Source organism: Nocardioides sp. J9, assembly GCF_007829375.1.
Lineage (GTDB): Bacteria > Actinomycetota > Actinomycetes > Propionibacteriales > Nocardioidaceae > Nocardioides.
In genome coordinates, this window is record NZ_VLJQ01000056.1 from 1 (window position 1) to 43,440 (window position 43,440).

Sequence of the window (43,440 nt, forward strand, 5' to 3'; positions counted from 1 at the left end):
CCCCGGGGTCAAGGATCGCGAAGCGACCGCGTAGCGGCGGATCGCAGCGACGTCCTTGACGCCGGGGGCCGGTCGGCTACGGTGCGCGGCCGCCGGGAACAGACATGAAGTCCCATCAACCGCTCGACGCCGTACTTGGTGCCTACTTCCCAGCGACAATGGCGGCATGCGCGTGACGGTGGTGCCCTACGACCCGACGTGGCCGGAGAGGTTCGAGGTGGTGCGGGCGGCGCTGGTCGAGGCCCTGGCGGACGTCCCGCACCTCGGCATCGAGCACGTGGGGAGCACGTCGGTGCCGGGGCTGGCGGCGAAGCCGGTCATCGACGTGGACGTGGTGGTGGCAGCCGGGCACCTCGACGCCGCGATTGAAGCCATGGCGGTCGCGGGGTACGAACACCTCGGGGACCTCGGGGTGGAGGGGCGGCACGCGTTCCGGGCGTCGACCGAGGACGAGCTCGCGGCGATCACCCGCAACGTCTACGTGTGCGTGGAGGGGGCGTTGTCGCTGCGCAACCACCTGGCGGTGCGGGACACGCTGCGGGCCGACCCGGAGCTGCGGGCGGCGTACGCGGCAGTGAAGCTGCAGCTGGCCGGGCAGGAGCTCGCGGACATGGGCGACTACATCGAGGGCAAGAGCGAGGTGCTGCAGCGCGTGCTCGCGGCGTCCGGGCTCACCGAGGCGGAGCGGGACGCGATCCTCGCGGTCAACAGGAAGCCCGGGAGCTAGGGGGCAGCGGCGCGCTGGCGGTCGATCTCCGCGGCGAGCTCGACGCGCAGCTCGTCGTGCTCCGGGCCGAGGGCGTGGCGCTCGACGTCGACACGCTTCTCCCGGTGGTGGAGGGCGGCGGGCCAGCGGACGAGGTCGTCGGGCTTCCAGTCGTAGCGGGGCGTGACGTGGGCGTGCAGGAAGGCGTCGGTGTTGCCCTGGATCTCCAGGTTGATCCGCCGGAACGCAGGGTCGCGGCGCGAGCAGACGGCGGAGACGGCGCGGCCGAGCAGGGCCATGTCGGCGAGGAAGGCGAGCTGGCGGTCGACGGGCAGGTCGGTCAGCTGGTCGGCGTCCGGGTCGTCGGTGACGAGGACGCAGTAGCCGGGCAGGTGCTGGACGTCGCCGATGACGGCGAAGCCGGCGTCGAGGCGGCGCAGGACGGTCGGGTTGGTGCCGGCCAGGGCGGAGCCGACCCGGTCGAGGCGGAAGTCGTCGGTCACGAGCGGACCAGCACCCGCTTCTGCGGGGCGAGCCGCGAGGCCGGGGCGGTCAGCGTGCGCAGGTGGATGTTCTGCAGCAGGCCGACGGCCAGCATGCCGGCGAACATCGAGGAGCCGCCGTACGACACGAACGGCAGCGGGACACCGGTGACGGGCATGATGCCCAGGCACATCCCTATGTTCTGGAACGCCTGGAAGCCGAACCAGCAGGCGATGCCGGCGGCGGCGATCCGGCCGAACACGTCGTCGGTGCGGGTCGCGATGAGCAACGCGCGCCAGAGGACGACGCCGAGCAGCGCGACGATGAAGGCCGCTCCGACCAGGCCGAGCTCCTCGCCGGCGACGGTGAACACGAAGTCGGTGTGCTGCTCGGGCACGAAGCCCGACTGGGTCTGCGAGCCGTCGAAGAGCCCCTGGCCGAAGAGGCCGCCGTTGCCGACGGCGATCCGGGCCTGCTCCACGTTGTAGCCGGCCCCGCGCGGGTCGAGGTCGGGGTCGGTGAAGGCCAGGAAGCGGTCGACCTGATACTCCTTCAGGAAGCCGCTCGTCACCGCCAGCACCGCGACCGCGACTCCCCCGCCGGCCAGCGCGGCGAGCCAACCGCGGTGGGCGCCGGAGGCGGCGATGACGCCGAACACCGTCGCGGTCAGCACGAGCATCGTGCCGAGGTCGGGCTGGGCGAGGATCAAGGTGGCGGGGACGCCGGCCACGACGAGCATGAGCAGCACGTCCGTCGTGCCGACCCGGTCGCGCCAGCGGCCCTCGCTGCGCTCGGCGACGACGAGCGCCATGCCGACGACGACCGCGAGCTTGGCGAGCTCCGAGGGCTGCAGGGACATCCCGCCGATCATCAGCCAGGAGCGGGAGCCGTTGATCGTGGAGCCCATGACGAGCACCAGCACCAGCCCGACGACGGCGCCCAGGTAGGCGACCGGCGCGAGGATGCGCACCCACCGGTGGTCGGTGACCACCACCATCGCCATCAGCACCAACCCGATCACGATGTTGACCAGCTGCTTGAGCAGGAAGGCCCGGTCGTCGCCGCCGGTCAGGTCGTCGCGCTCGATGGTCGCCGACCAGATCAGCAGGCAGCCGACGAGCGAGAGCAGGACGACGGCGACGAGCAGCAGCTGGTCGATGTCGCCCCAGCGCACGAAGCTGACCCGGCGCGAGGCGGTGGTCCGGGTGGGGCGGGCGGCTGAGCGGCCGGCCTGGATGCGGTTGCTCACGGGGTCACCGGTCCTTCCGTGCGGGCGGCAGGATCGAGCCGTCGTCGGCGAAGGTCGGCAGCGCGGCGGGCTGGAGGACGCCCGGGATCGCCGCCTTGTCGCGGTCGACCGTCTCGCCGTCGACGCCGTAGAGGGCCTCCCAGATGGCGCGGATGCCCTCACCGGTCGAGCCCGAGCCGGTGCCGGCCTGGGTGATCATCATGACCACCACGTAGTCCTCGGTGTACGACGCCACCCAGCCGGTCGACTGCTTGCCGTAGACCTCGGCGGAGCCGGTCTTCGCGCGGATGGTCACGTCGTCGAGCGGGAAGCCGCCGAGCTTCCACGCCATGGTGCCGTGCGACGCGACGCCCTTGAGCGCGTCGTCGAGGTAGCGCAGCACCCGCTTGGGGACCTTGAGCTTGCGCTCCTTCTTCGGCTTGATCTCGCGGATCACCTCGCCGTCGGGCGAGACGACCGCCTTGCCGACGCGCGGGTGCCACAGCACCCCGCCGTTGGCGAGCGCGGCGTAGGCACGGGCCAGCTGCAGCGGCGTGACGATGGTGTCGCCCTGGCCGATCGCGAAGTTCGCCGAGTCGGTGATCTTGTACTTCCAGCCCTCGATGCAGAACTCGCGGGCGAACTTGTAGACGAAGTCGGACGTCTTCTCGTCCTGCGGCTTGTCGGCGATGCCGCAGTAGTAGTCCTTCATCGACTCGTAGTAGGCCTTCTTCCACTTCCGGTCCGCGACCCGGCCCGACGCCTCGCCGGGCAGGTCGACGCCGGTGCGGCTGCCGAAGCCGAACTTCTGGGCCTGCTTGACCAGCGGGTCGCGGGCGTCGACGTCGTCGGGGTCGGAGCCGAGCGTGCTCCAGAAGTGCATGCCCACCTGGTAGAAGAAGGTGTTGCAGGAGACCTCGAGCGCGCGGGCGAAGCCGATCGAGCCGTAGGCGCCGGACTCGTGGTTGTGGAAGGCGCGGTTGCCGATCTGCACGGCCGACGGGCAGCCGAGCACGGTGTCGGTGGAGTAGCCGTTGGTGAGCGCTCCCGCGGACATGAACGGCTTCCACGTCGAGCCGGGCGCGAACTGGCCCTGGAAGGCCCGCGAGAGCAGCGGGGTGCCGGCGGCCTCGGAGTAGAGCCGCTTGAGCTGCTTGTCGCTGATGCCGCCGACCCACACCGACGGGTCATACGTCGGCTGGCTGGCCATCGCGACGATGCGGCCGGTGCGCGCCTCCATCACCACGGCGGCGCCGGAGTCGGCCTCGAAGTTGCGCTTGGTGACCGGGTCGCGCAGCCCGCGCTGGGTCTGGATCATCTTCCACAGCTGCTCCTCCACGACCGACTGCACGTTGGCGTCGATGGAGGTGACCAGCGTGTCGCCCGGCTGGGCGGCGAGGTCGGAGACGTCCTGGCGGACCCGCCCGCGGGAGTCGACCGCGACCTGCTGGTAGCCGGGCTGGCCGCGCAGGAACTCGTCGTACTCCTTCTCGACGCCGGCGCGGCCGACGACCGAGGCGCCGTTGACGGAGCTGTCGCCCTCGGCCTCCGCGGCCTCCAGCTCCTCCTTGGTGATGGGGCTGAGGTAGCCGAGCAGGTGCGCGGCGTTGATGCCGTACGGCGAGGGGTACTCCCGCACACTCTGCCGGTCGACGACCACCCCGGGGAAGTCCTCCGGCTGCTCGAGGATGCGCAGCGCGGCGGTCTCGGGCACGTCCTGCGCCACCGGGACCGGCTGGTAGGGAGAGCCGTTCCAGCAGGTGCCCGCGACGGCGCCCTCGTCGCCGCAGAGCAGCAGCCGGGCGCGGATCCTCGGCACCTTGACGCCGATCGCGCGCGCGGTGCGGCTGAGCAGCTCCGCGCGGTCCTCCTCTGACATCCGGCCGATGAGGGTGCGGTCGAGCGAGACCACCCAGGTGAGCCGGTTGGTGACGAGCGGTCGGCCCATCGCGTCGACGATCAGCCCGCGCTGGGGCTGCACGACGATCTCGCGCACGGACTGGGACGCGGCCTGGCCCTGGTACTCCTCGCCGGAGACGACCTGCAGGTAGTAGAGCCGCACCCCGAGCGTCGCGAGCAGCGAGAAGACGAGCGTCTGGATGACGATCAGGCGCAGCTGGCTGCGGTGCGAGGCGGCCGTCACGTCTGCGCCCACCTCGCCGCGACGGGGCGCTCCTGGCCGAGCCGGCGCAGCAGCCAGTACGTCGCCGGGACCACCAGCAGCGCCGCGACCGTGTCGAGCACCAGCGCCACCAGCGCGACCTGCAGCAGCTCGCCGACGGAGGCGCCGGAGTCGCCGAGGAAGAGCCCGCTCAGCGCGAAGACGGACGTGCCGACGAAGGAGGCGCCGGCAGCGGCCGCGAGCACGAGGCCGAGCGGCGGTCGGCGGGAGCCCTCGAGCTCGAGCCGGCCGACGTCGGAGGTGTTGTCGTGGGCGAGCCGGCCGACGACGTAGCCGACGACCATGAGCGCCAGCGTCCAGCGGCCGGCGACGTGGTCGGCCGGCGGCGCGAGGTCGAGCAGGAGGCCGGCGAAGAAGCCGGTGAGGGTGCCGTAGCGGGTGTCGGTGGCCAGCGCGGTGGCGACCACGACGAGCAGCACGACGTCGGGCACGACCCCGAGGCCGCCGACCTCCCACGCGAAGTGCGGGAGCACGGTGACCTGGACCAGCAGCGCAGTCAGGACCGCGAGGACGACGGCGGTGAGGCGTCCGGCGGGGCTGGTCCTCATCGGCGCACGCTCCCGTCGGCCTCGATGACGCGGTCCCCGGTGCCGGACGGCACGACGACGCCGACCAGGTCGAGGCTGGTGAAGTCCACCGCCGGCTCGATCACCGCGCGGTACGACGTCTCGCGCACCGACTCGAAGACCTTGGCGATCCGGCCGATCGGCACGCCGGCGACGTAGGGGGCGCCGCCCTTGCTGCCCCAGGTGAGGACCTGCTGGTCGACCTTCGGCACCACGGTGCCGTCGACGAGCTCCATCTCGAGGCGGTCCTCGGTGCCGAGCGTGCCGTGGCCGCTGACGAAGCCGAGCTCCATGTTCTCCCCGACCCGGCCGCCGACCCGCGAGGTGTCGTCGATGATGAGCAGCACGGTCGCGGTGCGGCTGGTGACCGAGGTGACCCGGCCGACGAGGCCCTCCGCCGCGACGACGGTCATGTCCGGGCGCAGGCCCGCGTCGGTGCCGGCGTCGATCGTGACGGTGCTCGTGAAGTTCTGCGCGGGTCCGATCGCGATCACCCGGGCCGGGACCAGGGCGTAGCCGATGTCCCCGGCGAGCGCGCGGAGCCCGGCGAGCTGCTGGAGCCGCTGCTCGTCGTAGCCGGCCTTCGCGAGGCGCTGGTCGCGCTCGGCGAGGTCGGCCTCGAGGTCGGCGACCCGCTCCCGGAGCTGGTCGTTGGTGCGGAAGGCGCCGGGGATCCCCGCCACCGGGCGTACGACGGTCGCCACCCCCGCCTGGACCGGGCCGACGACCTCGCCCACCACGTCGCGGACCGCCGCGACCGGCGAACCCTCGCCGCCGGCCTTGTCGACGACCATCAGCGTGGCGCAGGCGAGCAGCAGCGCCACGACCAGCGAGCGGGACGGACGACCACGGTCGTCGTCCGGGCGCTGCGGGGCGCCGGAGGAGGCGGGACGGACCGGACGGGTGTCGAGGGCCATCGGTCAGAACCGCCGGGGGTTGGTGACGAGCACCTGCTGGAGGGCCTCGAACTCCTCGACGCAGCGGCCGGCGCCCATGGCGACGGAGACCAGCGGGTCCTCGGCGACGTGCACGGGCATGCCGGTCTCGTGCCGGATCCGCTCGTCGAGGCCGCGCAGCAGCGCTCCCCCGCCGGTCAGCACGATGCCGCGGTCCATGATGTCGCCGGCCAGCTCGGGCGGCGTCTGGTCGAGGGTGACCCGGACGGCGTCGACGATGGCGTGCAGCGGCTCCTCGAGCGCGTGGCGGATGTCGGCGCTGGTCACGGTGACGGTGCGCGGCAGGCCGGTGACCATGTCGCGGCCGCGGACCTCGCCCTCCGGCTCGCCGGGCCGCGGGAAGGCGGAGCCCAGGGTCACCTTGACCTCCTCGGCGGTGCGCTCGCCGAGCATCACGCCGTGCTCCTTCTTCATCCACGCGATGATCGCGGCGTCGAGGTCGTCGCCGGCCGTGCGGATGGACAGCGAGGTGACGATGCCGCCCAGGGAGATCACGGCGACCTCGGTGGTGCCGCCGCCGACGTCGACGATCATGTTGCCGGTTGCCTCGTGGACCGGGAGCCCGGCACCGATCGCGGCGGCCATCGGCTCCTCCACGACGTACACGCGACGGGCGCCGGCCTGGTAGCCGGCCTCCTTCACGGCGCGCTGCTCGACGGGCGTGATCGAGCTCGGCACGCAGATGACCATCCGCGGCTTGGCGAAGTAGCGGCGCCGGTGCACGCGGGCGATGAAGTGCCGCAGCATCTGCTCGGTCGCCTCGAAGTCGGCGATCACCCCGTCGCGCAACGGGCGCAGGGCGGTGATGTTGTCGGGGGTGCGGCCCAGCATCTGCTTGGCCTGGTGGCCCACGGCGATGACCTCGCCGGTGGTGTCGTTGAGCGCCACGACGCTCGGCTCGTCCAGGAGCACGCCGCGACGGCGGACGTAGACGAGCGTGTTGGCGGTGCCGAGGTCCACGGCCATGTCCCGGCCGATGATGGAATTCGCCCTCACGCTTCCTCGCAAGACGTCGCCGGACCGGGTCGACGTCGACCAGGTCCTCGTGCGCGTTTCGGGGAAGGGGCGACGGCCGGGCGCACGGACCGACCGCCTCCGGTTGCGAGGGTAGGTAAGGCGGCCGGGGTTGCCGGGGAGCCACGCCGTACGGCGTGGCGTGCGGGTGTCAGGTGCGGGTCAGGCCAGGCCGGGGAACCAGAGCGCGATCTCGCGCTCGGCGGACTCCGGGGAGTCGGAGCCGTGCACGAGGTTCTCCCGGTTCGAGAGGGAGAGGTCGCCGCGGATCGTGCCGGGGGCGGCCTTGCGGCCGTCCGTCGCGCCGTTGAGCGTGCGGACCACCTCGATCGCCTCGTCGCCCTGCAGCACGAGGGCGACCAGAGGGCCGCTGGTGACGAAGTCGCGCAGCGGCGGGTAGAAGTCGCGCTCGACGTGCTCGGCGTAGTGGGCGTCCGCCTGCTCGCCGTCGATGTGGCGCAGCTCCATGGCCACGATCTCCAGGCCCTTGGCCTCGAAGCGGGCCAGCAGGGTGCCGACCAGTCCGCGGCGGACCGCGTCGGGCTTGAGGAGGACGAAGGTGCGTTGGGTCACGTGCGTGACCCTATCGCTCCACCGCGCTCAGCGACGATCGAGGGACCGGGTGATCAGCTTGTTGGCCGAGCGCTGGAAGCCGCGCACGATCGCCTCGAGGGTCAGCCGGCGCAGGGTGCCGATGGTGTCCTCCAGCTGTGCGGCGTCCTCGCGGGAGCGGCTGTCGCGGCGCCACGGCTCGACGACCTCGTCGTGCAGGACCCGGGTGAGGTCCTCGGCGAGGGCGGACATGTGGCGCTCGATCGCCTCCCCCGCGGCCCGCATCCCGGCGACCGGGATGTCGACCTGGAGCAGCTCCACGGCGACGTCGAAGCCGTGGACCGGGGTGAACCGCTCGGCGCCGCGCTCGTCGGTCGAGCGCCGCAGCAGCCCGAAGTCCTCGATGAGGGAGACCTCCTCGTCGCTGAGCCGGCGGCCGGCGTGCTGGTCGAGCTGGCGCCGGGTGAGCTCCTGGGGCTCCCCCACGGTCCACGAGGTGAGCATCGCGCGCTGGACGGCGAGGTCCTCGACGCCGGCGTCGGCGGGCAGCGAGGCGAGGTACTTCTCGATCGCCTGCAGGGTGAAGCCGTGCCCCTGGAGCGCGCGGATCATCTCCAGGCGGGCGAGGTGGGTGTCGTCGTACCACGCCATCCGGCCACGCCGCGCCGGCGGCGGGAGCAGGCCCAGGCTCGCGTAGTAGCGGGTGGTCCGCACGGTCAGCCCGGCTGCGGCCGCGAGCTCGTCGATGGTGCGCAGACCGCTGTCGTCGCCGGGCTCCGGGGTCGGGTTGGCGTCGGCGGCAGCGCTCATGACTGTCACAGTACGACTGTCATCCAATCCGCGCAACGAGGGCAGGACTGCCCTGCTCAGGCGTGAACTGAGCCCGTCCTGGGATGTTCAACGATCGGGGTTGACGTAGGTCACACTGCGGGGAACAGTACGGGTGTGACAGTTCCACTGTCATTCTCGGCCTCCCCACGGACCTGACCCGAGCGAGCACCAGGAGCACCATGTCGGCGACGAGCGAACCGCGCGTCCTCCCGGCGCTCGGCAGGCCGCTCGCCGAGGTCGTCGCGATGGTCCGGTTCACCCGCCGGGTCTTCGGCGCGGTGCTCACCTCCCTCACCGCGCGCCGCTTCCCGCTCGCCGAGACCGTGGTGCAGACCTGGTACGCCATCCGGGTCTGCACGCTGCCCGCGCTGGCCGTGTCCGTGCCCTTCGGCATCATCCTCGCCCTGCAGGTCGGCGTGCTCGCCCAGGAGGTCGGCGCCGTCGCGTTCACCGGCGCCGGCAACACCCTGGCCGTCGTGCGCCAGGCCTCTCCCCTGATCACGGCGCTGATGCTCTCCGGCGTGGCCGGCTCCGCGATCTGCGCCGACCTCGGCTCGCGGCGCATCCGCGAGGAGATCGACGCCATGGAGGTCATGGGCCTGTCGGTGATGGAGCGGCTCGTCGTGCCGCGGATGTTCGCGATCGTCGTCGTGGCCGTGCTGCTCAACGGCGTCGTCATGTTCTTCACGATCCTCACCACGCTGTCGATCAGCGTCGTGGTCCAGGACCTGCCGCCGGGCAGCTACCTGGCCTCGGTGACCACGCTCGCCCAGGTCTCGGACCTCTACCTGTCACTGGCCAAGGCGGCGATCTTCGCGGTGATCTGCGCCGTCGTGGCGTCGTACAAGGGCCTCGGCGCGAGCCGCGGCCCGACCGGCGTCGGCGAGGCCGTCACCAGCGCGGTGGTCACCAACTTCGTGCTGCTCTTCGCCGCCAACTTCGTGATCTCCCAGGTGCACAGCACCTTCGCGGGAGGGCCGATCGGGTGACCGCCATCGAGCAGGCTGTCGACCGGGCCGTCGACCGGGCCGTCGGGCCGCTGGAGGGCATCGGCCTCCAGCTCGTGCTCGCGTGGCGGGCGATCGCGGCGCTGCCGGTGGCCGTCACCCGCTACCGCGGCGAGGTCGCCCGGGTCCTGGCCGAGGTCACCCTCGGCTCGGGCATCTTCCTCGTCGGCGGCGGCGTGGTCGGTGTCGTGCTGCTGCTCTCCACCCTCACCGGCACCGAGGTCGGCCTCGAGGGCTACCAGGGCCTCGACGTGATCGGCCTCGCCCCGCTCACCGGCTTCATCTCCGGCTACGCCAACACCCGTGAGCTGGCGCCGATGGTCGCGGCGCTGGGCTTCGCGGCGCGGATCGGCTGCGGGTTCACCTCCCGCATCGGCGCGATGCGGATCAGCGAGGAGATCGACGCGCTGGAGTCGATGGCGATCCGGCCGATCCCCTACCTGGTCAGCACCCGGCTGGTGGCGGCATGGATCATCGTGCTGCCGCTCTACCTGATCGGCCTGGTGGGCACCTACGTCGCGACCGACTTCATGGTGACCACCTTCTACGGCCAGTCCGCGGGCACCTACGACCACTACTTCCGCACGTTCGTGGCGCCGATCGACGTCTTCTACTCGGCGATCAAGGTGGTGGTGCTGACGACCGTGGTGACGCTCATCCACTGCTACCACGGCTTCACCGCCAGCGGCGGCCCCGAGGGCGTCGGCCGCGCGACCGGTCGCGCGATCCGCGCCAGCATCATCTCCCTGACCGTCGTCGACATCCTGCTGACGCTGCTGCTGTGGGGCGCGGACCAGCAGGTCCAGATCTCGGGGTAGGCGGGTCGGATGAGCGAGATCCTCTTCCCCCACCACGGGGCCGACCGGCGCGGGCTGCGCCTGCGGCTGGCCCTGGCCGGGCTCGCCGGCGTCGCCGCGCTCGGCCTGCTCGCCGGCGTGCTGGCGCTGCAGACCCTCGGCACCCTCAGCGGCGACGTCCGCCTCACGGTGCAGCTGACGACCGTCGGCGACACCCTCGGCATCAACTCCGACGTGAAGTACCAGGGCCTGCGCGTGGGTCGCGTCGTCCGGGTCGAGCCGGTCGCCCGGGCCGGCGAGACCGGGTGGGACGGACCGACGGCGGAGGTGCTCGTCGACCCGGACCACGCCGCGCTGATCCCCGGCGGCGTGCGGGCCCGGGTGCTGCCCGGCACCCTCTTCGGCAACGAGTACGTCGACCTGGTGGCTGCCCGCGGCAACGGCGCCGCGAGCCTGGCCGACGGCGCCGTCGTACCTGCCGACACGTCGCGGGCCACCCTGCGGCTGATGGACACCTTCTCCGCGACGCAGCGGCTCCTCGCCGCGGTGGACCCGGCGCAGTGGGACGTCGCGCTCTCCCAGCTCGCCGACTCCCTCGACGGCCGCGGCGCCCGGCTCGCCACCCTCGTCCGCGACGGGGAGGCCTTCCTCGGGCGCTGGACGGACCTGCAGCCGCAGCTGCGCCGCGACCTCGACCTGCTCACCCGCGACAGCGACCTGCTCGCCGACGTCGAGCCACAGCTGGTCTCCGCCCTGCGGGACTCGCGCCCGCTCGCACGGACCCTGGTCTCGCAGGAGAAGGGGACGCGCACGCTCCTGCGCGGCATCTCCCGGCTGCTCAGCGGCGAGGAGGGCGTCACCGCCTTCCTGCGTGAGAACGGCGACGAGACCGCGCGGCTGCTGAACGCGACCGCCGCCAACCTCGAGGTCTTCGCGGACCGCTACCCCGCCTTCGCCTCGCTGCTGGACAAGCTGCCGGCGCTGCTGCGCAACGGCGCGAACGCCGCGAAGGACGGCCGGGTCCAGATGGAGGGCGTCCTCGCGCCCCAGCTGATGGACCCGTACGACGCCACGAACCCCGACGACTGCCCGACCTACCGCGGCCTCCGCGGCTCCTGCGGGGGTGGTGCGCGATGAGTCGCCAGCTCAGCGAGCTCCGGCGCCACAAGGGCGCGGCCATCGGCGTCGCCCTGTTCGCGGCCTTCGCGCTGGTGCTGACCTCGATGGTCGCCGGCACCCTCTCCCGCTCGCAGCGCGGCGACTCGATCACTCTGACCGCGGTCTTCCGCGACGCCACCGGCCTGCGCGCCGGGGACGACGTGCGGGTCGCCGGGGTCCGGGTCGGCCGGGTCACCGACACCCGCGTCGGCACCGGGGACGACAAGGGCCTGGCCGTCGTCACGATGAGCGTCTCGGCCGACCAGGTGCTGCACGAGGACGTCACGGCGACGATCGACTACCTCAACCTCATGGGCCAGCGCTACGTCGCCCTCGCCCGCCCCGGCACCGGCGCGAAGGCGCGGCGGCTCGACGGCGACGCGCACATCCCCCTCGAGCGCACCCGCCCGGCCCTCGACCTGACCGCGATGTTCAACGCGTTCAAGCCGGTCTTCGACCTGCTGCAGCCCGGCGACGTCAACCTGCTCGCCGCCAACATCGTCCGGGTGCTGCAGGGCCAGGGCCCGACCATCCAGCACCTGCTGGAGCAGACCGCCGAGCTGACCACCGGCCTCACCGACCGCGAGGAGACGCTCGCCCGGGTGGTCGACAACGTCACCCTGGTGCTGGAGACCACCGACGCCCACCGTGCCGAGATCACCGGCCTGGTTCGCGGCCTGGACTCGCTCACGGCGGGGCTCGCGAAGGATCGCAGCCGGATCGCCACCAGCCTCGACGGCATCGCGCGGCTCTCCGCCACCACCGCCGACCTCGTCGAGGACGCCCGCTCCCCGCTGACCGACGTGGTGGCCTCGTCCGTGCCGTGGTTCGACTACCTCGCCAGCCGCGGCGACCTGCTCGCCCGCACCGGGTCCGCGGTCCCCCAGCAGCTCGAGGTCTACCTGCGCACCCTCGGCTACGGCAGCTACCTCAACACCTACGTGTGCACGCTGTCGGCCCAGCTCGACGGGGTCCCGACGAAGGTCGACCTCGGGGTCACCGGCGACCGCTTCTCGCGGAGGTGCCGCCGATGACCGCCCTGCTCACCTGGCGCGGCCTCGGCTGGCCGCTCCGCGTCGTCGCACTGGCCCTCGTGGCCGGCCTGGTCGTGGTCGGCGTGCGCACGCTGGCCGGCGAGGCGTCGTACCACGTGCGCCTGCGGCACGCGGCCGGCATCGAGTCCGGCGACGACGTCCGGGTGGCCGGGCTGAAGGTCGGCAAGGTGACCGGTGTCGAGGCCGTGCGCGACCAGGTCGACGTGGAGTTCTCGCTCAACCAGGCCCCGGCCGACCTCGGCCTCACCGAGGACAGCACGGTCGAGGTGAAGCTGCTGTCGATCCTCGGCGAGCGCTTCCTGTCGCTGACGCCGGGTTCTGGCGACACCCTCGCCGACGGCGCGACGATCGGGCTCGAGCACGCGGTCGACAGCTACACGATCGAGCGGTTCTGGCTGGAGTCGACGCCGCAGGTGCAGGCGCTCGACCTCGACCGGGTCCAGGAGGCGGTCGACGTGCTCGCCACGGACCTGGCGGTGACCCCGACCGCGCTGCGCGACGCCGTCGACGGCATCGCCGGGGTGTCCGCGATCGTCACCGAGCGCGAGCAGCAGGTCGACGACCTGCTCGCCTCCACCCGCAAGGTCACCTCCCTGGTGCTGGAGCAGACCGACGAGCTCGACCGGGTGATGACCAACGGCGCCGCCGTCATGCTGATGGTCCAGCAGCGCAAGGAGGTGCTGCGGGCCCTGCTCCGCGACGCGCACCGCTTCGTGACCGGGCTGTCGACGCTCGTCCGGACGACGTCGCCGCAGCTCGAGCCGGCGCTGCGCGACCTGCGCACGGTGCTGCGGGTGCTGAAGAAGCACGACGCCCAGCTCGACCGCACGATGCGGCTGGCCGGCCCGACCATGCGGGTCTTCACCAACGCCACCGGCGACGGGCCGTGGCTCGGCGTCAACGCGCCGTGGGCCGTCATCCCCGACGACCTGGTCTGCTCGATCACCCCCGAGGACTGCCGATGAGCCGGCGCACCGTCCTCGGCGTCCTCGCTGGCGCGCTCGTCCTGGCCCTCGCCGTGTCCGGCGCGCGGCTGGTCGGCTGGCTCGGCGGCGACGACCCGGAGGCACTGCGGGTCACCGCCGACTTCGCCGACACCACCGGCGTGTACGTCGGGAACGACGTCACCTACCTCGGGGTCGAGGTCGGTGAGATCGTCGAGGTCGAGCCTCGCGGCACCACGATGCGCGTCGTCATGCACCTCGACCCGCGCACCCGCGTGCCGGAGGACGCCGGGGCGGAGATCCTGCAGGGCTCGCTGGTCACCGACCGGTTCATCGAGATCGGCCCCGCCTGGGACGGCGGCCCGACACTCGCGTCGGGCGCCCACATCGACGCCGCCCACACCCGGTCCCCCGCGACGGTCGACGAGGTCGCGAAGGCGATCGACGACCTCGTGCTGGCGCTCGACGCCGGGCTCGACGGCAAGGGCGGAGCCGGTCTCGGCGAGATGCTCTCCACGACGGCCGCGGCGCTCGAGGGCAACGGCGCGCACCTGCGCCGCGCCCTCGCCGAGAGCCGCGACGCCCTCGAGGTCGTCAACGCCAAGGAGGCCGACCTGACCGCGGTGTCGGAGAACCTCGTCGAGCTCGTCACCACGCTCGGCCGCCGCGACAAGAGGATCCGCGACTTCACCACGGCGACGGCCGACACCACCGCGGTGCTGGCCGACCAGCGCGAGGAGCTGGTCGCCACGCTCGACGCCCTCGACGAGCTGACCCGCCTCACCAACACCATCCTGACGGAGAACGCCGAGGTGCTCGGCGACGACCTCGCCGGGCTCGCCGACGTCGTCGGGACCGTGCGCGAGCACCAGGACTCCCTCGCCGAGGCCTTCGACGTGATGCCCACGATGGCGGAGAACTTCGCCCGCGCCTACGACTGGGACCTCGGCCGGCTGCGGGTGCAGTTCGCGTTCAGCGCCGGCCCCTTCTCGGCCGCCTTCCGCAGCCACACCTGCAACGTCTTCGCGGCCATGGCCGGCGAGCTCGGCACCGACATGTGCGGCCTGCTCTTCACCACCGACGGCCGCGGCCTGCTCGACCCGCTCCTCGACGGCATCTACGACGGCCTGCCGGGAGGCATCCCGTGAGTCGGTACGGCGTGCGGCGCGCCCTCGTCGCCGCGACGGTCCTGATCGGGGTCGGTGCCGGCGCGGCCGGTTGCGGCCTCGAGCTGGAGGACGTGCCGCTGCCGTCGCTGGTCGACGGCCCGACCTACGAGCTCACCGTCGAGTTCGAGGACGCCCTCAACCTGCCGGTGGACGCCCCGGTCAAGCTCGACGGGGCCACCGTCGGCCAGGTCACCGCCGTCGAGGCGGGCGAGTACGTCGCCGAGGTCGAGCTCGCGCTGTCCACGTCGGTCGAGCTCCGCGACACCTCCCGGGCGGAGATCCGACTCACCTCGCCGATGGGCACCGCCTTCGTCCAGCTCTTCCCCGGCACCGGCGGCGACGTGCTCGCCGCGGGCGCCACGCTGCCCGCGGCCGCCACCGGGTCGGCGCCCGACGTCACCGACCTGCTCTCCGCACTGTCGACCGTCGTCACCGGCGGCAGCTTCTCCGACATCTCCACGATCATCACCGAGCTCAACACCGCCCTGACCGGCAACGCCGGTGACGTGCGGCGGCTGCTGTCGCGGCTCGACACCGCGGTCACCGACCTCGACGGCGAGCTCCCCCGCATCGACCGGCTGACCAGGGCGCTGGACCGGCTCACCACGCGGCTGGCCGGCGACCTGCCCGAGGTGACCCGCTCCCTCACCGACCTCACCGACCTCGTCACCTCCTTCGACCGCCAGCGTGCCGACCTGGTCGCGGCCATGGAGTCCCTCAACCAGTTCGACGTGGTCGCCACCCCGCTGACGAACGCCGTCCGCAGCGACCTGCTGGCGCAGCTGCGCGACATGGAACCGGTCCTGCGGACCCTGCTGGCCGGACGACGCGACATCGACGGCGTGATGCGCGGGCTGATCGCCTTCGCCGGGGGCAGTGACGTCGCGTCCCCCGGCGACTTCGTGAACTTCGACCTCACCGTCCTCCTCGACCTCGAGGCGCTCGCCGCGACGGGGGGTGCGCACCGGTGAACCCCTCCGACGAGCTCGCGAGCACCGCCCGGCGATGGCGTCGCCGCGTGCACACCGCGCAGGTGCTGATCCTGGTGATCCTCGTCGCCGGCGTCCTCTACGTCGCCGACACCGTCGTCGGCGGCTCGCTGTTCCGCAACCCCTACCACCTCTCCGTGCAGCTGCCGCAGGCCGCCGGGCTGCACGAGGGGTCGGTCGTCACCTACCGCGGCCAGCGGATCGGCGAGGTCACCGACGTGCGGCTCAGCGCCGACGAGGGCGTCGGCGCCGTCGCCGAGCTGGAGATCGAGTCGCACGTCGAGATCCCCGTCGACAGCGCGGTGGAGGTGCGCAACCTGTCCGCGGTGGGCGAGCAGTACCTCGACGTCCGCCCGCGCAGCGCCGGCGGGCCCTGGCTCGCCGACGGCGCCACGGTCCCGGTCTCCTCGGTCGCCGTGCCGGTCAGCGTCCCGGACGTGCTGGCCCACGCCCAGGGCCTGATGTCCCACCTCGACGTGGCCGACATCCGCACCATCGCCGCCGAGACCGAGGCGATCTTCGGCAACGGCGCGGAGGACGTCGACCTGCGCGCGCTCGCGGTGGAGATGGAGACCGCGTTCGCGATGCTGCGCCGCCTGGAGCCGGACCTGACCCGCCTCGCCCGGCGCGCCGAGCGGCCGCTGCGCACCGTCGCCGACCTCGGGCCGCGGATCCGCGCGATGGCCGCGAACCTCGAGCTGATCGCCGCGTCGCTGGCCGAGGCGGCACCCGACGTGCGTCGTACCGTCGTCACCTCGCTGGACCTGCTCCCCCGCCTCGAGCGCTGGTGGCGCGACGCGTCGCCCGACGTGCGCCGCCTCCTGCGCTCCGGCGTGCCGCTCACCGAGATGGCTGCCCGGCACCTGCGCGGGCTCCAGCACTGGCTGGACTGGGTGCCGCTCCAGGCCGACGTGATGGCCGGCAGCACCCGCGGCGGCAGCGGACGCGTCCTGCTCGTGCCCCGCGTGCTGAAGAACTGCGTCTACGACCGCTCGGTCCAGCGCGACATCCAGGACGTCACGAAGCGGAAGCCGCAGACCCACGTCCGTTGCACCGACCCGCCGGACGGCACCCAGGGGCGTGGCTCGGCCACCGTCCCCCGGCAGTGACGCCCACGACCTCACCGCACCACCCCCATCCCGAGAGGAAGACACGATGAGCACCGACACCCTGGCCCAGCGCGCCGCCATCGAGGAGCGGATCGCCGGCCTCACCCTGCCGGTCGCCTTCGCCCGGACCGTCGCCGCGGAGGGCGACGCCCCGGCGTACTCGGACAAGGTCGGCATCGACCTGTCCGGCGGCTACGCACCCGGCTGGCGCACCGTCAGCTGGAACGAGCTGGGCGAGCGTGCCCTCGACGTGGCCGGTGCGCTGGCCGCTGCCGGCGKCGCGCCGGGCGACCGGGTGGCGCTGATGGCCAGCAACCGGATCGAGCACGTCATCGCCGACCTCGGCGCCGTGCACGCCGGGGCCGTGTCGATGTCGGTCTACAACACCCTCTCCCCCGAGCAGGTCTCCTACGTCGCCGGGCACGCCGAGCCGGCGGTGGCCGTCCTCGAGTCCGCCGACCACGTCGCACGGTGGGAGAAGGCGCTCGCCGAGAGCTCCTCAATGCGCCGCGTCGTCGTCATCGACGCCGAGGCGCCGGCCGGTGACGACCGGTTCACGACCTGGGACGACTTCGTCGCCGAGGGCGCCGCGTGGCGCGCCGCGAACGCGGACGCCCTGCAGCAGCGGATCGACCAGATCTCGCCGGACGACCCGCTGACGATCCTCTACACCTCGGGCACGACGGGGAACCCGAAGGGCGTCGTGCTCACCCACCACGCCGTGCTCTACGAGTGCGCCTGCTCGCTCGAGGTCGCCGCCCCGACCCAGCACAACGACTTCATCTCCTACCTGCCGTTCGCGCACATCGCCGAGCGCACGCTGGGCATGTACATCCCGCAGTCGTACGGCGCGCACGTGCACCTGATCTCCGACCCGGCGCTGCTGCTGGGCGCCCTGGGCGAGGTGCACCCGACGCGCTTCTTCGGCGTCCCGCGGGTGTGGGAGAAGATCAAGACCGGCGTCTCGGCCAAGCTCGCCGCAGAGACCGACCCGGAGAAGAAGGCGCAGGTCGAGGGCGCGCTCGCCATCGGGCTGGAGTACGTCGAGGCGCTCCAGCAGGGCGGCACGGTCACCCCCGAGCTCGAGGCCCGCTACCAGGCGGCCGACGCCGGGCTGCTGTCCTTCCTGCGCGCGCTGCTCGGCCTGGACCGCTGCGAGTGGGCGGCGTCGGCCGCGGCCCCGATGCCGCTGGAGGTCGCGAAGTTCTTCGCGGGCCTGGGCATGCGCATCTACGACGTCTACGGCATGACCGAGACCTGTGCGGCCGTCACCGCGTGCGGACCCGACCAGTTCCGTCTCGGCACCGTCGGCAAGGCGCTGCCCGGCATCGAGGTCACCCTCGCCGAGGACGGCGAGATCCTCGCCCGCGGCCCGGTCGCCTCGAAGGGCTACTACAAGCAGGAGGACGCGACCGCGCAGCTCATCGACGCCGACGGCTGGGTGCACACCGGCGACATCGGCGAGATCGACGAGGACGGCTTCCTCAAGGTGGTCGACCGGAAGAAGGAGATGATCATCACCTCCTCCGGCAAGAACATCGCGCCCTCCAACATCGAGAACTACCTCAAGGAGAGCCCGGTCGTCGGCCACGCCCTGGTCTTCGGCGAGGGCAAGCCGTACGTCGTCGCGGTGCTCACCCTCGACGCCGAGATCGCGCCGGTCGTGGCGCAGCAGCTCGGCATCCCGGCCGGCACGTCGCTGGCCGAGCTCGCCCAGCACCCGGCGATCCTCGCCATGGCCCAGCAGGCCGTCGACGCGGCCAACGAGCGGCTGTCGCGGCCCGAGCAGGTCAAGGCCTGGGAGCTGCTGCCGGTCGAGTGGACCGCGGAGTCGGAGGAGCTGACGCCGACCCTGAAGCTCAAGCGCCGCGTCGTGCACGCGAAGTACGCCGACGTGCTCGAGCGGCTCTACGCGTGAGCCCTGCCCGCGTGGGCTGACCGCTCACGCCACCCGGGAGACCTCGTCCGCCAGGCCGGGGGCGAGGTCTCCCCGCGGCGCCACCACCACGTCCGCCAGGCCCAGCCAGCCGGCCAGGCGGCCCAGCTCGACCGCCAGCTCAGCGGCGGTCTCGGGCGGGGCGTGCTGCTCGGCCCACGCCGACTGCACCAGCAACCGCGAGGTGGCCCGGTCGGCCTTGAGGTCGACCCGGCCGACGATCCGGTCGCCGAGCAGGAACGGCAGCACGTAGTAGCCGTGCACCCGCCGTGCGGCCGGCACGTAGATCTCGATGCGGTAGGAGAAGTCGAAGAGCGCCTCCGCCCGCGCCCGCTCCCAGACCACCGGGTCGAAGGGGCTCAGCAGCGCCCTCGCGCGCACCCGCCGCGGCAGGCGCGCGTCGCGGTGGAGGTAGGCCTGGCGGTGCCACCCCTCGACGCGGACGGGCTCGAGCTCGCCGGCGTCGACCAGCGCCTCGACCGCGGCCCGGGCGTCGGCCGGTCGCAGCCGGTAGTAGTCGGCGAGGCACTGCGCGCTCGCCACCCCGTGCGAGCGGGCCGCCCGCCGGACCAGCTCGACGTGCGCCTCGGCCGCGGGCACGGCCGGCGCCTCGACGTACTGCCGCGGCAGCACCCGCTCGGGCAGGTCGTAGCGGATCTCGAACTGGCTGGTGCGGTCGGCGATGGCCAGGTCGCCGGTGGTGAACAGGTAGTCGAGCACCCGGCGGGTGCGCGACCAGTTCCACCCCCACTGGTCCTTGCTGCGGGGCAGGCCGTCGTCGAGCTCGCGGGCGGTGCTGGCGCCGCGGTCGGCGATCTCGGCCAGGAGCGCCCGCTCCAGCTCGTCGTCCTCGTCGAGGGTGAACCACTTCCCGCGGCGGGCGCGGTAGTCCTCCATCCGGTGCCGCATCACCGGCCAGAGCTCGACCGGCATGACGGCCTGCACGTGCGCCCAGTACTCCACCACCCGGCGCTGCCGGCCCGACGCCGCCCGGCGGAGCAGGTCGACGTCGTAGGGCCCCATGCGCGAGTAGAGCGGCATGAAGTGGGCGCGCTGCAGCACGTTGACGCTGTCGACCTGCAGCACCCCCGTGCGGGCCAGGGTGCGGTCGAAGGTGCGCAGCGTCGGCACCGCGTGGGCGGGGTCGAGGAAGCCCTGCGCCGCCAGCGCGACCCGCCGCGCCTGCGCCCGCGAGAGGACCTGCGTCGTGCTCACGCCCTCAGGCTAGGGATGTCCACCGACAAGCCGCGGGCGCTCCCTCAATCCAGCTCGACTAGCTTCGCGCGGACGGCGTACATGACGGCCTCCATGCGCGAGTGCAGCTGCAGCTTTTCGAGGATGTTGCGGACGTGGTTCTTCACGGTGTTCTCGCTGATGGCGAGCTCGCCGGCGACGTCGCGGTTGGACAGGCCCTTGGCGACCAGGCGGAGCACCTCGAGCTCACGCTCGGTGAGCTTGAGGGCCGGGCCGGCGGTGCGCTCGGGCTTCGACATCGTCTTGAACTCGTCGATCAGCTTGGCCGCCATCGAGGGGCTGATCAGGGACTGGCCGTCGGCGACGACGCGGATGCCCTGGGCGACCTCCTCGATGGAGGAGTCCTTGAGCAGGTAGCCGGACGCGCCGCTCTTGACCGCCTCGTAGAGGTCCGCCTCGTCGTCGGACATCGTGAGCATGATGATCTTGGTGGTCGGCACGGCCTCCTTGATGGCCACGCACGCCTCGATGCCGGACTGCTTCGGCATCCGCACGTCGAGGAGCACCACGTCGGGTGCGGAGCTGACCACGAGCGCGACACCGTCGACGCCGTTGCTGGCCTCCCCGACCACCTCGATCCCGGGCTCGATGCCCAGGAGCATGGTCAGGCCGCGCCTGAACAGCTCCTGGTCGTCGACAACGACCACACGTACCGGCTCGCTCACAGGGTGTCCCGGTCCTGTCGCTGCCGGCGAATTCCCACTCGCCACGGAGGCATCATGGCACGAGCCCCCGAGGGAAGCGCGCGGCGCACCGGTTCCGGCACGCCGCACGCCCCGGACTGCTCAGCCGCCCGATCGGCCGTCGTCGCACGTTCGGCTCACCCTCCCTGGTGGTCCACGTCGAGGGAGATCACGCCGTAGTCGTAGCCCTTGCGGCGGTAGACGACCGAGGGACGCTCGCTCTCCTTGTCGACGAACAGGTAGAAGTCGTGGCCGACGAGCTCCATCTCGTAAAGGGCCTGGTCGAGGGTCATCGGGCTCGCGGGGTGGGTCTTCTCGCGGACGACGAGGGGCCCGTCGCCGGTGACGGTGATCGGTCCGACCTTCCGCTCCTTGGCGAGGTCGTCCTCGTCCTCGGTGTCGTCGGTGTCGAGCGGGACGTCGGAGAGCGCCTTGCCGACCGAGACCGGGGTGCGGCGTCCGCGGTGGACGCGGCGGCGGTCGGCGGCCTTGCGCATCTGCGAGGCCATCTTGTCGAGGGCCAGGTCGAGGGCACCCATCTTCTCGTCGGCCGCGGCCTCGGCCCGGATCACCGGGCCCTTGGAGAAGGCGGTCAGCTCCACGCGGACGGCCTGCGGCTGCTGGCGCGGGTTCGGCTCACAGTCCACCTCCACGTGCACCCGGATGATCCGATGGTCGTGCTTCTCCAGCTTCGAGAGCTTCTCCGCGGCGTGCGCCCGGAACCGGTCCGAGATCTCGCAGTGCCTTCCGGTGACCACAACGTCCATCAGTTACCTCCAAGGGGATTCGGTGATGGGGTCTCCCGCCGTTGCTGGACGGGACGTGTGAGAGGGGTCGGCAGGGCCACGGGAGCAGAAATGTCCCGGGCCCTGCCTCGGAGTCCGGTCGGCCGACCTGGTCTTCGTCCCCACACCCGCCTGCTGAGGCTTCCGCAGCTTGTTGCCACTACCGGCCTTCTCCCGGAGACAGACGCATCTGACGTCCGGTCCGAGGCAGGACTTACGACTAAGCCGCACCGTGATCGTCGACCCGGGGGTCGAGTTACGTGGGCCGTTTCGCCTGCGACTGGCATCGGCTTGCCAGCCCCGGCGGGGCTCGCGCCCTGCCTGGGCGGCGCAACCACGGACCCGAGCGGACTCCATGTTGAGACGTTAGTCGGTCGGTGGTGACGGCGGAAGGGATGGTCCGAAAGTGGGGGTGCGGCCTGCTGCCGGCGCCCTCCTCCGGGTCGCTGCGACCGTCGCCCCGGCGGCCACCGACAGGCCGCTGGCCTCCAGGGCGCGCTGCGCCTCGCGCAGGGTGGAGCCCGTCGTCAGGACGTCGTCGCACACCACGACGTGGGCCCGCGGGCGGCCCCGGGCGAGCCGGCGCAGGGAGGTCGCGGGGACCGCCATCGACCCGGCGAGGTTGGCCGCCCGGGCCGCGGCGTCGAGGCCGGCCTGGTCCTGCAGGCCGGGCCGCACGCGCAGCAGCCGGGCGCTGACCACGTCGTGCTCGGCGCGCAGCCGGGCCACGGCCGCACGGACGGTGGCGGCCGTGGGGTCGTGCCCGCGCTGGCGCACCACCCGCGGCCGCGACGGCACCGGCACGAGCACCACCGGGCCGCTCACGGCGAGCTCGGCGAGCGCCTGCGTGACCGACCGCGCCAGCAGCTCCCCGAGCGGGCTGGCCAGCGCGAGAACGCGACGCTCCTTGTGGGCGAGCACCATCGACCGCAGCGCCCCGTCGTAGTCGCCGACCGCGTACGGCGGCACGAGGCCGGGCGGCGTGGGCGTCGGCCAGTGCGCGGCGGCCGAGGCCGGGAGGCCGGCGTGGCAGGAGCGGCACAGCGCCCGTCCCGGGTGTCCGCAGGCCACGCAGGCGACGCCGAGGACGAGGTCGCGGAAGGCGTCGGCGAGGTCCGGGAGGAGTGCCACTCCCCCACCCCACCAAGGCCGGGTGGCCGGCACAACGCGGAGGCGCGGGCCTGTGGRKGGSGGCCTCGACTCCCCGGCGTCAGCCGGCGAAGTCGAGCTGGGTCAGGGTGAGGCTGCCGGCGTCGTACTCCTCCTGCGCGACGAGGTCGACGTAGCGGTCGCCGTAGACCGCGTAGACCAGCGAGCTGGAGACCGGCGCGCCGGCGAGGCCCACGACCCTCCCGGACAGGATCGTGGAGAGCCCGTCCACGCCGACGGTGGCGCCGTCGGCGGCAACGACGTCGACCTCGTGGAAGGAGCTCGGCGAGCTCGAGGAGAGCAGTGCGATCCGGTTCGGCCCGCTCCAGGCGAGGTCGGCGATCGCGGCGTCCTCGGCCGGACGGACGACGAACGGCGACCTGGCTCGCGCCACCCGGCCGCGACCGTTGATCAGCACGCGGGCTCCGACGACCTGGTCGCCGGCGGCGGTGGTGACGACGCCGACCACCCGGGTGCCGTCACGGGAGACCACGATCGCCTTGGCGGCGCGGCCGGTGAGGCCGGGCACCCGCACCTCGCGGACCCGACCGGCCTCGAGGATCAGGACCCGTGCGTTGCCCTCGCGCCGGTCGAGGACCCACAGCCGGCCCGCCACGTCCCAGGTGGGGCGGGCGAAGTCACCGCCGGTGACCACCGTCCGGACCGGGTCGTCGGGGTCGGCGCCGACCTCGACGGTGCGCACCCGGTCGCCACCGGTGTCGACCGCCGCGACCACCTCGGCGTCGGGCCGCAGCGCCACGGCGTCGAGGTCCGCGCCGGCCACGCCGAACGGACCGGTCGAGAAGGAGAGGTCGCCGGGTCGGCCGAGCACGAGCCGGCCCTTGCTCAGGCCGGCGAGGGTGGTGCCGCGGGTGCCCGCCGGGTCGAAGGCGCCGCCGCCGTCGACGGGGTACTGCGAGGCGCCACCCGGCACCGGGACGTCCTCCCCGCCGATCGTGACGCGCAGCGCGGCGATCCCCGGCGCCTGGCGCAGCGTCCACGCGAGCTGGGCGAACATCAGCTCGGCCTCCTCGGCCGTCAGCCGGGGCGCGTCGCCCACGAGGTCGACGTTGGCGACGCCCTTGTCGTCGACCGGGACGGACAGCCCGACCGAGAGCCCGCTCGGCAGGAAGGAGCGCACGACCCCACGGGCACGCGGCGGGGGGCCGTCGAGCAGGCCGGCGACGAGGTTGGTCGCGAGCTGCTCGCCCTGGGGCACGAACACCGGCTCGGGGACGAGGATCTGCGCGATCGGGTCGAAGAAGTAGAGAGACACCTGGCGGTAGCGCTGCTGGAACCAGCTGGCGGGCACGACGAGGGCGTCCATCGGGTCCGCGATCCGGTACTCGCCCCGCTCGATGGACAGGTGCAGGGTCATCGCCCGGTCGGCGGGCGGCAGCGGCCCGCGCCAGGCACCCGCGCGGTCGAGGCCGTCGGCGGCGGGCAGGTCCACCCGCACCGCGTTGCCGGTCTCGCGCACGGAGAGCGGGGCGTCGGCGTACACGACGGTGGCGAGCTCGGGGTTCCAGCTGGCGGCCGCCTCCTCGGTGAGGAAGCGCTTGGCGACGTTGATCTGCTGGGGCCACGCGGTCATCGCGTCGAGGAACTCGCTGACGACCTCGGCGGGCGAGGCGCCCTCGGTCGGGGGCCGGGCGTCGATGTCGCTGGCCCGGTGGGGGCTGTCCGCGCCGGCAACGTCGGCGTCGACGACCGGTCCCTCGGTCGGCAGGGAGACGCAGCCGGCGAGCAGCAGGCCCGCGAGCAGCCCGGCAACCGCGGTGGTGGCACGGCGCGCCTGGCTCATCGCTCCACCTCCCGGGCGGGTACGACGTCGCCGGGCCCGGCCACGATCGCGGCGTCGACGGAGGCGGCGTCCTCGGGGATGAGCGGCAGCGGGCTGTGCCGCAAGGTGCCGCCGGCCCGGCGCGGGAGGGTGAGCCGGAACTGGGCGCCCTGCCCGGTGCGGCCCCACGCCTGCAGCCAGCCGCCGTGCAGGTGGGCGTCCTCCTGGGCGATGGCCAGGCCCAGGCCGGTGCCGCCACTGGTGCGGGTGCGGGCCGGGTCGGAGCGCCAGAACCGGTTGAACACCATCGCCGCCTCCCCGGGGGCGAGGCCGACGCCGTGGTCGCGCACGGTGATCGCGACCGCCTCCTCGTCGGACGCGAGCCGGACCACGACCGCCTCGGTCGGGTCGTCGGCGAGCGCGTGGTCGATGGCGTTGGTGACGAGGTTGCGCAGGATCCGCTCGACGCGGCGGCTGTCGACCTCGGCGCGCACCGGGTCGTCGGGGTGCTCGACGACGACCCGGACGCCGCGCTGGTCGGCCAGCGGCTGGGCGGCGGTCACCACCCGGTTGACGATGTCGTCGAGGTTGACGTCCTCAGGGGCGAGCACCGCGGCGCCGGCATCGAACCGGCTGATCTCGAGCAGGTCGACGAGCAGGTTCTCGAAGCGGTCGAGCTCCTTCTGCAGCAGCTCCGCGGCGCGGGCTGCCGTGGGGTCGAAGTCCTCGCGGGCGTCGTGCAGCAGGTCGGAGGCCATCCGCACCGTCGTGAGCGGGGTCCGCAGCTCGTGCGAGACGTCGGAGACGAAGCGCCGCTGCACCCAGCTGAGCTCCTCCAGCTGGCGGATCTGCCGCTGGAGGCTGGTCGCCATCTGGTTGAAGGTGTAGGCCAGCCGCGCGATGTCGTCCTCGCCGCGCACCTGCAGCCGCTCCTGCAGCCGTCCGGCGGCGAGCCGCTCGGCGACCTTGCGGGCCATCCGGACCGGGGTCACGACCTGCCGGGTCACCAGCCAGGTGATGCCGGCCACCAGTACCAGCAGCAGGCCCGCGGCGGTGAGCAGGGCGCGGGTCACCAGCCGCAGGGTCTCCTGCTCCTCGGTCAGCGGGAAGAGGTAGTAGAGGGTGTAGGTCTTGCCGTCGGCCGGCAGCTGCAGCTGCGACCCGACGATGATGCCCGGCTCCGAGGTGGCCTCGCCCCGCCCGTCGGCGCGGGTGACGATCTCGGTGTAGGTCCACGCCGTGCTGCGGCCGGCGGCGTCGAAGTGCTCCTCGAGCGAGTCGGGCACGCTGACCAGGTCGAGGCCGCTGGTGTACTCGCTGCCACCGTCGCGCAGCGATCCGCCCTCTCCCTCGGGGCCGGCGAGGACGACGCTGTAGCCGCGGCCGGCGCCGCGGTCGATGATCGGGTCGACGAGGTCGCGCTGCTGGCGGCCGACGTTGACCTCGCGGCCGGACGCAGCCTCGAGCCGGGCCCGGGCCTCGGCCATCTCGGCGTCGACCTCGCCGAGGACGACGTCGACGCGGTGCTCGAGGAGTCCCTGCCGGACCTGCTCGACCAGGATCCAGCCGACCGCGCTGACCACGACCGCCGACAGCACCAGCGTGCTGGCGACGACCCGCGCCTGGATCGAGCGTCGCCAGAAGGTGAGCGCCCGTCGTACCGCCGGGGAGAGTCGGTTCCAGAGGTCGCGCAGCACAGTGCGCTCCTAGGCGGAGCCGGCCTTGTAGCCGACCCCGCGGACGGTCAGCACGATCTCGGGGTGCTCGGGGTCGTGCTCCACCTTGGAGCGCAGCCGCTGCACGTGGACGTTGACCAGCCGGGTGTCGGCTGCGTGGTGGTAGCCCCAGACCTCCTCGAGGAGGACCTGGCGGGTCAGCACCTGCCCGGGCCGGCGGGCCAGGCAGAGCAGGAGGTCGAACTCCAGCGGCGTCAGCGGGATCTCGACGCCGTCGCGGGTGACCGAGTGCCCGGCCACGTCGATCTGCACGTCGCGCACCGACAGCGTCTCCGGCGCGACCGGCTCGGTACGGCGCACGCGGGCCCGAATCCTGGCGACCAGCTCCTTGGGCTTGAAGGGCTTCACGACGTAGTCGTCGGCGCCGGACTCGAGGCCGACGACGACGTCGACGGTGTCGCCCTTGGCGGTCAGCATCACGATCGGGACCACGGACTCGGCCCGGATCTCCTTGCACACGTCGATGCCGTCCTTGCCGGGCAGCATGAGGTCGAGGAGCACCAGGTCGGGGCGGTAGTCGCGGAACTCGGCCAGCGCGGTGTCGCCGCGCGGGCAGATCCGCGACTCGAAGCCCTCCTGGCCCAGGACGATCGCCAGCATCTCCGCCAGCGCGGCGTCGTCGTCCACGACGAGGACGCGACCCTTGGTGGCGAACGACGCGCCGGCGGCGGTAGTCATGTCGACGCCGTCCGCGGCGATCAGCGGCAAACGAGCGAAGGGAGCGAGAGCGCCGCTGACCGCCGCGGAGGCGGCGATCAGCGGCGACACGCTCGCGCAATCAGTACCGGTAGTGGTCGGGCTTGTAGGGGCCCGCCACGTCGACGCCGATGTAGGCGGCCTGCTCCTTGGTCAGCTCGGTGAGCTCGACGCCGAGGGCGTCGAGGTGCAGCCGGGCGACCTCCTCGTCGAGGTGCTTGGGCAGGACGAAGACGCCGGTCTCGTACTCGCTGGTCTTGGTGAAGAGCTCGATCTGCGCCAGGACCTGGTTGGTGAACGAGTTCGACATGACGAACGACGGGTGGCCGGTCGCGTTGCCGAGGTTCAGCAGGCGGCCCTCGGACAGCACGATGATCTTCTTGCCGTCGGGGAAGATCCACTGGTGGACCTGGGGCTTGATCTCGTCCTTGACGATGCCCGGGATCTTCGCGAGGCCGGCCATGTCGATCTCGTTGTCGAAGTGGCCGATGTTGCCGACGATGGCCTGGTTCTTCATCTTCTCGAAGTGCTCGACCTTGATGATGTCGTAGTTGCCCGTCGTGGTGATGAAGATGTCGGCGTGCTCGACGACGGTCTCGAGGCGCTTGACCTCGTAGCCGTCCATCGCGGCCTGCAGCGCGCAGATCGGGTCGATCTCGGTGACGATGACCTTGGCGCCCTGGCCGCGCAGCGACTCGGCGGAGCCCTTGCCCACGTCGCCGTAGCCGCAGACGACGGCGGTCTTGCCCGCGATCATCACGTCGGTGGCGCGGTTGATGCCGTCGATGAGCGAGTGGCGGCAGCCGTACTTGTTGTCGAACTTCGACTTGGTGACCGAGTCGTTGACGTTGATCGCCGGGAAGAGCAGGGAGCCCTCCTTGAACCGCTCGTACAGGCGGTGGACGCCGGTCGTGGTCTCCTCGGTGACGCCCTTGATGCCGGCCGCGATGCTGGTCCAGCGGTTGGGGTCACGCTCGACGGAGCGCGCGAGGACCCGGAGGACCTCCTTGTACTCCTCGTTGTCGGTCGAGTCCTGGCTCGGCACGGCGCCGGCCTTCTCGAACTCGACGCCCTTGTGCACGAGGAGGGTGATGTCGCCGCCGTCGTCGAGCAGCATGTTCGGCCCCACCGGGTTGCCGTCGGCGTCGGTGAAGTCGAAGACCTTCTCGGCCTCGTCCCAGTACTCGGCGAGGGTCTCGCCCTTCCAGGCGAAGACCGGGGTGCCGGCCGGCGCGTCGACGGTCCCGTCCTTGCCGACGACGACCGCGGCGGCGGCGTGGTCCTGGGTCGAGAAGATGTTGCAGGTCGCCCAGCGGACGTCAGCGCCGAGGGCGGTGAGCGTCTCGATCAGGACGGCGGTCTGGATGGTCATGTGCAGCGAGCCGGCGATGCGCGCGCCCTTGAGCGGCTGGTCGGCGCCGTAGCGCTCCCGCATCGCCATGAGGCCGGGCATCTCGTGCTCGGCGAGCTCGATCTCCTTGCGGCCGAACTCGGCCAGGCTCAGGTCAGCAACCTTGTAGTCCATGAAACAGATCCTCGAGGTTCGAGAGTGACGTCCTGCGGCGCATCTGCGCTTCGTCGGGATCTCCCGCGCATGACGTGACCCACCCTACAAGCGGGCTCCGACCGAGGGGCAATCATCGGGCAGGCCCGACCGCCGGTGCCTGAGGTGGTGCTCAGGCGTGGTCCTTCTTGCCGAACGGGAGCAGCTGGACGACGAGGACCACGACGGCGCCGACGACCAGGCCGATGACGGCGGAGATGCCGGTGTTGGCCAGCCAGGCGAGGGCGTCGCCGAGGAAGCCCTCGATGGCGTGGTGGATGTCGTGCTCGATGCCGTGGACCCAGTCGTAGGGCGCGTTCCAGAGGTCGAGGCCGGAACCGTGGTTGTCGGCGACGTTGACCATGAGGATGTGGCCACCGACCCAGAGCATGGCGACGGTGCCGACGACGGAGATGATCGAGAGCAGCCTGGGCATGAACGAGACCAGGCCGAGCCCGACGCGCTTGGCGAGGGCGGAGCTGCGCTGGGCGAGGCGGAGGCCGATGTCGTCCATCTTCACGATGAGCGCCACCACGCCGTACACGCCGATGGTGATGACGAAGGCGACGACGAGCAGGGTGGCGAGCTTGGTCCAGAAGCTCTCGTCGCTGACCGAGTCGAGGGCGATGACCATGATCTCGGCCGACAGGATCAGGTCGGTGCGCACCGCGCCCGCGACGAGGTCCTTCTCCGCCTCGGGGCCGACCTCGGCGACCGGGGTCTCGTGGTCGTCGTGGTGGGAGACCATGTGCCAGATCTTGTGGGCGCCCTCGTAGGCGAGGAAGGTCCCGCCGAGGATCAGGATGACCGGCAGCAGGCCGGGCAGGAACTCGCTGAGCAGCAGCGCGGCGGGCAGGATGATCAGCAGCTTGTTGCGGATCGAGCCCAGCGCGATCTTCTTCACGATGGGCAGCTCGCGCTCCGCGGCGAGGCCGTGGACGTACTGCGGGGTCACCGCGGTGTCGTCGATGACCACGCCTGCGGCCTTGGCGGTCGCCCGACCGGCGGCCGCGCCGACGTCGTCCACCGAGGCTGCGGCCAGCTTCGCGATCGCAGCGACGTCGTCGAGGAGTCCAAACAGGCCGGCGCTCATGCCCCGAAGGCTACCGGGAGGCGCCGGTCTCCTCGTGCCGCTCCACCGGCTCGGGACCGGCGTCCTGTGCCGCCTCGTGCTCCTGCACGACCACCGCGAGGTCGACCGCCTCGCCGACCCGGCGGTGGGCGAGGCCGAACGGGTCGGCCACGTGGCCCAGCACGCCGCGCACCCGTGGGAGGGCCAGCAGCAGGGCGACGGCGACGCCGAGGCCGGTGGCGGCAGCCAGGCCGAGGGCGGGGCTGCCGGCGACCGCGTCCCGGAAGCCGGCGTACTCGAGGCCCTTCACCGCGAAGCCGTGGAAGAGGTAAACGATCATCGTCGCGGCGCCCATCCGGGTGAACCAGCCGCTGACGCGGGGGACGAGGGTGAGCCAGGCGAAGGTGCCGACGAGGCCGAGGGCGAGCACGCCGAGGCGGGCCAGCACGGCCTCACCGCCGTCGTCGCCGACGACGTCGAAGGGTCGGTAGTAGAGGTACTCGGTGGACGCCCAGCGGTCGAGGTCCACCGCCAGCACGGCGACGATCCCGAACGCCACGACACCGAGCAGGGCCGGGAACCGGCCGCGCAGCCACTCCAGGGACTCCGGCGTCGCCTTGAGGCCGAGGACGAAGAACGGCAGGAAGCCGAGGATCCGCGGCAGGTCGAGGTACTCCGTCCACGCGCCCTGCACGAATCCGCCGGCCAGGCTGATGCCGACCGCGACGAGGACGGCGCCGGGCAGCGGCCGCAGCAACGGGGTGGCGAGCCGCCAGGCGGCGAGGGCGAGGAGGTACCACATCGGGAAGTGCGGGTCGAGCCACAGGTCCTGGAGGTCCTCGCCGCCGACGTGGAGGCGGAACAGCCCGAGCGCACCCTCGAAGAGGACGTAGGGCACGAGCAGGTCGGTGACCAGCTTCCACATCCGCGCCGGGTGGTAGGCGAAGCCGCGGGAGAGGTAGCCGGACAGGAAGATGAACGCCGGCATGTGCCACAGGTAGACGAAGTCGTAGAGGTGCCAGGCAACCGTGTCGTCGGTCGGCAGCAGGGCCCACGTGTGCCCGACCACGACGAGGACGATGAGACCCATCTTCGCGTTGTCGAGCCAGGGATCGCGAACGGCAGGCATCACTCCTTGGTACCCGCTCGCCCGCGGTCGAGTCGAAGTGTCAGACAACCGCGGGACCGCGCCGGTCGTGGTGGATCAGCGGTCAGTCTCGGCGGTCAGTCGGCGACGAGGCCCAGGCGGAGGTACTCCGCGGCGTAGGTGCCGTGCAGCAGCAGCGACGCGTAGCGGGCGACCTCGCCGACCGCGTCGGAGGAGACGTGCTCGATGCGCACGTCGTGGGCGGCGCAGGCCTCCTCGAGGCGGATCCGCTGGTCGCGCACGACCGGGTCGTCCACGCCGTCGTCGAGGATCACGAGGACCGGGCGCCGCTCCCCCGCACCGTCGGCGAACGGGTCGGCGAAGACGTTGCGCGGCCGGGCGGCCTCGATGACGGGCAGCAGGTGCTCGGCGTCACCGGCGAGCGCCGTGCGCCCGGAGGTACGACGGATCGACTCCGAGACGCGGCGGGCCGCCCGGGCGGCGAGCACGGACCCGCCCCAGACCAGCGGGCTGGCGTCGGCCAGCGCGATGGCGAGCATCTTGGCCGGGTTGATCGAGATGTCACGGTTCGGCGAGCACGCGATGGCGACGTCGTCGAGGGCCTCGGCGACCGCCTCCGGGTCGGCGGTGGGGCCGAGCTGGACCTGGTCGAGGAAGGACAGCATCGCCACCGCGGTGGCCAGCTGGTCGCCGGTGCCGGTCGGCAGCAGCGTGGTCCAGCGACCGGTGGCGTGCTCCGCGACGATCGAGTCCGGCGGGGTGGCGACCACGAGCTGGCAGCCGCGGCGGGCGGCCTCGGCGACGGCCAGCGCGGTGCCGGCGTCGCCGCCCTCGGGCGCGAGCACGACGACCAGGTCGAGGCTGCCGGCCCAGCCCGGCAGCGCCGGGGACGGCCAGGCGACGAACGGGACCGGGCAGAACGGCTCGAGCACCGCCCGCAGCAACCGGGAGTCGGGCCCGGCGGCGATCACCGCGCGCGGCCGGGTCTCGCTGGCGCGGGCGACCGCCTCGGCGATGGCCTCCGAGGAGCCACCGACCTCGCGTCGTACCCGCGAGCCGGACTCGGCCAGCGTGCGCAGCCGCAGGGCGGCGGKGGCCAGGGCGCTCTCGTCGTCCAGCCGGGACTCGTCGAACCAGACCATGGCGGGCCTCCCGGTCAGGCGGGCTTGCGGGCCTCGTCGACGAGCAGCACCGGGATGCCGTCGCGCACGGGGTAGGCCAGGCCGCACCCGCTGCAGAGCAGCTCGGTGGCGTCGCCGGCGGGGGTCACGGCCAGGTCGGCCCGGCACGCCGGGCAGACGATGATCGCGAGCAGCTCCGGGGAGATCTCGGGGGTGCTCATGCGCTCGCCCCGCCCCGGATGGTGGCGAGGACCTCGTCGCGGACTCGGGCCATGGTGGACTCGTCCTTCCCTTCGGCGTTGAGCCGCAGCAGCGGCTCGGTGTTCGAGGCACGGACGTTGAACGACCAGTCCGCGTGGCTGACGGTCAGCCCGTCCAGCTTGTCGACGGTGACGCCCTCCTGGGAGCCCCACGTCTCCTCCAGCGCCGCGAGCACCGCAGCCTGGTCCTCGACCGTGCTGTTGATCTCGCCGCTGAGCGGGTAGCGCTCGTAGGTCGAGAGCAGCTCCGAGAGCGGGACGTCGGCCTCGGCGAGGGCCGCCATCGCGTGCAGCGCGGCCAGCATGCCGGAGTCGGCGCGCCAGAAGTCGCGGAAGTAGAAGTGCCCGCTGTGCTCGCCGCCGAAGATCGCGTCTGTCTCCGCCATCGTCGCCTTGATGAAGGAGTGGCCGACGCGGGTGCGCACCGGCTTGCCGCCGAGCTCGGAGACGATCTCGGGCACCGCCCGGGAGGTGATCAGGTTGTGGATCACCGTCGCGCCGGGCTCCTTGGCGAGCTCACGGGCCGCGATCAGCGCGGTCAGCGTGGAGGGCGAGACCAGCTCGCCGCGCTCGTCGACGAGGAAGCAGCGGTCGGCGTCGCCGTCGAAGGCCAGGCCGATGTCGGCGCCCTCGGCGAGCACCCGCTTCTGCAGGTCGGCCAGGTTCTCCGGCTCGATCGGGTTCGCCTCGTGGTTGGGGAAGGTGCCGTCGAGCTCGAAGTACATCGGCACCATCTCGACGGCGTCGCCGACCTTGCCGAAGACGGCGGGCGCGGTGTGCCCGGCCATGCCGTTGCCGGCGTCGACGACGACCTTGATCCGGCGACCCTGCACGGGCGCGAGCGAGAGCAGGTGGTCGGCGTACGCCTCGAGCACGTCCTGCTCGCTGGTGGAGCCGGTGCGCTCCGCGGTGGCCGGGGCGCCGGCGGCGACGCGGTCACGGATCTCGGCGAGGCCGCTCTCCATGCCGACGGGCTGCGCGTGCGCGCGGCACATCTTGATGCCGTTGTACTGCGCCGGGTTGTGGCTGGCGGTGAACATCGCGCCCGGCAGGCCGAGGTGGCCCGAGGCGAAGTAGAGCTGGTCGGTCGAGGCGAGGCCGATCATCGTGACGTCGGCGCCCGCACCCGTCGCGCCCTCGGCGAACGCGCCGGCCAGGCCGGGCGAGCTGGGCCGCATGTCGTAGCCGATGACCATCGCGTCGACGCCGAGGACCTCGACGTACGCCGCGCCGGTCGCGCGCGCCAGGTCCTCGTCGAGCTGCTCGCCGACGATGCCCCGCACGTCGTAGGCCTTGAAGCACTTGCTCAGGTTGTCGGGTGAGGTCGTGGCCATGCACCGGACATTAGTGCACCCGCGCAGCGCCCCGGTCAGTCGGTGGTGAGCATCCTCAGGTGGCCCTTGCGGGCGACCTCGCGACCGGTCTCCCGGGGCTGCTCGACGGCCGGCGGCGGGACCGGGCGGGCCGCCTCGCGGACCGCGTCGGCGAGTGCGAGCAGGTCGTCGCTGCTGGGCCCGGCCTGCTGCGTGCCGAGCGAGAGCCGCACGACCTCCCAGCCGCGCGGGGCCGAGAGTCGCTCGCTGTGCTGCTCGCACAGGTCGTAGGCGTGGGGCTCGGCGAAGGTCGCGAGCGGGCCGAGGACGGCCGTGGAGTCGGCGTACACGTAGGTCAGGGTCGCCACCGCGCGCCGGGCGCACGCGGTGCGCGAGCAGGTACGCATGCCCTGCGGTGCCGGAATCGCGCTCACGCGGCAGACGGTACCGTCCCCGGCTCGTCCGGCTGGATAGGCTCGCTGGTCGTGGAGCCAGACGACGCTGCGTGGCCCCGGGTCGCCCGGCCCCGGCGCGACCGCCGGGGGCGCGGGATGCGCGGCCCTGCCGTGCTCCCCCTGACCTGGCCCGAGCCCGGCCACCGGCCGCCCCGCCCGTTGCGCCGCCGCGAGCTCTTCGACCGGATCCTGCTCGACGTGGTGACCGAGGTCGACGCCCGGTGGTCGAAGCACCTCGGGCTGGTGGAGTACGCCGTCGAGGACACCCCGCAGCTGCCCGACGACTGGGACTCCGACCGGGTGCCGCTGTCGTCGCTGGTGCGCGGGTCGGGGCAGCAGCCGACCCGGCTCGTGGTCTTCCGGCGCCCGGTGGAGCACCGCGCCAGCGACCGCGCCGACCTGGAGGCGCTGATCCTCACCGTCGTGGTGGAGCAGGTCGCCGAACTGCTCGGCATCGAGCCGGCGGACGTCGACCCGCGCTACCCCCGCGACGACGACTGAGCCACCTGCTCGGGCTACCTACTCGGGCGAGACGGCCGGGATGGAGGCGCGCAGGTCGGCCGGACGCACCCGCAGGGTCGCGAGGCCTGCCTCGCGGCCGCGTGCGGTGGCGGTGACGACGGCGCGCACCGGGGTGCTGCGGGCGACCACGGTGATCGAGGTGGCCCGGTCGGGCAGGGACAGGACCGCGCCGCGGTCGGCGCCGATCTCGACCCGGTCGGCACGGACCTCGCGCCCGCGGGCGTCGTAGGAGACGACGTGCACCACGGCGGTCCGCACGGCGCCGCCGAGGACGACACCCTTGCTCCCCGACGGCACGACGGCCGCGGCCGGCTCCTCGAGGACCGGCGCCGGGGCCAGCAGCACGAGGTCGTCGCGGGTGAACGCCATGAACGACGACGCCACCGGTCCGGTCGCCTCGAGCTCGATGCCGAGGACCCCCTCGGCCGCCGCACCGCGGAACAGGCGCCGCAGGTCGACCGAGGTCATCGCGCCGGGCGCGACCGTGACGTCCGGCGCCCCGGTCGGGCTGAACGTCGCCTGCTCGGTGACGAAGCGGACGCTGACCCGCACCTCGTCGGAGCCGGGGTTGGCCAGGTGGAGCGTGGGCTGCACGGGCCGGGCCGGGACACCGAGGATCAGGCTGCGGGCCGACGGCTCGGCGTCGGCGGGCAGGAAGTCGGTGGTGACGCGGCCGCGACCGAGCGGGTCCCAGGTGGTCTGCGCCGACGCGGTGACCCGGCCGCGGACCACGGTCAGGTGGGCGGCGGTGGCCTCGGCGCGCGGGGCGGCGGTGGCGAGGTCGATCCGGCGCACACCGTGCGGCGGGACCTCGATGCCGCGCAGCGCGGGCTCCTCCACCGGGCCGGTGCTGTCGTGGAGGGCGAGGTCGACGACCGCGTCGCCGTCGTCGGGGTTGACCAGCTCGATCGTGGTGGCGTGCCGGGCCGACGCGCCGACGCCGACCAGCCACTCGTCGTACGACGGGCCGCGGCACTCGGGCGCGGCGAGCCGGCCGTCCCGGCCGGCGGCGATCCCGGGGGCTGCGGCACCGCGGCCGTCGAGGACGGTCGGGCCGGTGCTGGACGGCACCACGACGCTGCTGCCCTGGTCGACGGTGACCGGCTCCCCCGCCTCGGTGGCGGCGGCCTCCCCGCGGCCGGCGGGTGCGGTGGCGACGGCGAGCTCGCCGCCGGGGACGTCCGGGGTGCGGGTGACCCGCACCGGGCCGGCGCCGCGCAGGCCGCTCGGGCAGACGGTCGTCGCCGACGTCAGCGCGGAGGTGTCGGGCGGCCGGGGGCCGGCGAGCTGGTTGTCCTCGCCGCCGATGGTGCCGACGCTGAGCACGACGACGGCGGGCGCGAGGATCGCGAGGCCGACGAGCAGGTCGATGCGGCGGCTGCGGGACACGGCGGCGCGGCGACCGGCGCGCTGGCCGGTGCTGCGGTCGGCGGCGGGTCCGGGCTCAGTCATCTCGGCTCCTTCGCATCGGCGGGAGGGCCAGCACGAGCAGGACCGCGATCGCGGCGCCCTGCACGAGCAGCAGGACGGTGCGCCCCCACGCGTGGTGCTCGGGCAGCGGCCCGGGTGCGGGGTCGACCTGCCAGGCGCGGGTCCCGCGGCTGGTGCTGGCCTGGACCAGCCCGGAGGTGGCGTCGAGGCTGGCGGCGACCGCGCCGTCGGCGGGGGCCGCCTGGACGACGTACAGGATGCCCCGGCGGGACAGCTCCTGGACGGCCTCGGGATCGGGCGCGGTGACGAGGCTGCGGATCGCCGCGGTGGCGTCGCGGTCCTCGGGCGTCAGCGCCGTGATCTCGTCCTCACCGAGGGTGCGCCCGTCGCCGCGGTGGACCTCGTAGCGCAGGCCGTCCTCGATGCTGCCGCGCAGCACGAGGATGCCGTCGTGGTCGGCCTGCTCGGCGCGCTGGGCCATGTAGACCGGCACGTCGGCCGGCGGGTGGTCGGTGAGGTCCTCGCCGCCCCAGCCGGCGAACCAGACCAGGCCGAGCAGGGGCGCGACGAGGCCGGCGAGCCCGGCGACCGCGAGGCCCGCCTGGGCCGGGCGCGGCTTCTCGCCGAGGTGGTGCAGCGCGAGGCCGCCGAGGAAGGCTGCGGTGAGCCAGGCGCCCTGCAGCAGGAGCAGCACGACCCCGAGGCCGGGCTGCTGGCCGTCGCCGCCGGCGAGGCCGACGGAGGTGACCGCGAGCGGGATCCCGACGATCGCGGTGACGGCGGCGAGCACCCAGCAGGCGACGACCGCGACGCGGGTCGCGGCGGGCAGCAGCGAGGCGAGCGCGAGGACGGGCAGGACGAGGCCGATCACGGCCGGGGCGCCGAGGTCGCCGAGGCGGCCGACGAGCAGGTCCCACCCGGAGGTCGCCTCGGTCGGCCAGCGGCCGACGTCGAGGACCAGCGTGCCGGCGGCGCCCTCCAGCAGGGCCGGGAGCCACCACGGCAGCAGCACGAGCAGGGGGACGCCGAGCGCGGCGACGGGCGGGCCCCACACGGACCGGTCGCGGACCTCCCCCGGCGCGAGCCGGAAGGCACAGCCGAGCACGACGCCGATCAGCACGGCGACGACCAGCCACGACGACGGCGCGACGGCGGTCAGCAGGGCCAGCGCGAGTCCGGTGCGCCACGCGGCGCGCCAGCGGTGGCCGGCGTCGGGGTCGGCGAAGCCGAGGGCGGCGTGCGCCAGCCACGGCAGCACCGCAGCGGCGACGACGACCCCCCACCGGCCGCCACCCCAGGCGCCGGAGGCGAGCGGGACGAGGGCCCACACGACCGAGCCCCACAGCAGCAGCCACCGCGGGGCGCCGTACGGCGTGGCGAAGCGGCCCACGACGCGCAGGAACCGCCACGCGCCCCACAGCGCGACCGGGGCGGCGAGCGCCATCAGCAGGCCGATGAGCGCGGACGGGCCGACCGGCAGGCCGAGCACGGCGAGCGGGAGGACGTAGGCGGGCGCCGGCAGGTCGGAGCCGAAGCCGATGGGGTGGTGGCCCTCGGTGTGCAGGCGCCACCAGGCGCCGACGCCGTCCGGCGTCGGCGACAGCGCCCCACCGCTGACGCCGCCGAAGGCGTCGCGCACCCCGACCAGCAGGGCGATGACGACCACCGCCGTGGCGACGGCGGTCGGGTTGGTGAAGAACCGGACGACCCAGCCGGTGTCGGCGTAGTCGTCCTCCTCGTCCCGGTGCCGCGCGGGCGGCGGGGCCACCGCGGCGTCGCGCTCGGCAGCCGCGGCCCGGCGGCGCTCGGCGACGTCGGCGGCCTGGTTGGTCGCGGCGGCGACGAGGTCACCGACGAGGTCGAGGCCGTGCCGGTAGGGCAGCCACCACGGCGCCAGCAGCCGGCGGACGCGGGCCCGGTCCGGTCCCTCCGGGCCCCGCAGCGCGGCGACCGCCTGCCGCCGGTCCCGGCGCGCCGCGAGGATGCGCCCGGGGTGGCGCAGCACCGAGACCAGCGCGGCGACCTCGTCGAGGGCCTCACCGACGGCGCGCACGCACAGCAGCCCGAGCACCCGCAGCACCGTGCCGAGCGCGAGCCGGACGACCTTGAACGGCAGGGCGGGGGTGCGGGCGTTGGCGAGCAGCGTGAACAGGGCGGCGCGCCGCTCCTGGAAGTGGGTGTGGCGCCCGGTCAGCTCCGTGCGTCGTACGCCGCGGTGGGCGGCCTCGGCGTGGAAGACGACGGCGCGCGGGACGACGAGCGTGGTGCGGCCGGCCGCGGCGGCGCGCCAGCCGAGGTCGAGGTCGTTGCCGAAGATCGGCAGCGCAGGCTCGAAGCCGCCGAGCTCCTCGAGCACGGCGCGTCGCACGAGCATGCCGGCGGTGTTGACGGCGAAGACCTCACGGACCTCGTCGTGCTGGCCCTGGTCGTACTCGCCGCGCTCGAGCCCGGTCTCGCGCCGGCCGGTGCCGCTGATCGTGACGCCCAGCTCGAGCAGGCGGCGCAGCGAGGGCCACTCGCGCAGCTTGGGGCCGAGGATGTCGGCCTCGGGCCGCTGCGCGGCGACGGCGAGCAGCTCGGCGAGGGCGGTGGGTGCCGGCTTCGCGTCGTCGTGGAGGATCCAGACCCACTCGGGGTCGCGGCCGGCGGCGGCCAGCGCGGCGAGGCCGTCGGCGACGGCGTCGGGGAAGCCGGTGGTGGCCGGCATCCGGCGCACCGCGAGCGGGACGTGCCCGTCCAGTGCCTGCCGGACGAGCTCGGGGCTGTCGTCCCTGCTGCCGGTGTCGATTGCGACGACGGAGTCGAGGGGTGCCGTCTGCGCGCGGATGCCGTCGAGGACGGCCGGGAGCCACGAGGCGCCGTCGTGGCTCACCAGGAGGACGGCGACCCTGGCTTCGTGCGACACGAGGTCAGACCCTAGTGGGACGGTCCGAAGGGGGCGAACCGTCGCGCCAGGGCCTGACCCGAGTCAGACTGCCCGCTTCTTCAGCTTGCGGCGCTCACGCTCCGAGAGACCGCCCCAGATGCCGAAGCGCTCGTCGTTGCCCAGTGCGGCCTCGAGGCACTCCAGGCGCACCTCGCAGGTCTGGCACACCTTCTTCGCCTCGCGCGTCGATCCGCCTTTCTCGGGGAAGAACGCCTCGGGGTCGGTCTGCGCGCACAGTGCGCGCTCCTGCCACCCCAGCTCCTCTGTCTCTGCCTCGACCAGGAAGAGTTCCCTCATGTGACGCCCCTTTGACTCGACCCGATGCCAGTTGAGGACCAAGTGACATCGTTGGAATTACATATGTGTCATACCCCAGTAGTCAAGGCGGAATCTGCTATACACCGCCCCGGAGGACGATCGTCCCGGCCGTGAGGCACAGTTGTGCCCCGTGGACTCGAGCAAGACGACACCGGATCCGGTCCGGCGCATCACCGTCCTGTCGGGCGGCATGGGTGGGGCGAAGTTCCTCCAGGGCCTGCTGCACGGCATCACCGCCGGCACGCTCCCCGGGGTCGCGCCCGACGCCCGGGTGACCGTCGTCGCCAACACCTGCGACGACTGGTGGATCCACGGCCTCAAGGTCTGCCCGGACCTCGACACCGTGATGTACACGCTCGGCGACGGCATCGACCTCGAGCGCGGCTGGGGCCGGCGCGCGGAGACCTGGAGCGCCAAGGAGGAGCTGGCCGCCTACGGCGTCGAGCCCACCTGGTTCGGACTCGGCGACCGCGACATCGCCACCCACCTGGTCCGCACCCAGCTGCTCGAGGCCGGCTACCCGCTCTCCGCGGTGACCGCCGCGCTGTGCGAGCGCTGGCTCGCTCCGAGGTACGGCGAGCAGCTGACCCTGCTGCCGATGACGGACGACCGCGCCGAGACCCACGTCGCGATCGCCGACCCGGAGGCGCCCAGCGGCAAGCGGGTCGTCCACTTCCAGGAGTACTGGGTGCGCCTGCGCGCGGAGGTGCCCGCCGAGACGATCGTCTTCGTCGGCCTCGACCAGGCCACCCCCGCGCCCGGCGTGCTCGAGGCGATCGCCGGGGCCGACCTCGTGGTGCTGCCGCCGTCGAACCCGGTCGTCTCGGTCGGCACCATCCTGGGCGTGCCCGGCCTGCGTGACGCGGTCCGGGCGACCGCGGCGCGCGTGGTCGGCCTCTCCCCCATCGTCGGCACCTCCCACGTGCGCGGGATGGCCGAGCAGGTGCTGACCGCGATCGGCGTCGAGGTCAGCGCCGCCGGCGTCGGGCTCAACTACGGCGCCCGCAGCGCCGGCGGGGTCCTGGACGGCTGGCTCGTCGACGAGCGCGACGCCGCCCAGGTCGAGCGCCTCGAGGCGGCCGGCATCGCCACCGCCGCGGTCCCGCTGATGATGACCGACCACGACGCGACCGCCGCCATGGCCGCGGCCGCCGTCGCCCTGGTGCGGTCCTGATGCCCGGCTCGCTCAGCATCCTCGCCCCCGACGGAGTGCCGGAAGTCGTGGCCGGTGACGACCTCGCCGCCGTGCTGCTCACCGCCCTCGCCCCCGAGCAGGTCGCCGACGGCGACGTGCTGGTCGTCACCAGCAAGATCGTCAGCAAGGCCGAGGGACGCGTCGTCACCGGTGACCGCGAGGAATGGATCGGCCGCGAGACGACCCGGGTGGTCGCGCAGCGCGGCGCCACGCGCATCGTGCGCAACCGGCTCGGGCTGACCATGGCCGCCGCCGGGATCGACAGCTCCAACGTGGCCGCCGGCTCCATCGTGCTGCTGCCCGAGGACCCCGACGCCTCGGCCCGGGCGCTCCGTCGTACCGTCGCGGAGCGGGTGGGCGCCAACGTCGGCGTGGTCGTCACCGACACCGCGGGCCGACCGTGGCGCGAGGGCCAGACCGACATCGCGATCGGCGCCGCCGGCATCACGGTGCTGGAGTCCTTCGCCGGACGCGTCGACGGCCACGGCAACGAGCTCGCCGTGACCGCCCCGGCCGTCGCCGACGAGGTCGCCGGCGCCGTCGAGCTCGCGCAGGGCAAGCTCGGCGCCCGGCCGTTCGCGCTGGTCCGCGGGCGCGCCGACCTCGTCCTGCCCGCCGGCGAGGACGGCCCCGGTGCCGCCTCCCTCATCCGCGCGGAGGGCGCCGACCTGTTCGGGTACGGCGCCCGCGAGGCCGTGCTGCGCGCCGTCGCCGGCTGCGACGAGGACCGGTCCCCCTTCGGCGCCCCGGTGAGCGCCGAGGAGCTCGTCGACGCCCTCGCCCGGGCCGGGATCACCGCCCAGGGCAGCCCCGCGGGCGAGGTCCGCTGCCCCACCGACCGCCGCGTCGCCGTCGACATCGTGGCCTTCGCGCACGGCTGGGTCGTGACCGAGTTCGGCACCGACCTGCGGCYCCAGCCGGTCAGTCCGTAGACTTCCCGCGTTCCGCGCACCCATCCAGACGAGGTACCCCGCACCGTGGCCAAGTCCAGCAAGTCCGAGAAGTCGGACCGTCGCCAAGTCATCGACGAGATCCGGCGCAAGCAGAAGAGCGCCGACAAGCGTCAGGGCAGGGCCATCGTCGGCGTGTGCGTGCTCGTCGCACTCCTGATCATCGGTGCCGCGGCGTACAGCCCGATCAAGACCGCTATCGAGAAGGCCCGCTACTCCGGCAAGGACCTCGCGGACATCGGCGCGGGCGCCGACGTCTGCGGCGAGGTCACCGAGGAGGAGGCCACCGGCAGCGGCGACCACGTCGACAAGAGCCAGCAGGTCACCTACGACCATGCCCCGCCGGCCTTCGGTGCGCACTGGAACGAGGCGGGCCTGGCCCCGGCCCCGATCAACGAGCGGTACTACACCAAGGACAGCCGTCCCGAGCTCGAGTCGCTGGTGCACAACCTCGAGCACGGCTACACCATCCTCTGGTACGACGAGACCATCGCCGACGACTCCAGCCAGGTCGCCGCGATCAAGGCCATGGCCGCCACGCTCGACGCCAACGACACCAACCAGCGCCTGAAGTTCAAGGCCGCCCCGTGGACGTCCGAGGACGCCGAGGAGACCGGCAAGGACTTCCCGAAGGGCCAGCACATCGCCTTCACGCACTGGCGCAACGACGCCGCCGCCAGCAAGCAGTGGGGCGCGTGGCAGTACTGCACCGAGGCCAGCGGCGAGGCGCTGAAGAAGTTCATGACGGACTACCCGTTCACCGACGCCCCGGAGCCCTTCGTCTACTGAGCTGCCCGGCGCGGGCGCGACCTGGGGGACCCGGGTCGCGCCCGCTCTGCTTTTTCGCGGGCACCCGGCTCCCCGTGGTCCTGCCGGGGGTTGAGACGTCACTTGTGGCGGGTTGAGACGTCATTTCTGGCGGGTTGAGACGTCATTTCTGGCGGGTTGAGACGTCATTTCTGGCGGGTCGACGCCCCACCGGCCGCCGTGGGAATCACCTCCTCAGAGGCGATTCCCACGCTTCCTGACCATTGCAACGGCCAGGAAGCACCAGCAACGGTCAGGAAGTCCTCACGCCCGGGAGGCCGACTCGCCGCCCTACCTGGTGGCCGCTTCTCCTACTTGGTGGCCGCTGCAGCAGCCACCAACCTCGGGAATCACCGCCCAGGCGGTGATTCCCGCCCGCCTCACGTCAGGTCGGTGCGCCCCTGGTCCTTGAGCGCGGAGACGATGTTCTTGACCTCCTGCGCGCGGGCGCGGGTGGTGACGAGGAGGGCGTCGGGGGTGTCGACGACGACCACGTCGTCGAGGCCGACGACGGCGACCATGCGGCCGGAGCCGGGGACGACGATGCCGCTGCTGCCGATCACCTGGGCGAGGGCGTCGTCGCCGAGGACGGTGACGTCCTCCTGCTCCCCCAGCAGGCCGGCGAGGGAGTCGAAGTCGCCGACGTCGTCCCAGCCGAAGGCGCCGGGGACGGTGGCCACCTTGCCCGCGGCGGCCGCGGGCTCGGCGATGGCGTGGTCGATGGCGATGCGCGGCAGCTTCTCCCACAGCTCGGGGAGGCGGTCGGGCTCGGCGGCGATCGCGCGCAGGTTCGCGGCGAACTCGGGGTCCTGCTCGGCGAGCAGGTCGAGGAGCACGCTCGGGCGGACGACGAACATGCCGGCATTCCAGCGGTAGCTGCCGGTCGCGAGGTACTCCTCGGCCACCGGCACCGACGGCTTCTCCACGAACTCCACGACCGTGCGCACGCCGGGGTGGCCGTCGAGGGTGTCGCCCTGGTGGATGTACCCGAAGGCGGACGAGGCGAAGGTCGGCTCGATGCCGATGGTGACCAGCCACCCGTCACGGGCGGCGGCGACGGCGTCGGCCACCGCCGAGGCGAAGACAGCGTCGTCGGCGATGACGTGGTCGGCCGCGAACGAGCCCATCACCTCGGCGCCGCGCTGCTCGAGGAAGGCCGCGGCCAGCCCGATGGCCGCCATCGAGTCACGCGCCGACGGCTCGGCGATGACACCGTCCTCGGGCAGCTCGTGCAGCTGGCGTCGTACGGCGTCGCGGTGGGCCGTGCCGGTGACGACGACCAGCCGGTCCCCCACGATCGGTGCGAGCCGGTCACGGGTCTGCTCGAGCAGCGAACGGCCCGACCCGGTGAGGTCGTGGAGGAACTTCGGCGACCCGGAGCGCGACAGCGGCCACAGCCGCGTGCCGGCACCCCCGGCGGGGACGACGGCCCAGAAGCCGGGGATCTCGTCAGCAGGCATGCGCGGCACCCTAGTCGGTGCCGAATACGCTCGTGACGTGACTCCCGAGACCACCTTCGCCGACGTCCTCCAGCGACGCCTGCGCAACGACCCCGGCCAGCCCCTGGTGACCTTCTACGACCACGCCACGGGCGAGCGCGTCGAGCTGTCCGTGACGACGTGGGCGAACTGGGTGGCGAAGGCCGGCTCGC

40 protein-coding genes are annotated in these 43,440 nt (G+C 73.2%); 14 read left to right on the forward strand and 26 right to left on the reverse strand.

Annotation, left to right across the window (positions count from 1 at the left end):
• Nucleotides 1-166: 166 nt before the first annotated feature.
• Nucleotides 167-727: a GrpB family protein gene (locus L615_RS06380; RefSeq protein WP_145724506.1), complete on the forward strand. Its 561-nt coding sequence runs from the start codon at nucleotides 167-169 to the stop codon at nucleotides 725-727.
• Here the strand turns inward: L615_RS06380 and L615_RS06385 are convergent.
• The 8 genes from L615_RS06385 to L615_RS06420 all read right to left on the reverse strand — a co-directional run bounded on the left by L615_RS06385 (nucleotide 724) and on the right by L615_RS06420 (nucleotide 8,497).
• Nucleotides 724-1,209, reverse strand: a complete 486-nt coding sequence (locus tag L615_RS06385; protein ID WP_145724507.1) for a diadenosine tetraphosphate hydrolase — start codon at nucleotides 1,207-1,209, stop codon at nucleotides 724-726. The genes L615_RS06380 and L615_RS06385 overlap by 4 nt on opposite strands.
• The gene (gene rodA / locus L615_RS06390) at nucleotides 1,206-2,438 is read right to left on the reverse strand and encodes a rod shape-determining protein RodA (protein ID WP_051486029.1); all 1,233 of its coding nucleotides are present in this window, start codon (nucleotides 2,436-2,438) and stop codon (nucleotides 1,206-1,208) included. Before rodA ends, L615_RS06385 begins: the two co-directional genes overlap by 4 nt.
• A gap of 4 nt (nucleotides 2,439-2,442) precedes the next feature.
• Nucleotides 2,443-4,560, reverse strand: a complete 2,118-nt coding sequence (gene mrdA, locus L615_RS06395; RefSeq protein WP_145724508.1) for a penicillin-binding protein 2 — start codon at nucleotides 4,558-4,560, stop codon at nucleotides 2,443-2,445.
• On the reverse strand, nucleotides 4,557-5,147 hold the full coding sequence (gene mreD / locus L615_RS06400) for a rod shape-determining protein MreD (RefSeq protein ID WP_145724509.1): 591 nt from the start codon (nucleotides 5,145-5,147) through the stop codon (nucleotides 4,557-4,559). The genes mrdA and mreD overlap by 4 nt, the downstream gene beginning before the upstream one ends.
• Complete coding sequence (gene mreC, locus L615_RS06405) at nucleotides 5,144-6,082, reverse strand: rod shape-determining protein MreC (RefSeq protein ID WP_084255408.1); 939 nt, start codon at nucleotides 6,080-6,082, stop codon at nucleotides 5,144-5,146. Before mreC ends, mreD begins: the two co-directional genes overlap by 4 nt.
• Before the next feature lie 3 nt (nucleotides 6,083-6,085).
• Nucleotides 6,086-7,117: a rod shape-determining protein gene (locus L615_RS06410; protein WP_028656598.1), complete on the reverse strand. Its 1,032-nt coding sequence runs from the start codon at nucleotides 7,115-7,117 to the stop codon at nucleotides 6,086-6,088.
• A 180-nt stretch (nucleotides 7,118-7,297) separates the two neighbouring features.
• Complete coding sequence (gene ndk, locus L615_RS06415; protein WP_028656597.1) at nucleotides 7,298-7,708, reverse strand: nucleoside-diphosphate kinase; 411 nt, start codon at nucleotides 7,706-7,708, stop codon at nucleotides 7,298-7,300.
• Between the two features lie 27 nt (nucleotides 7,709-7,735).
• The gene (locus tag L615_RS06420; protein ID WP_145724510.1) at nucleotides 7,736-8,497 is read right to left on the reverse strand and encodes a MerR family transcriptional regulator; all 762 of its coding nucleotides are present in this window, start codon (nucleotides 8,495-8,497) and stop codon (nucleotides 7,736-7,738) included.
• 200 nt (nucleotides 8,498-8,697) lie between these two features.
• Between L615_RS06420 and L615_RS06425 the strand changes: the two genes are divergently transcribed.
• From L615_RS06425 to L615_RS06465, 9 genes are read left to right on the forward strand one after another with little or no spacing between them, the layout of a single operon-like run.
• Nucleotides 8,698-9,507 carry an ABC transporter permease gene (locus L615_RS06425; RefSeq protein WP_145724511.1) on the forward strand — a complete coding sequence of 270 codons (810 nt, stop codon included), beginning with the start codon at nucleotides 8,698-8,700 and terminating at the stop codon, nucleotides 9,505-9,507.
• Nucleotides 9,504-10,343: an ABC transporter permease gene (locus tag L615_RS06430; protein ID WP_084255406.1), complete on the forward strand. Its 840-nt coding sequence runs from the start codon at nucleotides 9,504-9,506 to the stop codon at nucleotides 10,341-10,343. The genes L615_RS06425 and L615_RS06430 overlap by 4 nt, the downstream gene beginning before the upstream one ends.
• A gap of 9 nt (nucleotides 10,344-10,352) precedes the next feature.
• Nucleotides 10,353-11,459, forward strand: a complete 1,107-nt coding sequence (locus tag L615_RS06435) for an MCE family protein (protein WP_145724512.1) — start codon at nucleotides 10,353-10,355, stop codon at nucleotides 11,457-11,459.
• On the forward strand, nucleotides 11,456-12,514 hold the full coding sequence (locus L615_RS06440; protein ID WP_051486027.1) for an MCE family protein: 1,059 nt from the start codon (nucleotides 11,456-11,458) through the stop codon (nucleotides 12,512-12,514). The genes L615_RS06435 and L615_RS06440 overlap by 4 nt, the downstream gene beginning before the upstream one ends.
• Nucleotides 12,511-13,500, forward strand: a complete 990-nt coding sequence (locus tag L615_RS06445) for an MCE family protein (protein WP_028656592.1) — start codon at nucleotides 12,511-12,513, stop codon at nucleotides 13,498-13,500. Before L615_RS06440 ends, L615_RS06445 begins: the two co-directional genes overlap by 4 nt.
• Complete coding sequence (locus L615_RS06450) at nucleotides 13,497-14,627, forward strand: MCE family protein (RefSeq protein ID WP_051486026.1); 1,131 nt, start codon at nucleotides 13,497-13,499, stop codon at nucleotides 14,625-14,627. Before L615_RS06445 ends, L615_RS06450 begins: the two co-directional genes overlap by 4 nt.
• A complete protein-coding gene (locus L615_RS06455) occupies nucleotides 14,624-15,619 on the forward strand; it encodes an MCE family protein (protein ID WP_028656591.1) in 996 nt (331 codons plus the stop codon). The genes L615_RS06450 and L615_RS06455 overlap by 4 nt, the downstream gene beginning before the upstream one ends.
• The gene (locus tag L615_RS06460; RefSeq protein WP_028656590.1) at nucleotides 15,616-16,746 is read left to right on the forward strand and encodes an MlaD family protein; all 1,131 of its coding nucleotides are present in this window, start codon (nucleotides 15,616-15,618) and stop codon (nucleotides 16,744-16,746) included. Before L615_RS06455 ends, L615_RS06460 begins: the two co-directional genes overlap by 4 nt.
• Nucleotides 16,747-16,792: 46 nt before the next feature.
• Nucleotides 16,793-18,664, forward strand: a complete 1,872-nt coding sequence (locus tag L615_RS06465) for a long-chain fatty acid--CoA ligase (RefSeq protein ID WP_145724514.1) — start codon at nucleotides 16,793-16,795, stop codon at nucleotides 18,662-18,664.
• Between the two features lie 24 nt (nucleotides 18,665-18,688).
• On the opposite strand, the gene L615_RS06470 is transcribed toward L615_RS06465, so the two are convergent.
• The 14 genes from L615_RS06470 to L615_RS06535 all read right to left on the reverse strand — a co-directional run bounded on the left by L615_RS06470 (nucleotide 18,689) and on the right by L615_RS06535 (nucleotide 33,592).
• Nucleotides 18,689-19,897 carry a winged helix-turn-helix domain-containing protein gene (locus L615_RS06470; protein WP_145724515.1) on the reverse strand — a complete coding sequence of 403 codons (1,209 nt, stop codon included), beginning with the start codon at nucleotides 19,895-19,897 and terminating at the stop codon, nucleotides 18,689-18,691.
• Nucleotides 19,898-19,941: 44 nt separating this feature from the next.
• Nucleotides 19,942-20,646 carry a response regulator transcription factor gene (locus L615_RS06475; protein WP_051486025.1) on the reverse strand — a complete coding sequence of 235 codons (705 nt, stop codon included), beginning with the start codon at nucleotides 20,644-20,646 and terminating at the stop codon, nucleotides 19,942-19,944.
• A gap of 110 nt (nucleotides 20,647-20,756) precedes the next feature.
• Nucleotides 20,757-21,386, reverse strand: coding sequence for a ribosome hibernation-promoting factor, HPF/YfiA family (gene hpf, locus L615_RS06480; protein WP_145724516.1), 630 nt, complete (start codon nucleotides 21,384-21,386; stop codon nucleotides 20,757-20,759).
• A 384-nt stretch (nucleotides 21,387-21,770) separates the two neighbouring features.
• Nucleotides 21,771-22,535, reverse strand: coding sequence for a ComF family protein (locus L615_RS06485; protein WP_145724517.1), 765 nt, complete (start codon nucleotides 22,533-22,535; stop codon nucleotides 21,771-21,773).
• Nucleotides 22,536-22,614: 79 nt separating this feature from the next.
• Nucleotides 22,615-24,357, reverse strand: a complete 1,743-nt coding sequence (locus L615_RS06490) for an LpqB family beta-propeller domain-containing protein (protein WP_145724518.1) — start codon at nucleotides 24,355-24,357, stop codon at nucleotides 22,615-22,617.
• On the reverse strand, nucleotides 24,354-26,033 hold the full coding sequence (mtrB, locus tag L615_RS06495) for an MtrAB system histidine kinase MtrB (protein WP_051486024.1): 1,680 nt from the start codon (nucleotides 26,031-26,033) through the stop codon (nucleotides 24,354-24,356). Before mtrB ends, L615_RS06490 begins: the two co-directional genes overlap by 4 nt.
• 9 nt (nucleotides 26,034-26,042) lie before the next feature.
• Nucleotides 26,043-26,750, reverse strand: coding sequence for an MtrAB system response regulator MtrA (mtrA, locus tag L615_RS06500; protein WP_028656584.1), 708 nt, complete (start codon nucleotides 26,748-26,750; stop codon nucleotides 26,043-26,045).
• A 100-nt stretch (nucleotides 26,751-26,850) separates the two neighbouring features.
• The gene (gene ahcY / locus L615_RS06505; RefSeq protein WP_028656583.1) at nucleotides 26,851-28,293 is read right to left on the reverse strand and encodes an adenosylhomocysteinase; all 1,443 of its coding nucleotides are present in this window, start codon (nucleotides 28,291-28,293) and stop codon (nucleotides 26,851-26,853) included.
• Between the two features lie 151 nt (nucleotides 28,294-28,444).
• Nucleotides 28,445-29,404, reverse strand: a complete 960-nt coding sequence (locus L615_RS06510; RefSeq protein ID WP_028656582.1) for a DUF808 domain-containing protein — start codon at nucleotides 29,402-29,404, stop codon at nucleotides 28,445-28,447.
• A gap of 10 nt (nucleotides 29,405-29,414) precedes the next feature.
• A complete protein-coding gene (locus L615_RS06515; protein ID WP_051486023.1) occupies nucleotides 29,415-30,512 on the reverse strand; it encodes an acyltransferase family protein in 1,098 nt (365 codons plus the stop codon).
• Between the two features lie 95 nt (nucleotides 30,513-30,607).
• The gene (locus L615_RS06520; RefSeq protein WP_145724519.1) at nucleotides 30,608-31,633 is read right to left on the reverse strand and encodes an SIS domain-containing protein; all 1,026 of its coding nucleotides are present in this window, start codon (nucleotides 31,631-31,633) and stop codon (nucleotides 30,608-30,610) included.
• Between the two features lie 14 nt (nucleotides 31,634-31,647).
• Nucleotides 31,648-31,818, reverse strand: a complete 171-nt coding sequence (locus L615_RS06525) for a Trm112 family protein (protein ID WP_198020261.1) — start codon at nucleotides 31,816-31,818, stop codon at nucleotides 31,648-31,650.
• An 11-nt stretch (nucleotides 31,819-31,829) separates the two neighbouring features.
• Entirely contained in the window at nucleotides 31,830-33,206 is a 1,377-nt protein-coding gene (locus L615_RS06530; RefSeq protein WP_051486022.1) for a phosphomannomutase/phosphoglucomutase, read from the reverse strand.
• A gap of 35 nt (nucleotides 33,207-33,241) precedes the next feature.
• Nucleotides 33,242-33,592: a DUF3499 domain-containing protein gene (locus L615_RS06535; RefSeq protein WP_036518527.1), complete on the reverse strand. Its 351-nt coding sequence runs from the start codon at nucleotides 33,590-33,592 to the stop codon at nucleotides 33,242-33,244.
• 78 nt (nucleotides 33,593-33,670) lie between these two features.
• Here L615_RS06535 and L615_RS06540 point away from each other — a divergent pair, with 78 nt between their 5' ends.
• Nucleotides 33,671-34,141: a metallopeptidase family protein gene (locus L615_RS06540; RefSeq protein WP_232221826.1), complete on the forward strand. Its 471-nt coding sequence runs from the start codon at nucleotides 33,671-33,673 to the stop codon at nucleotides 34,139-34,141.
• An 18-nt stretch (nucleotides 34,142-34,159) separates the two neighbouring features.
• Here L615_RS06540 and L615_RS06545 read toward each other — a convergent pair whose 3' ends face one another.
• The 3 genes from L615_RS06545 to L615_RS06555 form a co-directional block, all read right to left on the reverse strand.
• Complete coding sequence (locus tag L615_RS06545; RefSeq protein ID WP_145724520.1) at nucleotides 34,160-35,614, reverse strand: DUF5719 family protein; 1,455 nt, start codon at nucleotides 35,612-35,614, stop codon at nucleotides 34,160-34,162.
• Entirely contained in the window at nucleotides 35,607-38,498 is a 2,892-nt protein-coding gene (locus L615_RS06550; protein ID WP_028656577.1) for a glycosyltransferase, read from the reverse strand. Before L615_RS06550 ends, L615_RS06545 begins: the two co-directional genes overlap by 8 nt.
• Before the next feature lie 63 nt (nucleotides 38,499-38,561).
• A complete protein-coding gene (locus tag L615_RS06555; protein ID WP_028656576.1) occupies nucleotides 38,562-38,816 on the reverse strand; it encodes a WhiB family transcriptional regulator in 255 nt (84 codons plus the stop codon).
• A 151-nt stretch (nucleotides 38,817-38,967) separates the two neighbouring features.
• On the opposite strand from L615_RS06555, the gene cofD reads away from it, so the two are divergent.
• From cofD to L615_RS06570, 3 genes are read left to right on the forward strand one after another with little or no spacing between them, the layout of a single operon-like run.
• Nucleotides 38,968-40,011, forward strand: a complete 1,044-nt coding sequence (gene cofD, locus L615_RS06560) for a 2-phospho-L-lactate transferase (RefSeq protein WP_232221825.1) — start codon at nucleotides 38,968-38,970, stop codon at nucleotides 40,009-40,011.
• Nucleotides 40,011-40,964 (forward strand): coenzyme F420-0:L-glutamate ligase, encoded by a 954-nt coding sequence (cofE, locus tag L615_RS06565; RefSeq protein ID WP_145724521.1) that lies wholly within the window; start codon nucleotides 40,011-40,013, stop codon nucleotides 40,962-40,964. The genes cofD and cofE overlap by 1 nt, the downstream gene beginning before the upstream one ends.
• Nucleotides 40,965-41,009: 45 nt before the next feature.
• Nucleotides 41,010-41,771, forward strand: coding sequence for a DUF3105 domain-containing protein (locus tag L615_RS06570; protein WP_028656573.1), 762 nt, complete (start codon nucleotides 41,010-41,012; stop codon nucleotides 41,769-41,771).
• 398 nt (nucleotides 41,772-42,169) lie between these two features.
• On the opposite strand, the gene L615_RS06575 is transcribed toward L615_RS06570, so the two are convergent.
• Nucleotides 42,170-43,249 (reverse strand): mannose-1-phosphate guanylyltransferase, encoded by a 1,080-nt coding sequence (locus tag L615_RS06575; protein WP_036518537.1) that lies wholly within the window; start codon nucleotides 43,247-43,249, stop codon nucleotides 42,170-42,172.
• Nucleotides 43,250-43,440 lie beyond the last annotated feature (191 nt).

Coding starts and splice junctions, on each gene's coding strand:
- L615_RS06380 (WP_145724506.1), top strand. CDS start 167: ATGCGCGTGACGGTGGTGCCCTACGACCCGACGTGGCCGGAGAGGTTC.
- mreD (WP_145724509.1), bottom strand. CDS start 5,147: ATGAGGACCAGCCCCGCCGGACGCCTCACCGCCGTCGTCCTCGCGGTC.
- mreC (WP_084255408.1), bottom strand. CDS start 6,082: ATGGCCCTCGACACCCGTCCGGTCCGTCCCGCCTCCTCCGGCGCCCCG.
- L615_RS06420 (WP_145724510.1), bottom strand. CDS start 8,497: ATGAGCGCTGCCGCCGACGCCAACCCGACCCCGGAGCCCGGCGACGAC.
- L615_RS06425 (WP_145724511.1), top strand. CDS start 8,698: ATGTCGGCGACGAGCGAACCGCGCGTCCTCCCGGCGCTCGGCAGGCCG.
- L615_RS06435 (WP_145724512.1), top strand. CDS start 10,353: ATGAGCGAGATCCTCTTCCCCCACCACGGGGCCGACCGGCGCGGGCTG.
- L615_RS06440 (WP_051486027.1), top strand. CDS start 11,456: ATGAGTCGCCAGCTCAGCGAGCTCCGGCGCCACAAGGGCGCGGCCATC.
- L615_RS06445 (WP_028656592.1), top strand. CDS start 12,511: ATGACCGCCCTGCTCACCTGGCGCGGCCTCGGCTGGCCGCTCCGCGTC.
- L615_RS06450 (WP_051486026.1), top strand. CDS start 13,497: ATGAGCCGGCGCACCGTCCTCGGCGTCCTCGCTGGCGCGCTCGTCCTG.
- hpf (WP_145724516.1), bottom strand. CDS start 21,386: ATGGACGTTGTGGTCACCGGAAGGCACTGCGAGATCTCGGACCGGTTC.
- L615_RS06490 (WP_145724518.1), bottom strand. CDS start 24,357: ATGAGCCAGGCGCGCCGTGCCACCACCGCGGTTGCCGGGCTGCTCGCG.
- mtrA (WP_028656584.1), bottom strand. CDS start 26,750: ATGACTACCGCCGCCGGCGCGTCGTTCGCCACCAAGGGTCGCGTCCTC.
- ahcY (WP_028656583.1), bottom strand. CDS start 28,293: ATGGACTACAAGGTTGCTGACCTGAGCCTGGCCGAGTTCGGCCGCAAG.
- L615_RS06510 (WP_028656582.1), bottom strand. CDS start 29,404: ATGAGCGCCGGCCTGTTTGGACTCCTCGACGACGTCGCTGCGATCGCG.
- L615_RS06515 (WP_051486023.1), bottom strand. CDS start 30,512: ATGCCTGCCGTTCGCGATCCCTGGCTCGACAACGCGAAGATGGGTCTC.
- L615_RS06530 (WP_051486022.1), bottom strand. CDS start 33,206: ATGGCCACGACCTCACCCGACAACCTGAGCAAGTGCTTCAAGGCCTAC.
- L615_RS06535 (WP_036518527.1), bottom strand. CDS start 33,592: ATGCGTACCTGCTCGCGCACCGCGTGCGCCCGGCGCGCGGTGGCGACC.
- L615_RS06545 (WP_145724520.1), bottom strand. CDS start 35,614: ATGACTGAGCCCGGACCCGCCGCCGACCGCAGCACCGGCCAGCGCGCC.
- L615_RS06555 (WP_028656576.1), bottom strand. CDS start 38,816: ATGAGGGAACTCTTCCTGGTCGAGGCAGAGACAGAGGAGCTGGGGTGG.
- L615_RS06575 (WP_036518537.1), bottom strand. CDS start 43,249: ATGCCTGCTGACGAGATCCCCGGCTTCTGGGCCGTCGTCCCCGCCGGG.